Origin of the sequence: Coleofasciculus sp. G3-WIS-01, from assembly GCF_040223135.1 — a bacterium.
Lineage (GTDB): Bacteria > Cyanobacteriota > Cyanobacteriia > Cyanobacteriales > Coleofasciculaceae > Coleofasciculus.
In genome coordinates, this window is record NZ_JAVJZI010000212.1 from 1 (window position 1) to 42,503 (window position 42,503).

Sequence of the window (42,503 nt, forward strand, 5' to 3'; positions counted from 1 at the left end):
AAGCGTTGCGGTAGCGAGGAACGAGCGTCGGAACGAGCGTCGGAACGAGCGTCAGAATCTGGGCAGATGCTTCGCGTCACTCCGTTTCACTGCGTTTTGCTCAGCATGACAGATTCTACCTTAGACTGCAACTTGGTATAACTAACTTTTTCAAAAACCCCCTTTTTGCCTTGGCGAGGAGGAAGTCGCAGCTACACAAACAAAGTCCGCCTGCGCGGACTAGACTATTTCGTCTGACTACTGACAGCAAAGATTACTGACAAGGCGTTAACTGAGCCAATCGCAAGGCAATTTCATCAATCGCCCCCACTAATACCTGTCCCGACTGAGACGGTTGATTCACCATAATGCTAAACAAAATCGTCCCATAATAGGGATGTTCCAAATACCCAGACAGACTTCTCACTCCTCGTAATGTCCCCGTTTTTGCCCGAATTCTGCCTTGAGTTTCAGGTAACTGCAAGCGATTTCTCAGGGTTCCATTCACACCGGCAACGGGTAAAGAACGATAAAATAAATCATTACCATTGGCATACATCATCGCTTTTAATGTTGCGATTAATGCTTGCGGTGTGGCTACATTCTGCCGGGATAAACCTGAGCCATCAACCTGTCGAAAACTATTCGGGTCAACACCTAAGGGTGCTAAAATCTGCTTCACGGCAGAAGGTCCACCAATGTAACGCAGTAGGCTATCTGCATAGCTGTTACTGCTTCTCTGGTTGGTGACTGTAACCCATTCATCTAACGACTTTGATTGAATTAAGGCTTGGGAATCCAGCCTTTGTAAAGCGGCGGCGGTGGTAAAGAGTTTGTTATTGGATGCGGGGATAAGAAATTGATTGGCGTTGTGGCTGTAGGAAATCCCAGGATTCGATACCGATTCCACGACAATCCCCCATTTACCCCCCGCTAAATTAGGGCGATTAATGATTGAGTCGATATACAGTCCCAAAAAATCGGGACAAACGCCACTTGTTCGACGTTCTGGAGGCGGAACAAAGATTTCAATCGAGTCGGCGCTTTTGGTTAAATTAGCCGCCGTTGTCGCCCTCGCGATGCTGGGAGTCATGACATTACCCATCGCCATCACACCGACGGTGAGCATGGCTAGGGACTGCTTCTGCCAAGGATTCATTGGTTTCATTGTCTGCAAGCCTTTACAATCTGGGCATCGTGAGAGAGCATGAGCAAAGCGCGATCGCTAATTGAGCAAGATAACATGATGCGGCTCATTGCGGCGCGATAAGTCTGCTCCGTAGGTGAGCGTAAATAGTGGTCAGTTATCAGTGGTCAGTAATTGGCTGATAACTGATAACTGATAACTGATAACTGATAGACGTAGCCGTCTACGTCTCTACACCACTCCATCAATTGCCAGGAATTATCCCTGAACACTGAACACCTTAGAACCCCGGGGACAGGGATTATGTTCCCGTCATTTTGATTTCTGTGGTTGTTTTTCTGGCTCAAAACGTTGTCATCAGGACGGTTTACCGTTTTTTTGGAAACCTGCGCGGTTCGTAGTAGACGCTGTCTTCGCCATCTAATCTAATTGTGCAGGGGTGCTGAGGTGTAGGGATGTTTTTCCGATAATGCTACCTTATCCTGTTCTCTGTTCCCTGTCTAATGACGAATAACCACTTCTACACAAAAATAAACATAATTGAATGTAATCTCTTAAAAATTAAACATTCTTTAAAATCAAATCATTGACAAATCCACAAAAACGTGGATTAAAATCAATCTTGCCAATGAATTGAACCTGTATTATAGTTGGGAGTCCTGGCATTATCATTGCTTGATTTGACTAATTCAATCGGTTGGAGAGCCAAACAGAATGGCAAAGTATTTTTTAATTGAATCGAGGAGTTCCTTTGATTCAACCCAAGTGAGTCAAAATTATCAGTTGGCATCAGATTTAGCCAATGCTGGAAATGAAACCACTTTATTTCTGGTGGAAAATGGCGTATTAGCCGCTCGTGCTTCGGTAGCGAATGGTTTAGCCAATCTCAACACTGTCAACGTCTTGGCAGATGATTTTTCTCTGAGAGAACGCGGTATCTCACAGACAGAACTAAGCGATGGTGTGCAAGTGGCGAGCATTGCGGCTGTGGTTGATGCTATGGCTCAAGGACAAAAAACGATTTGGCTGTAACCCAAGATAAGTAAAAATGAGTACCAAAACCTTAACCTTTTCGATTATGGATGGTCCTTTTGAACAAGCAAGGACAACCACAGCGTTTCGGATGATTCATGAGGCAATTGAACGTGGGTATAATGTGAATGTTTTTGCTTATGAAGGGGCAGTGTCTTTAGCCTTTGCTCATCAAAAACCCCACGCGAATGCGGTTCATGGTAGAGGCGTGGAGGAAGAAGATCATCCCTTAACCAAAGATTGGATTGCTGCACTCCAGGAAAAAGCCAAAGCAAAGGGGTGTCAATTAGATTGGATTAATTGCGGGCTTTGTGTGGATGAGCGAGGGGTAGAAGATGCGATTGATGGCTGTCGCCGTGGTGCGCCGAGTGATTTATGGAAATGGGCGAGTGAGTCGGATGGAACGTTAATTATTGCTACGAAGTAGGAAGGATTAGGGATAGTAAGATGAAAGCGTTACAAATAGTTGAATCCGCTTATCGCTGTACGATTGAAGAACAAGATGATCCCTCGGTTTGGATTTCTCAAGCGATGAAAGCTGCAGGTGCTGATTTAGATATTTTGTTGAGGGGAAATGCGGTGAATTATGCCGTGAGTGGGCAAGATGCGTCTGGACTTATGTTTGGGGATAAGCCACAAACCCAGCCACCTAAACTGGATCAAGATTTGCGGCGGGCAATCGATAAGGGAATTACGGTGTATATTTTGGTAGATGATGTGAAATCTCGTGGGATTCCTGAAGGGAAAATGATTAACGGTGTGACTCACGTTACCTGTCAGGATTTGCCCGGGTTATTTGGGAATTACGATCAAATCTGGCATTGGTAAACCCTAAATCTTGCACCCTTCTCGATAGGGCAAGGTGCTTGATGTGAACCATCTTTAGGGCGAGTCAAGTACAGTAATAAGCTGTCTCGTGAACGCTAGTCCAGCGACTCGCCCCTACACAGGGTGTATATTTTACTATACTTTGTCAAAAAAATATTCTGATTTTTACAAAAATACATGCATCAAACTTGCGATCGCGTCTGCACTATTTCCTGAGAAAACGCTGTCATCTGCCTTCATAAAAAATTAGGCAATTCATCCCACCCCCCTAGTAGGAATGAGACGAATTGCCGATGATGAGTGTCAAAGCACTCACTGATCAATCCGTAAAGTCTGGCTCGGTCAGCGGCTTTGAGCCGCAACTACAGCCTTTTCTACGGGAGCCTCAAGCACCCGCAGACTGGGAAATAGAAAATGGTTTTCCTCAACATATTGAGCGCCAAATAAACCTTTTTCTGCCCAGAAATAACGGTCTGTCGTATGCTCATTTCGCTTAACTAGTAGCAAAGCAGGCGGAATAATCCCGGCTGATTGAATATATTTACGTGCTGCTGTAACCGGTTTATCTTCACCGCTTTCTATATTATACTGAGGCACATGCTCTAGGATTTTGCGCCCCTCTTGGCGGCGGCGACTCTTGCGCTTACGTCTTCTTGCCAACCTCTTTACCTCCTCTTTTTGCCGACAGTTGTAATGCTAGTTACAAAAGCCGTCGTAAGTATATCTGCTTGAGTCTGAAATATCAATATCTTTTTAGGCTCTGATAGATATACCTAAAATGTCTCAAGGCTAAGTTTGAAAAAGGGTTTGAGCGATGATCCCGCCCCAATCACTACCATAAAAATTAATTTTTCGTTAAAAAACTTAACAAAGAACCCCTAGAGAGGCTCCAGAGGCAGGGGTGCAAGGGAGATGAGAAAGATGAGAAAGATGAGAAAGTGGTGAGTTAACCACACAAGCCAACCCTATACTCCGATCCTGTTCCCTCCCTGTGAAGAGTTCACTGTTCCCCATTTCATCTTATATCCTTGGGGCGATAGCCAGTTATGTCAATTGTTAGACATTATAGAAGAGGAACCTTTGCTGAGTTCTGTTGTAAAAGCCCTCTGGTGGTGATCACGCAATCCTCATGTTCATTCCTGCTAGTTCAGAATTTGTCGCCTTGTGTCAATCACAGGTCGGAGTCCTCACTCAAAGTCTAGGCGCGGCGTTGAGTGCGGTATATTTAACAACAGATGAGCTAGACGAAGCCGCGCAACCTAAACTGATTCCGGTAGTAGTCTATCCAGAAGCGGCAATCTGGGAAGAGGACGATGCTGAGTTAGCATTGCCCGAAAGCATCAGTTCACGGGACACAATTCCCCGCCTTGCTGAAGCTGTACCTCACCTTTTACCTCTACCCTGTGACGATCACCCTATCCCAGATTCCACCTCACTTGATCAGGACAACTATCCCTTATCTCAAGGACGGCAAATAGTTTTGCCCCTGATCCATGAAGGGGTAGTCATGGGATTATTAGTGACAAGTCGCGAGGATCGACCGTGGAATGACAAAGAACAAACCGCAATTGAACGCATAGCTGGGACATTGACACTTGCCTACTTAATGGATCGGCGTCGGGCTTGGTTTGAGCAGGAATGGACTCAGCAACGCCGTCTAAAGGCACAGCAACGGGATCGGCTTGATGATATCCTGCATCAATTTCGCAATCCTTTAACCGCATTGCGAACCTTTGGCAAGCTGCTACTCAATCGACTGCAACCGGATGATCAAAATCATAACGTTGCAGCTAGTATTGTGCGGGAGAGCGATCGCTTGAAAGATTTATTGCAAGATTTTGACGAGTGCTTAGATCAGGATGCACCGACAAGTGAACCCCTAACCTTACCCGCGTCAGCTAGCGCGGCGACTTGTCCACTCCCTGAACCCGACGAGAATGGGAAAATAGCTTCTATCGTTAACTCAGAACCGGATACAGACGCACCAGCCATTCCTCTGCTTCCGGGCAAAACCCTAATTGTCGAGTCGTTCACCGTCACTGAAGTATTAGAACCCCTGCTCATTTGTGCCCAAGCGATCGCAGGAGAACGTGGTTTAGAATTACGCTATTCAATTCCCCAAAACTTACCCCCTGTTCGGGGTAATGCTAAGGCGTTACGAGAAGTCTTGAATAATTTAATTGACAATGCCTTAAAATACACGCCAGCCGGGGGAAAAATTGATGTGGAAGCAGGTGTGGCTCAACCCGATGATGAGACGAGGACAATGGTGGGAATTGCGATTACTGACACGGGTTTGGGGATTGTGCCCCAAGACATTGAGCATTTATTTGAGCGGCGTTATCGGGGAATACAAGCCAACACAGGGATTCCAGGGAGTGGTTTAGGGCTAGCGATCGCCAAAGCACTAGTTGAACAAATGCAGGGTCAAATCGAGGTATTTAGTCCGGCGCAGTCACTGTGGACACAATCTCAGTTAGACACAGCGATTCAAAGTTCGGGGGAGGACTCAAGCAAGGGAACAACCTTTGTGGTTTGGTTACCCATTCATGAATCATGAAGTAAAAAAACACCGAAAACACCTATCTGGAAAGCCACACATCGTTAACGTGTAGAGACGTAGCATGCTACGTCTCTACACTATGGTGATCTAGTTGGCGCTGATAACTAAGTTATCATCTAGTTTGAGATCCAAATCGGTATCCGGTTGAATCACAATCAGATCAACACTGTTGCGACCGAGGAAGCGCTGGATTAAGCTTAACGCTACACCAGAACCCGCACCAATCAACAGTTCTTCCGTCGCGATCGCTCGATCTCCAGTTACCGCCGAAATCGCCGCCGCCGCCGCTGTACCAAGTGCAGCATTTTTGACCAGAGTACCTGTATTACTACCTTGACGTATTGTTTCTGTTGTGGTAATTACTTCAGACGAAGCATCAAGAGTCATCTGCTTACCATTCATCACTAGTTTCTCGGCGATAAATTGAGCGCCACCATTGGTCGAACGCAACGTACCCACAACCTCACTACCCGCAGGAATCAGCACTTTGCCATTAGAGGTTGTGATATTAGCATCAACTGTTAACGTCAAGGGTAATTGTTCGTCTTCTTGGGCAATTAAAATTTTCTCTCGGATGTACTTAACTGGAATAGTTGTACCCGCAGGAATCGTGAAATCTTGAGCAACAGGCGTCGGATCAGCTATGTACTGAGAACTGACAACTTGCGCTTTATCTTCACTCACTAGGGCTTGGTAAATAAATGCAGCGACTTCAGCACGACTAGCATTCCGCAGGGGATTTAACGATTTAACGTTCGGATAATTCACCACCAAGCGTTCTTCTGTAGCGGCGGCTATTGGCGTCCGCGCCCAACTAGAAATACTAGACGCATCATTGTAGTAACTTAATACATTGGTTGAATTCGCGGCATAATTTAAGCCATTTGCCAATGAAACTAAGGCTTGTTCACGAGGAATATTTTGTTCGGGTCTAAAAACATTACCCGGATAACCCGTTAAAAATCCCGTTTTATAAGCATCTTGGATCGCAGAATACGCCCAGTATCTTGAAGGAACATCGACAAAATTCGTTGCTCCCCGTTGATTGGCTTTATTAAAGGATTGATTTGCCTTACGCAGCATAGCCGCAAACTGGGCGCGAGTTACGGGAGCATCAGGTCGGAATGTGCCATCCGGAAAACCGGAAATAATATCCCGTTGTGCTAATTCTGTAATAAAGTCTTCAGCCCAGTAGCTAGAAGAAACATCTGAGAAACGTGTGGTTTGGGCAAGGGCTGATGCACCTGTAACGAAGGGAGCGATCGCACCAGCCGTTAATCCAAGGGCTAAAAATGCAGCGGTTCCAGATTGCCAGGGATAAAAGTTAGACATTAAAGGCGTTCTCCAACACAAATCGTCTTGTTAAATAACTAGACAGTTTAGGATTCCAGATGTTCCTAAAATTTTCCAACCCATTAATTGGATAAACTTTAGCAAAAAAATGCTCCCGTGGTTACTGTATTTGGGAACATTTTCAAAGATCATGACGATCATTAAGGATAATTAGTTTCCGATAAAAAAAATCCCCTACCGATTTTTAGGGTAAAGGATAAAAGATGGGGGAGATGGTGCAGACAAGGCTCCAAGGGAAAAAGGGGCAAGGTAAAGGGAATGATGAGTGACCAGAAGGACATGATATGAGTTAATCACACAAGTCAACACTGTTCCCCATTCCCCGTTCCCTATTCCCTGTTCCCTAACCAAGGACGAATGACAAAAGACAAAGGACATAAGACTAAGTTTGCTGGTCAATCCAACGGTGGTAGAGCTTTTGAATGGCTTTAAGCACATTATTTTGAGTGGACTTGGGGGAAGTCTGGGCGGGATCGAGAAGCTGTAAGCGAGTGAGAAGTTTAGCTTCCTCAGTATCCACATCGCCATCGCTGTAAATTAAGGCACTAATCGCTTCAATCAAGCCCTGATAATCCTCTTGGCTAGGATGATCACCCAAATACTCTTGCACCCATCTATAACATTGGTTACTGGACACCGATTTGAGTTCATTCAAAAGGGGTCGAATGTCTGGATCTTCAGCCACACCGGATTGCTGGGCGACTCGGCGCAGATACTCCCGTTCCTCTGGCTGAATTCGACCATCTATCCAAGCCGCACCAATCAGAATCTTCACAAGCTGTTTGACATGAGAGTCTGTAACCATGACGTTTTTCTACAAAGAACTTCTGCTCTATCTATATCAGAACTGTTCCCAAAAATGCGCTTAGACGTTCTAATCTTTACTAATGAGCAGGGAACAGGGAATAGCTATCCATAACAAAGGACAAAGGACATAAGGCTAATCCCCTACATTCTTCAATCTCACCATAAAAAAGCCATCCATCTGATGCTGATGGGGTAAGACTTTCAGCCCGCCTTGAGGGGTAGAAAAAGCGGAGAGTGTCGGCGGGGGTGCATCGGTACACCAGTGGGGATGACGTTCCAGAAAGGCTTGAATCACGGCTTCATTTTCCTGGGTATGCAAGGTACAGGTGGCGTAAACTAGCACGCCTCCAGGTTTAACCCAGGTGGCTGTCTGAGTTAATAGTTCGCCTTGCAGTACAGAAAGTTCCTGAACTCTGGCTGGAGTACAACGCCAACGGATATCGGGGCGACGGTGCAGTGTCCCTAAGCCAGAACAGGGGGCGTCGAGTAAGACAGCATCGGCTGTCTGGGTAAATTGGGGGAAATCGCGGCTATCGCCTGTGCAGATTTGAATGGATTGTAATTGTAGCCGTTGGGTATTGGCTTGGAGTTTTTTCAGGCGAGAAGCGGCTTGATCACATGCCCAGATTGTACCGCGATCGCAGATGAGTTCAGCCAGATGGGTTGTTTTACCTCCTGGAGCAGCACAGGCGTCAATGACAACATCATTCGGTTGGGGATTGAGTAAATGACTCACCAGTTGAGCGCTACTATCTTGAATTGTCCACCATCCCTCGTTGAATCCAGGAAGCTTTTGTATTGAACCTGTACTTCCTTTTAGGCGTAAGGCTTGGGGAAGCTGGGGAAGGCGCTGAACTTGAATACCTGCGGCTTCCATCGCTGTCTCTACAGTATCGATAGAAGCTTTCAAGGGATTGATCCGCAAATCAAGGGTTGGCGGTTGGTTGAACCATTGGCAAAGGGCTTCTGTTTCCTCGATTCCCAGTTGATTTAACCACACTTCGATTATCCAGTCGGGAAAACTATAGAGAGTACCCAGGCGCTGGATGGGGTGGGGGGGTAACTGTAAGGGATCATTGGATTGGGGATTGGATTTCAGACGTGCGTACTGTCGCAGCACCCCATTAACTACCCCAGCTAATCCTTTTAATTGATTGGCTTTAGCCAGTTCCACGCTGGTATTAACGGCGGAGTAAGGGGGAATGCGTTGCAGATAGCGTAATTGGTATAAGCCCAGATGCAGAATTAGGCGCAAGTCGGGGGGCTGCTGGTGGGCTTTTTTCTTACCCAGTTGGTCAATTAAGGCATCAAGGGTGCGGGCTTGTCTGGTAGTACCATAGACTAAATCAGTTAACAAAGCGCGATCGGCACGGTTGAGAGTAGCGTTACGAAGCACTCGATCTAATGCAATATCTGTAAATGCACCGTGGCTGTGGACATCTCGTAGGGCGAGGAATGCAAGTTGGCGAGGATTTGCCATAAATCACTTGAACTGGAGACGATTATTAAGATACCCAATTTCCTTTTACTCGCCATCCCACGCGATCGCCAAAACTACACCAGGGTTGCCACATCATCGTCTACAATTCCAAAACCTGGATTGAATTTACTTGTAGTACATTTGTCCTATATTAAAAAGAATCGGTGCGATCGCATCTCCGGCGGCGACAGTGGCGATCGCTTCTCAAACAAGTAACAATGACAAATGTAACTGTTACGGCGTCACGTTCAAACGTGGTACAAACAGCAGGGGAGAGAAGTCTGATATTTTTAACCACAACTTAGTATCAAATCAGTGCTGCTGTCTGAAAACACTTTATAGTCGTTTTGTCAATACATTCACTCCCTAACTCCTGTGACTGTCTAGTTATCGTTACGTCATCCCAGGAATCTATGAACAACTCCTCACCCTCATCATCAACTCCCCGTCCTCGCTATCAGAAGATGCGAGAACTTGGGCGAAATCATGCAGGTGGACGCATCACCTACTTGGCAAAGGATCATCAAACCCAAAAACCCGTTGTGATTAAGCGATTTTTGTTTGCTCAGGCGGGTTCAGATTGGTCAGGTTTCAAAGCCTATCAACGAGAAATCCAGCTCTTGCAGGGACTCGATCACGTCGGTATTCCCCGATATCTCGATTCCTTTGAAACCAAAGCCGGATTTTGTATGATCCAGGAGTACAAAAAAGCGCAATCGTTAGCCATCCCCCGGAGTTTTGAACCGGAGCAAGTCAAGCAAATCGCCATCGCCACCCTAGAAATCCTGGTTTACCTGCAACGTCGGCTTCCTGTGGTGATTCACCGCGATATCAAACCCGAAAATCTTTTAGTCGATGAGCAACTCAATGTTTATCTGGTGGATTTTGGGTTAGCGCGGGTGGGGGGTAGTAACGTAGCCATGAGTAGCGTTGCGGCGGGGACATTTGGGTTTATGGCACCGGAACAGATATATAACCATAAACTGACGGAAGCCACAGATCTGTATGGATTAGGTGCAACTCTAATCAGTTTGCTGACGGGGACAAAATCCATAGCCATGGATACCCTGATTAACGAAGAGGGACAAATTCATTTTCAACATCTGCTTCCCCAACTCAGTCTCCGGTTTGTGACTTGGTTGGAGAAAATGGTGCAACCGAAAGCACGCGATCGCTATATCAATGCAGGGGCGGCGCTAGAAGCACTCAAGCCCATCGATTTGATCCGCACGCCAGAGGTGAAATTCAGCCCAGAGATACTAGAATTCACAACAACCCATATTGGGGAAAAACTGACACAAATTGTTACCCTTGAGAATTTCGTTCCCGAAACGGTGTTAGAAGGCACTTGGGAAGTCGCTCCCCATCCCAGTGATCCAAGTTTCAGGAAACAAAACAAACATCTTTGGATTACCTTTGAACCGAGTAAGTTTCAGGGAAATCAGGTTGATTGTAAAATTACGGTGGATACCAACAGGTTGATGGCAAATCAAACCTACAACCGCCGCATCTTATTACAAACCAATGCTGTTCCCGAAACCTATAGTTTTGAACTGAAGGTTAATACTAATTTTTTAGCCTTACCCAAACCGCCTTGGATATCCCTAGGACTTCTTTTAGGACTATCTGGGATGGGAACCGGGATTTTGTCAGGATTTGTCACCTTTTTTATCGCCCAAATTCCGATATTAGGGTATGGGATTGGTATTGGGTTTATCGCCGCATTTATTGGCGGTGCTGTACTCAGTGCGCTAGGAGTGAGGGGAGTACCGATTACTAAAATAGCATTCTCTATCCAGGGGATGATGATGGTTTTCGCTCTATTTATTTATTGGTTGATAGGGACATTTTTAGTTGCATTAGTCGGTTTAGCGGGTTTAATCACCGGATTTACAGCCGGAGCAGTGATTAAAAATTATCGGGATCGAGGCTTTAGCCCCAAAATTGCCCTGACGAGTTCACTATTAATGACTGGGTTTGGTATGAGTTTAGGGATTGGCTATAATTTTGGTTTTGTTAATTTTTGGCTATTGGTATCGACGGTTGGCAGCAGTTTAGCCTTGGTTAATATTCTGATTAATCCTTACCTGCAACGGAGAAAACAACTGGAGTATTACAATCAGTCGGCGAAAAAGCGACGCTTGATTAAACCCTAAGCAAAATGGTTTTGAATTTGGATGAGGTATTGGGGATTTTTGCGTGGGTTGCGACAGTTTAGATCCCCCCAACCCCCCTTCAAAAGGGGGGCTTTTTGAGTAGATGCCGCCCCTTCTGGGTAAGGCAAGCAGAAACGCGATCGCATGATTCTTACAACTCCCATCCCCCCTAGCCCCCCTTTGAAAGGGGGGCTAGGGGGGATGGAGAGGGGCACAGGGGTGAGGGCTGTAGCTTAAATTGTCCTACCTGTACTGATACTTCAAAACCAACCCCGACAGAACACCCTATTTGCCAAATCCCTTACCGCGATTTTCTGAGGGTAAACAGAGACAATTTTCAAGCTGCTGGTACAACTTATCATGGTCTAAATCTTGACCAATCAGCACCAATTGATTTTTCTTTTCCCCTTTCCACCGATCATCTTCAATGTTAAACCGCTTACCACTGAGGTGGAAAATGTGGCGGTTTGGACTTTCATTAAACCAGAGAATTCCCTTAGCCCGGAAAATATTCGTTGTCAGTTGATTGTCCAGGAAATATTGAAACTTCCGAATATTGAAAGGTTTATCACTCTGGAAGGAAATCGAGGTAAACCCATCATTTTCTAAGTGATGGGAGTGATCATGATCGTGGTGATGCTCATGATCGTGATGCTCATGCTCACAATCATGGTCATGGTGATGCTCATGATCGTGATGATCATGGTCATGCTCCGACGACTCATCAAAATACCGGTCTGACTCAAACAATCCTACACTTAAAATCAGCGGTAATGGCACTTGGGATTGAGTGGTGCGAATAATCCTCGCCCCTTCTTTAATTTCGCGAATTCTCACCTCTAAGGCGTCTACATCACCTTCATCCACCAAGTCGATTTTATTGAGTAGAATGATATCGCCGTAAGCAATTTGGCTATATGCCGCTTCGCTATTGAATAGATCTAAACTAAAATTCTCACAGTCTACCGTTGTGACAATTGAATCTAGGCGAGTCATGTCTCGCAGTTCGGTTCCTAGAAACGTGAGGGCGACGGGTAGGGGATCTGCTAATCCTGTGGTTTCTACCACCAGATAATCCACCTTGTCTTCTCGTTCGAGCACCTTGTAAACGGCATTGACTAAATCTTCATTAATGGTGCAGCAAATACAACCATTACTCAGTTCCACCATGTCATCCCCGGTGGTAACAATGAGTTCATTATCAATGCCGATTTCCCCAAACTCATTGACTAAAACGGCAGTCTTGACACCTTCTTGGTTGCTCAAGATATGATTAAGCAGCGTAGTTTTGCCGCTACCGAGAAATCCTGTAATAATCGTCACAGGTAAGCCATGTTTCGGAGCGTCTAGGGTTGGGTCGGATGCAGACTCAGTTGTGATTGATTGCATAAGGCGCTATGTTGAACTGTCTTTAGACGTCAGAATATAGGAAGATACCGTACAGGTGTGATTCAATAAGACATCAAGCTGTACGCTGGATATGCCAATCCTTTCTCATTATTGCGTATCTGCTCACGACTGAGTTTACTGTTGTTGTGCCATGACCCTAACCCTGTACAATACTCTCACCCGTCACAAAGAACCATTTGCCCCCTTAGAGACTGATAAGGTGCGGATGTATTGCTGCGGCATCACCACCTATGACTATTGCCATTTGGGTCATGCTAGAACCTGCATCATCTGGGATACTGCCCGTCGTTATCTACAATGGCGCGGCTATGATGTGAACTACGTGCAGAATTTTACCGATATTGACGATAAAATCCTTAATCGGGCGCGACAAGAGGGGACATCGATGGAAGCCGTCTCTGAACGCTTCATTCAGGCGTATTTTGAGGATATGGCGCGGCTGAATGTGGAGGATGCGGATGCTTATCCCCGGGCGACGCATTGTCTGGATGGGATTAAGCGGCTCATTTCTGATTTAGAACAAAAAAATTACGCCTACCCCGCCGCCGGAGATGTTTATTATGCCGTGCGTCGTTTTGATCAGTATGGTAAGTTGTCTGGACGCAAGTTAGATGAGTTGCAAGCGGGGGCTAGTGGGCGAGTTGAGGTAGAGGATTCAGAGGCGGCGAAGAAAAAAGACGCTTTTGATTTTGCCCTGTGGAAGGGTTCTAAGCCCGGAGAACCTGCCTGGGAATCCCCTTGGGGGGCGGGACGCCCCGGATGGCATATTGAGTGTTCCGCGATGATTCGGGACAATCTGGGTGAAACGATTGATATTCATGCGGGGGGATCGGATTTAATTTTTCCCCACCACGAGAATGAAATTGCCCAATCGGAAGCGGTGACGGGTCAACCTTTGGCGCGTTACTGGTTACATACGGGGATGGTGATTGTGAATGGGGAGAAGATGTCTAAATCTTTGGGTAATTTTATCACTATTCGGGATTTACTCGATCGCCCCACTGATCCGATGGCGGTGCGGCTGTTTGTCCTCCAGGCACAGTATCGCAAGCCCTTAGATTTTACCGATGATGCTTTGGCGGCGGCGACGAATGGTTGGCATACGTTGAAAGATGGATTGCTGTTTGGTGATCAGTATGGTAAACAACTGGGGTGGCAAGACTCTGATAAACGGCAAAATTCTGTAGTAGAACGCTTCCAAGCCGCTGTTGATGATGATTTTAATTTTGCGGAGGGGTTAGCTGTATTATTTGAACTGGCAAAAGAGTTGGGGCGTGAGGGGAATATTTTGGTGCATGAAGGGAAAACCCGGACATCGCCCCAGGAATTAGAGGCTCAATGGCATACATTGGTGGAACTGGCGCAGGTGTTTGGACTTGAGGCGCAAGGGGAGGAAATCAGTCAGGAATCGACGAGTGGGTTAAGTGATACAGAGGTTGAGGCGCTGATTCAACAACGTACCGAGGCGCGGAAACGGAAGGATTTTGGGGAAGGCGATCGCATCCGGGATGAACTGAAAGCCCAAGGGATTACGCTGATTGATCAACCTGGTGGTGTCACTCGTTGGCATCGGAATTAAATCCTTATCAATGGATAATTAATAATTGATAATTGACAATTGATTAATTGGGTCTAATACCTCTTCGTTTACGAAGAAATTAAAAAAGATTTTCCTTAATTTCAATCCTCTTCTTTTAAGGAGGGGTCATTATCCATTGTTTATTATCCATTGTCAATTTGTGAACAGGGAAGCATGTCACATTTGTAGGTTGGGTTGAGGAACGAAACCCAACGAGCAAGAGGAGGCGATTGAAATCGCTGCTACACAAACTTTCGTCCGCCTGCGCGGACTGAGTTATAACCTGTCTATAGCTAGAAGTCAAACGAGGGATGGGTCATGTAATCTGTTTTGGCTGAAAACTGACCTTCTTATGAAAATCCTACTTAACGGTTCACGTCGATTCTCCCTTGTCGTCTTTGCTACTGGATTTCTTTTCCTGGCTAGTCCTCACCGGAGTGTCGCCCAAGACGAGATGGTTCCCGTACCAGCGTCCGCGAATTCACCCCTTGGTAATCCTGATAGTGAAGTCTATTTTTCCGATATTTTAGTTAGAGGTAAACCTGTTTTCCAAGTGGGTAGCCTTGCGGATTTGGGTGCAAGAGAACGGGCAAAAATTATCAATCGGCGAATTAATAGTCTTTTGGCACAATCGGAAACTTTGGGACAGGTGACAGTGAATCCAGATAACCCTCGCCAAGTGGCAACGTTGCGATTGAATAATCGAGTATTAATGACTGTTACTCAGCAAGATGCCCAAGATTTTGGTTTGTCTGTGGAAGCCTTAGCCGAAAGATGGGCAGAACAACTGGAGCAGGCAATTAAAAAACCGCCCCTAGCAATTGATGTGGGACAGCGTCTTTATGGAACAGTACGGCAACTTTTACGGGATATTATAACAAATCTCCCCTCTTTATTAGGGGCGCTGGTTGTGGTTGGGATTACCTGGGGAGTGGCGAAAGGGGTGCGGTTTATTGGCTTTAGTTGGGCGCAACAAACGGAAGGCGATCGCAGTACAGAAATTCTGATTGGACGCTTGGGCTATGGTGGAGTCTGGGTACTGGGTTCAGTCATTGCCCTAGGGGTTTTGGGACTAGACTTTGGTGCCTTATTAGGGGCGTTGGGACTCACCAGTGTGGCGATTGGTTTCAGTCTCAAAGATGTTTTGAGTAATTATATCTCTGGGGTAATTTTACTCGCTGCCCGACCTTTTGGTATTAATGATCAGGTGGTTATTGGTGATTATGAGGGTACGATTACGCAGATTGACCTCCGGGCAACCACGATGAGAACCTATGATGGGCGGTTAGTGTATATTCCGAATCAAGAAGTATTTTCTGCCAGTATTATTAATAATACGGCTTCGCCACGCCGTCGTAGTTCGATTATGGTTGGTATTGACTATGATGCCGATATTAGCCATGCTAAACAAGTAATTAAAACTACTCTGTCTGCACTTCCAGGGTTAGAAAAAGAACCGCCTCCCGAAATTTTAGTAATGGAGTTAGCGGCGAGTACGGTGAATCTGGAAGTACGCTTTTGGGTTGATTCACGGCGATTAGGGTTTTTGACGATGACATCTCAAGTCAGTCAAAGTATAAAAGAAGCACTGCAACAGGCAAATATCGAAATGCCCACTGATATCTATACTTTAATGTTCCGCAATTCTCCTCTACCAACGGATACAACAGGAAATTCTCAGTCTCACCAACCACCTTGGGTTAAAACCCAAGGCTAAGAACTCAAGTCAGCTAAAGCTGACTGGATATAAATTTCAGTCCATAGTGGTGATTTTTTATTTTATTGAATAAAAAATGATAGTTCTTTTAATCCAACTTAAGGCAGAGAGGTCACTCGGCTATTGCTGTACTCTAGAGAGACGTAACCTCATTCAATACCGAGATAGAATACCTAATAGAAATTGCTAAGTTTTAGAAACGAATATGCCTACATCACCAAACATAACCTTATACGAGAAGCTAGGCGGACAGCCAGTTGTTGCACAAATTGTAGATGATTTTTATAAGCGCGTTTTAGCAGACGACATCGTTAATGACTTTTTTGCTCACACCGATATGGAAAAGCAACGGCGTCATCAAACCGCTTTTGTTTCCCATGCGTTGGGAGGTCCCAATCAATATAGTGGACGCTCAATGGAAAAAGCTCATGCTGGATTAGACTTACAAGCCGAACATTTTGAAGCAATAGCCAATCACTTGGCTGAATCACTGGCTGAATATGGACTCACACAAGAGGAAATCAACAGCGTACTTGAGCGCATCTCAACATTGAAAGAGGCTATTTTGCACAAGTAATAATTCTTGAATATGACTGAATTTAAGGGGTTAACTGAGATACTTTAAAGGTAACATATTAAAATAGGCAACTTGCACCGTAAATTGATTGGCTTTACACTAACAGCACGACATCAAAATTAGCCAAGCTGATCAATCGAATGCAACTGTCACTTTTTCCAGAGACTCAAACCTCGAAAGCCAAAGATAAATCGGTGTTCAGTGATCCTAGCTTTGCCAGCAACAAGCTTTTACCCGTACATCGGTGGATACCTTGGATTGCTGGCTTTTCCAGTTCTTTTGTTCGAGGCGTGGTAGAGAATAAGCTTCTTGAACCCGGAACTGTTCTTGATCCCTTTGCGGGTGTGGGTACAACCCTAGTTGAATCAGCTTTAATGGGACATGATGGTGTTGGTTTTGAGATTAATCCCTACGCCGCCTTAGCTTGTCGAGTTAAAGTCAATGCTTATAAACTTAATCCAGAAGATATTCAAAGAGAGATAGGGCGATTTCAAACGTTTTATAACCATAGCGTGACGAGTGGATATTTGCCGATTAGTCAGCCACCATCGGGATTCAAAACTCGCCAAGCATTCTACAGTTCGACTGTTTTACGGAAAGTTCTTATTGTTCAGGATTTTATTGATTCTGTGGATGATGAGAAAATTAAAGAGATTTTTAGATTGGCGTTTGCATCAACGATGGTTCATTACTCGAATTATTCCTATGAACCCAGTTTGGGAACCAGACGTGCAGCAGGGAAAAAGAATATTGCGGATTTTGCCGTTTTTGAATTAATCACGGAAAAGCTTAATCACATTACTTTTGATATTAAACTTATTTCTATTAATTTGCTAGGAAATTCATTTAAAAATAAGATCATCAAAGCATCATTCTTTGATTGCAAAAAATATCTTGAATCGGCTTCAGTCGATCTTGCTGTAACATCACCCCCTTATCTGAATAATTACCATTACATCCGCAACACGCGCCCCCATCTCTATTGGCTGGGTTTTGTCAAAAAGCCTGGTGACACGAAGCTTTTGGAACAGCAAAACTTTGGTAAATATTGGCAAACTGTGCGAGTTCAAGATAAGGTAAAGCTAAATTTTCCCAATCCACCAGCCGAACTTATTGACAAAATTGATTACCTTCGCACAGTCAATACACAGCGAGGCATTTATGGGGGCAATGGATGGGCTAACTATGCCGCATCTTATTTTAATGATTGTTATCGTTTTGTTCAGGGACTTCGATACGTCCTCAAGCCGAGTGCGTCAGCATTTGTGGTGATTGGAAATAGTATATTGCAGGGAGTCATGTTCCCAACCGATGTATATTTAGCTCAAATTGCTGAACAATTTGGTCTTGAACTGGTCAGTATAAACACGCCACGAGATACTCGTGTGGGAAACAGTATCATTCAGTCAAATGTGCGTGTTGCCAAAGCTGATAATGCTTGTCGATTATACGAATCGGTGGTTGAATTGCGTCAGCCGAAATAGTTTTGAATCTTTTCGATTAGTTGCTCACGATTAGGACGTTGACCCTGCCATTTTCTTTCCCAACTTCGACCCGGGTGCAAGGTGTCCCATTCGGCAAGTAGTTGTCCGTAACGGTTAATACCTGGATCATGATTTCCGAAGCCATCTATAACACTATTCCATAGGGGTTGATATCGACGAATTAGTGCTGCTTCAACCGCAGGAATCATACTACTCTCATCGCCTGCTAAAATGACAAAGCGACATGAGAAATCTGTTAAGTTGAGGTTCTGTGCTGCTCGGATACTGGTTCCATGTTCGCTTAAACGACGATAAAGAGTCGCTATCTTTTTAGATGGGGTTCGGGCTTGTCGCCAACCACTCGGAACGGCTTTTCCCGCATAAATTGGTGTGGAAAGGTTATGGCTGTTCCCTTGCGCGATCGCACTATATGGTGGAAAATTACCTGTGTAGTACAGGAGGTAAAGTCCTGCGCCTGTAAATGCCTCTGATGGCGGTAAGGGTTGAACCGGTGTGGAGAGGAGAAAGTCTACAGCGTCTTGAATTACCTGTTGAAACTGGGATGATTGAAAAAGGTGGTTGTCTGGGTTGAAAGAGGAAAACATTGTTTATCATGGGTGAGAAAGCCGGACATGATATGACACAACTAAACTGATGGATTGGAGTTGTCGATTTTATGGGCGCACGAATTCTCAACTATATCGGTTTGCCTAAAACTAAACTGATGGATTGGAGTTGTCGATTTTATGGGCGCACGCCATGCGCCCCTACGGTTTCTTATCAAGTGGTGGGTATGGGGCAGTGGATGCAGTAGAGTGTGTTGGAGTGCAGTTTGACCGATTCCCAGTATGCCACGCTGCGATCGCGTCTGAGGTCTGCATCCGGTGAGTAAGCTAGATTAGGATCAATGGCGGTGAAAATTTGCCGGGCGCGATCGCTAAAACCTTGGATATGCCGTAGGGTGGGCATTGCCCACCAGAATACGAGGAGCGTGACATTCAGATTAGGATAGCATTGCCTTTGATTTCCTCTGTGGCTGTTGTCAAGGGAAGGTTGAGCGCATCGGCGGTAAACCCCTTCAAGATGACACGAAATTTTGGGCTAATAGCGCGGATGGGTAGGTGTTTTTTTCCGGCGGTTCGGAAAAATGGCTGAATCGCTCTCTAGGTAAGCGGTTAAAGGTGACTCTGCTCAAATCTCAGCCGCGCAATTCTTGAAAGGCTTACTGGAACTGATGTTTAGCGATTTTTATTTTTGGCTCTTGCCAAACCCTATCCCTGAAATGCTATTATTTTTATCAGTCGCGCAACTGAACAATGAAAACTACATACTGTTAGGCTTCCAGATGACCGCCCTTGGAATTCCCCTGAATCCCTATCAGGGATTGAAACATCACATCCATAGGAATTGGCATAATTTTACGGTCTTGGAATTCCCCTGAATCCCTATCAGGGATTGAAACAACTGCTGTCTGCTGCTTTTTCCGTATTGTTTCTCCTTGGAATTCCCCTGAATCCCTATCAGGGATTGAAACAAAGTAGCTAAAGTTGCCAAATTGCTGGCTAGTTCGGTCGCAATCCTCCATAATCCCTATCAGGGATTAAAACAAAACGTTGTACGGGCTTGGTAACCCATCAGTGTCAACTTAAGCTAAACCCCTCACCCCCAGCCCCTCTCCATCCCCCCTAGCCCCCCTTTGAAAGGGGGGAATGAGGGGAGAGGGGAGCAAGAGAGTCCGTGCACAATTGGCTCTAGCAGGATATAATAAAGAGTTCGAGATAAATGCTTTAGCCCAGAATTAGGAGTCTACCCGCCCGTGGTTGTACAAGTCGCCAACAGCATCTACGAAACCCAAACCACCGAAATCGCCAAACACCTCCTAGACGCCACTCGGCAAAAACGCTCCTTTTTTGCCCAAATGCGTGATCAAATGCGCTGGGATGATAAACTCCTAGCCTGGGCGATGAGTAATCCAGGTTTGCGAGTACAGCTTTTTCGCTTCATTGATGCCTTACCCGCCCTGGGAAGTAAGACAGAAGTTGCCCGTCATTTGCAAGAATATTTGGGGGATGAATCGGTAGAACTCCCCGCCGCCCTGAAAAATTTACTCAATTTTGCCAATCCTGACTCGATGCCGGGACAGTTGGCGGCTTCAACAGTATCCACCGCCGTGGAAACCCTGGCAAATAAGTATATCGCTGGGGCAACAATTAAGCAGGCAATTAAAACAATTGAACGCCTGCGGAAAGATAAGATGGCATTTACCCTAGATTTACTAGGGGAAGCCGTGATTACCGAAGCCGAAGCCCAGTCTTATCTGGAACGCTATCTGGATTTGATGGAACAACTTACCCAGGAAGCGAAAAATTGGTCAACGGTGTCGGAAATTGACCAGGCAGATGGGGAAGAATTACCACAAGTTCAAGTCTCTGTTAAGTTAACCGCATTCTATTCCCAATTTGACCCCCTAGATCCAGAGGGTAGCAAAAAACGGGTGTGCGATCGCATCCGGATTCTGTTACGTCGTGCAAAGGAATTGGGGGCGGCGGTTCACTTCGATATGGAACAGTATGTCTATAAAGACATGACTCTGGGCATTCTCAAAGAATTGTTGATGGAAGATGAATTCCGCGATCGCACGGACTTAGGTATCACCCTGCAAGCCTATCTACGAGATAGTAAAAGGGATCTAAACGATATTATCACCTGGGCAAAACAACGTGGCAACCCCCTCACCGTGCGTCTGGTTAAAGGGGCATATTGGGATCAAGAAACGATTAAATCCTTACAAAACCATTGGCAACAACCCGTTTATAACCAAAAAAGCGCCACCGATGCCAATTTCGAGGAAATGACCCAGCTATTGCTAGAAAATCACCAGTATCTCTATGCTGCCATAGGATCTCATAACGTGCGATCGCAAGCCAAAGCCATCGCCATTGCTGAACAGTTAAATATCCCCCGCCGCAACTTCGAGATGCAAGTCCTCTACGGAATGGGGGATCAATTGGCAAAAGCCTTAGTCCAACGGGGTCATCGGGTGCGGGTTTATGCGCCTTACGGGGAACTCTTACCCGGAATGGCATATCTAATTCGTCGTTTACTAGAAAATACCGCAAATAGTTCCTTCCTCCGCCAAAGTTTAGAAGAACGCCCCGTTGAGGAATTAATCGCACCCCCGGTTGTGGAGGAGGAACCTGATAATCGGGAAGCAGGGGGAGTTAACTCAACACTTAGTCAGGGCGGGTTTCGCACAGACGTTACCATCAATAACCAACAGAAAGTCCCTAAACCCGCCCCTACACACTCAACACTCAACATTCAACAATTCGCCAACGCCCCCGATACCGATTACGCCCAAGCCGAAGCCAGGGAAAAAGCCCAAACCGCCCTGGAAACCGTGCGCCAACAACTAGGAAAAACCTACTATCCCTTAATTAACGGCGACTATCAACCCACAACCGAAACCGTTGACTCCGTTAATCCCGCCAATCCCAGTGAAATTATCGGTAAAGTTGGGTTACTCTCAATTGAACAAGCCGAAACGGCATTAAACGCCGCCAAAGCCGCCTTTCCCGGATGGCGTCGCACCCCGGTAAAACAACGGGCGGATATTCTGCGTCAAGCGGCTAAATTAATGGAACAGCGCCGGGAAGAACTCTCCGCCTGGATATGCTTAGAAGTCGGCAAAGCCTTACGGGAAGCCGATGCGGAAGTCTCCGAAGCCATCGACTTTTGCCGTTACTATGGGGATGAAATGGAACGGCTAGAGGGCGGGTATATATATGATGTGGCTGGGGAAACCAATCGCTATATCTACCAACCCAGAGGAATTGCTATCGTTATTTCTCCCTGGAATTTCCCCTTGGCAATTGCGACAGGAATGACAGTAGCGGCGTTAGTCACGGGAAATTGTACCCTACTCAAACCCGCCGAAGCCTCATCCGTGATTGCGGCGAAACTGGCAGAAATTTTAGTCGAAGCCGGAATTCCCCAGGGAGTGTTTCAATATGTTCCCGGTAAGGGTTCCCAGGTGGGGGCTTATATGGTGAAGCATCCCGATACTCATTTAATCGCCTTTACCGGTTCTCAGGAAGTGGGATGTCGGATTTATGCCGATGCTGCGATTGTACAACCGGGTCAAACTCACCTAAAACGGGTGATTGCCGAGATGGGGGGTAAGAATGCCATTATTGTGGATGAGAGTGCTGACCTGGATCAAGCCGTGGCGGGAGTGGTGAAGTCAGCATTTGGGTATAGTGGTCAAAAATGCTCTGCCTGTTCACGGGTAATCGTCCTCGACCCTATCCATGATACCGTAGTGGAACGATTAATCGAAGCCACGCGATCGCTCAATATTGGTGCGGCTGAATTAGCCAGTACACAAGTTGGACCGGTGATTGATGCTACTGCCAGAAATCGAATTCAGGACTATATTGAAAAAGGGCGGCAAGAGGCAGAAATTGCGGTGGAATGTGAAGTCCCAGAAACGGGTTATTTTGTGAGTCCAACTATTTTTACCAACGTTTCACCCGATGCCAAAATTGCCCAAGAGGAAATCTTTGGTCCGGTTGTAGCGGTGATTCGAGTCAAAGATTTTCAAGACGCCCTAGCTGTGGCAAATGGGACAAAATATGCCCTGACGGGAGGATTATATTCCCGCACACCGTCTCATATTGACCAAGCATCTACAGAGTTTGAAGTGGGCAATCTCTATATTAACCGCACGATTACGGGGGCAATTGTTTCGCGCCAACCCTTTGGCGGATTTAAACTATCAGGGGTAGGTTCTAAGGCGGGAGGACCCGATTATTTACTCCAATTTTTAGAACCGCGCACGATTACCGAAAATATTCAGCGTCAGGGGTTTGCCCCGATTGAAGGAGTAGATTAAACGGATGAAAATTAAGCATTTCATTGATCTGCATAAAGGACTAACGTTTCCGGTAATATTAGCATTGATGGTGGCTTATCAAAATTTCACCATCGGTCCTTGGGTTTATCTCGCCCTCCATGGCATGTATGGGTTTATGTGGGTACTCAAAAGCCGCATCTACCCCGATAAACAGTGGGAGCAAGAAATATCTTTGGGAAAAGGTCTATTTATGTTTGGGTTTCTATTGCTCTACTGGGTTGCTCCGTTTATCTTGATTAGTAGTGGCTCAGAACCGACTCCTCCCCTGATTGCGGCGGCGATTGCGATTAACCTCATGGGTGTCTTTCTCCATTACAGCAGTGATGCTCAAAAGTATTACACACTCAAATATCATTCTGGACTGATTACCGAAGGATTTTTTGCCCGTTGTCGGAATACTAACTATCTGGGAGAAGTCTTAATCTATGCCTCTTTTGCCCTGCTGACTCAGCACTGGCTACCGTTTTTAATTCTGGCAGGTTTTATAGCGGGTATTTTCATTCCCAATATGCTCAAAAAAGACCAGTCACTCTCCCGTTATCCGGAATTTGCTGACTATAAAGCTCGTTCGGGATTGCTATTTCCTAAACTGTTTGTCCCCCAATCTTCTCAGGTAAATAATTCAGACATGGCTCAGAAGGTAAGTTAGCAATAGACAACAGGTAATTCGAGAAGGTGTATTGTCATTAATTTTGTAAGATTTAAAGAATAAAGTAGCTTTCCGAGTTCTTTAAGTCGGGGATATGGCATGCTCAAGGCTTCTACATTTTGGTAGTGTCATCAAATTTTAAATAGATTTATTGACAGGTTAGGGTAGCATCTGAGTCATCAATCCACTCATTGCTCATAAAACTAACACTGACGGATGTTACCCAGTTTTTTGCCAAAATCCTCTTTCAAAATGCCCCTGCGCCTCGTCCTTGTCGTTCCTTTCCTAGTGCAAATTACTGCTGCTGTAGGATTAACGGGCTGGCTTTCCTTACGCAATGGAGAAGAAGCGGTTAATGAACTTGCCAGTAATTTACGCCAAGAAATTGCTGCCCGGATTCAACAGAAACTCGACAGTTATTTGCAAATACCCCATGGGTTCAATCAACTAAATGCCAATCAGACTTGTTTGACTCAGTTAGAATTCAGTCGTTTAATCTATTGCCAAAAAATGTTTTGGCATCAGATGCAAGTTTTTCCCGTCAGTGCTACTGCCATCGCTACAGAAGATGGTAAATATATTGAAGTGGTGCGGCAAGAGGATGAGGAATTTCAAATTCACGAGTCTATTAATTATACCAAAGATATTTATCAGGTGGATCGGCAAGGAAATCAGACAAAGTTATTAGGAAAGAGTATCTATTATGATCACCGAAATCGACCTTGGTACAAAGAGGCGGTAAAAGCCGGTCAGCCAACCTGGAGTAAGGTTTTCCGCTATGAACATGAAGATACATTAGCAATCGCGGCGAGTATGCCCCTGTACCACGAGGATGATACGTTGCTGGGGGTAACCAGTACGATTCTGTCTCTGTCTCATATTGGGGAATTCCTAAAAAGTTTGAAAAGTAGTCAATTTGGACAGACGTTTATTTTAGAACCCAAGGGGAAGGGAACATTAGTCGCCACATCAATGAGTGAAGATACGGTGGTATCTAGTCATCATCATAAATCAGAGCGGAATGACTCGATTACCAGTGAAAACCCGATGATTAAGGCGACGGCTGACTTTTTGGTGGGTAAATTTGGCAGCTTTGAGAATATAAAAGGGGAGTATCAGTTAGATTTCAAGCTAGATAATAAGAAGCAATTCGTGCAAGTTTTGCCTTTTCAAGATAATAAAGGACTGAATTGGTTAATTGTTGTCGTGGTGCCAGAAGATGAATTTATGGCACGTATCCACGCCAACACACGCCTGACAATTCGGCTATGTGTGGGGGCGTTGATTTTCGCCACCCTGTTGGGATTATTTACCTCTCGTTGGATTAGTCAACCCATTTTACGATTAAGTGCGGCGTCTTACGCGATCGCGAGTGGGGAACTTGATCAAAAAGTAAAAGTAGAAGGGATTTATGAACTGCGGATTTTATCCAAATCCTTTAACCAAATGGCGCAGCAGTTGCAAGAATCCTTTACCGCCCTAGAAAATGCCAAAGCGGAACTAGAATTGCGCGTAGAACAACGCACAGCGGAACTGAAAATGGCAAAAGAAGAGGCGGATACGGCGAATAAAGCTAAGAGTGAATTTCTGGCAAATATGAGTCATGAATTGCGAACGCCACTGAATGGGGTGTTGGGATATGCCCAAATTCTTCAACGTTCAAAAACAATGAGCGATCGCGAACTTGATGGTATTCGCATCATCCATCAGTGCGGTTCTCATCTGTTGATGCTGATTAATGATATTCTCGACTTAGCGAAAATTGAAGCCAGGAAGATGGAACTTCATCATAGCGATATTTATTTTCCCTCGTTCCTGCGTGGTGTTGTGGAAATTTGCCGTATCCGGGCGGATGGGAAAGGCATTTCCTTTATCTATCAACCGACTTCATCCCTCCCCGCCGGTGTGCACGTAGACGAAAAGCGACTGAGACAAGTTCTGATTAACTTACTCAGCAACGCGATTAAGTTTACCGATACCGGAGGCGTTACCTTTAAAGTCGGATATGTAGAGAGTCAAGACAATCAAGGCATTGGGTTAAAGGATGAAAGTAGCACAGAATTATTATCTAGTCAAGCCAAAAAATTCACCAATCCCCATCACCGAATTCGGTTTCAAATCGAAGATACAGGAGTGGGTATGAGTCCCGAACAGTTGCAGCGCATCTTTTTACCCTTTGAGCAAGTGAGCGATCGCAAACTTCAGGCAGAGGGAACTGGACTGGGTTTAGCAATTAGCCTAAAAATTGTACAGCTAATGGAAAGTACAATTCAAGTCCAAAGTGAATTAGGCAAAGGGAGTGTATTTACCGTAGATCTCGCCTTAAGAGAAGCCAAAGAATGGATGCAGGTAACCACCACCCCCACTCAGGGTAGAATTATTAGCTATCAGGGCAAATCACGCACAGTTCTCGTCGTCGATGATCGGTGGGAAAATCGTTCAGTTCTCGTCAATTTACTCGAACCCTTAGGATTTGAGGTGATTGAGGCGAATAATGGTAAAGAAGGATTGGATATCGCCATGACAGCATCGCCAGATCTGATCATTACCGACTTACTCATGCCGATTATGGACGGCTTTGAGATGATGCGACACATTCGCCAATCCCAAAACGGGGAAAATATGCTAATTGTAGTATCGTCAGCCAGTGTTTTTGAAATGGATCGGCATCACAGTTTGGCAGCCGGGGGCAATGATTTTCTGCCCAAACCCGTTCAACTTGATGAGTTGCTGCGGACGTTACAGCGACATTTGGGACTGACATGGATTTACGAGTCCGCATCAGGGAATGGCAGTCAGTCGGTGGCTGTTAATATAACAACAACTGAGTCCCAAAAATTGAGCAAACCCGCAGCGATTATTTTTCCTGAAGAGGAACTAGATATCCTCTGGGATTTAGCTATGAAAGGTCGCATTAATCTTCTCCTGGAAAAAATTGATAGTATCGAGAAATCAGATCAGAACTATGCTCCATTTGCTCAATATATTCGCCAACTCGCTAAAGGGTTTCAGCTCAAAAAAATAAGGGATTTTATCGCCAAAAATAGGTGCATTCACTAAGCAAAGTCCACAAGTCGCTAGCCATCAGAAATTATATCCATGATTAACTCTAATTCGATGACGTTAAACCGGATAGAAAAACCCAATAATCCAATAGATAACTTAAGTAAAACGATTATTTTAATTGTTGACGATAGTCCCAACAATCTAGAAATCATATCAGAAACCCTGACCAGCGCTGGTTTTGAAATTGCCGTTGCCCTTGATGGAGAAACCGCACTTGAACAGATTGCCTACGATCCACCAACCTTAATTTTGCTAGATGTGATGATGCCAGGAATGGACGGATTTGAAACCTGCCGTCGCCTGAAAGCTAATCCCGCCACTCAAGAGATTCCCATCGTTTTTATGACGGCTCTGACGGATACAATTGATAAAGTTAAGGGTTTAAATTTAGGCGCAGTAGACTATATCACCAAACCCTTTCAGCAGGAAGAAGTATTAGCACGAGTTAAGGTACATTTGAAACTGCGAACCTTAACTAAAACCCTAGAAGAACAAAATACACGACTGATCCAGGAAGTTGAACAACGGGCTAAAGCAGAAGCCGAGTTGCAAACATTAACTCAGGAATTGGAACAACGGGTGGAAGAAAGGACAAATCAACTTGCCCAAGCCCTAACCAATTGGCAACAAGCCCAAGCCATGCTGGTTCAAAATGAAAAAATGTCTAGTTTGGGACAAATGATCACCGGAGTTGCCCATGAAATTAATAATCCCATTAGTTCAATTCATGGTAATTTAAGCTGTGCGGGTGAATATAGCAGAGACTTACTCCAACTCCTGCACCTCTATACTCAACATTATCCGAATCCAGTTCCAGAAATTCAAGCTAAATCGAAAGAAATTGACCTAAATTTTCTGATCAAAGACTTTCCCAAAACATTTCAATCAATGGAATTGGGCATCGAACGCATCTGCCAAATTATTAAAAGCTTGCGGAATATCTCCCGCCTTGACGCGAGTGAAATGATGATGATTGATTTGCACGAGGGGTTAGAGAGTACTCTGGTTCTCTTGCAACATCGAATCAAACCCTCCGGGAAACATTTAGGGATTCAAGTGATTAAAGAATACGGCAAATTACCGCCCATTGAATGCTATCCTGGACGCCTGAGTCAAGTGTTTATGAATATTTTGGCTAATGCGATTGATGCGTTAGAGGAAGCAGAATTTAGAAAGCAAAATTCAGCGGGAATTTCAGAGAGGGACAAAACCTTAACTCCTCCCACTATCTGGATTCGTACCGGAGTGATTGAGCACCAGCGAGTAGAAATCCGTATTTCTGATAATGGGCCCGGTATCCCTGAACAGATGAAAGAAAAGCTATTCCAAGCCTTTTTCACGACAAAACCCTTTGGCAAAGGAACCGGGTTAGGATTATCGATTAGTCATGAGATTGTCGTGGAAAAACACGGCGGGAAATTACGTTGTATGTCCCAACCGGGAAAGGGCGCCGAGTTTATTATTGAACTTCCCATTGGTTAATTAATGTAGAGACTTTCCATGGAACGTCTCTACAATTGGTGTGGGGCGGGTATCTTTGCCTTTGGGAATCATCAAACCCGCCCCGACAAAATCAATCACCAATCCCCTGATCTAAAATGTCAAAAAAGGAGGTGAAACAATTGCCGAGAATTCGCGTGCGCCAACATGTCAATCCATTGAGTAAAAAATACCTGACTCCGATAACGCCTCCCCACTGGGAAAAGGTTTACAATCAACATAAGCAACCGCTGCATCTGGATATAGGAAGTGCTAAGGGTGAGTTTTTGCTAGAAATGGCAACCCTGCAACCGGATTGGAATTTTCTGGGATTAGAAATTCGGGAACCTTTAGTTGAGCAAGCCCAAGAATCCGTGGCTGAGTTAGGATTAAGTAATGTTCATTTTATATTTTGCAATGTCGATAACTCATTAGTACCGATTTTAGACTCTTTACCCCAGGGAGTATTAAAGCGGGTGACGATTCAATTTCCTGATCCGTGGTTCAAAAAACGCCATGAAAAACGCCGTGTGGTTAAGCCAGAATTGGTGAATACGTTGGCAAAATACTTAAAAGAAGGGGGCGAAACCCTGATTCAATCTGACGTGGAAACCGTAGCCAAAGAAATGCGCGATCGCTTTACCGAGAATCCCGCCTTTCAACCTCAAGGAAAAGACTGGTTAGTCACCAATCCTCTACCCGTTCCCACCGAACGAGAAACCTACACAATCTCCTGCGGACAACCCGTTTATCGGGCGTTATTTAGCCGAAAATGTAGGGGTGTAGGGGCGTAGGGGCGAAGCATTTGGGTGCAAAATTTGAGGATGTGTCGGATCAGGTTACTCCCCAAATGCTTCGCCCATAATCGTTTATCCGAAGGGATATAACCACAAGCATTTATCAAATTAATGATCCCTTTGTGCGAGAGAAAGACAGGCAAATAAATCCTATGCTCGCATTACTGGCGTGGCACACCTAATTTAGTGGATTAGCCTTATACCCAGAAAACTTATAAGATTAGGGGCTCCCATCCCCTACTACGAACCTACTGGACTGACACAGCTAAAATTGTGGAATAGATTTGACGGTGAAATTGGGCGCACACCGTGCGCCCCTACAATACTAATCCACCATTTTAGGTGTGCCACGCTACTACAATTAAGGCACTAAAGTGCCTACTACAAACAATTACTGCACCACTTCCCGCATATACCGATTCCATAATTGTGCGGCTTGGGCGCTACTTCCTCGCGTGGGTGAGTTATCGTCATTGCCTAACCAAATCCCGGTGACTAACTCCCGACTGGGTATAAAGCCAATAAACCATAAATCTACATACCGATCAGTGGTTCCAGTTTTCCCCGCTTCTCCTAAACCGATCGCGGCTGAACCGCCTGTGCCATTTTGCACGACCCCCCGCAACATCGTGGTCATCGTTTGGGCAACCGCAGGGGCTACAGCTTTAACCCCCCCTTCCCCATTTTGCTCAAATTCATAGATCACCCGACAGGTGTTCGGATCATTCTCATCGGCACAATCCCCACTATCGAGAATCCGTTTAATCCCATGGGGAGGATTCCACACCCCATCATTCGCGATCGCGCTATACGATCCAGTTATCTCTAACACATTCACTTCACTTTGTCCAATTGCCAAGCGGGGAACCGGCTCAAGCTTCGAGCGAATTCCTAATCGTCGCGCCGTATCGATCACATTCCCTAATCCAGCATCCATTGCCACCCGCACCGCAATCACATTCTCTGATTGCGCCAAACCCGTGTACATATTTACCGCACCCCCGGAACGTTCACACCCACGTAAACCATAGGCTGGGGCGCAGGAGTAGGTTTTTCCCGGTGGAATCCCTTGGGCTAAGGCGGCGGCGTACTCAAACAGTTTAAATGTCGAACCCGGTTGTCGTTGGGCTTGAGTTGCCCGATTAAACTGGCTTTGTTGGTAATCAACACCCCCCACCATCGCCCGAATCGAGCTATCTGTGGTATCTAGAGTCACCATCGCCCCTTGAGAAAAGCGTAATTGCGAACCCGTGGTACTGACAAAACTACGCAGCGCTGATTCTGCCTTTGCCTGAGTCTGCAAGTTTAGCGTTGTTTCCACAATAAAGTTCCCTTCTTGCGCCAACTCCGTACCCAGTAAATCCCGCAGTTCCTCAAACACATAATTATAGAAATAGGGAGCTTTGGTGCTATTGAGGAATTCACGGGCTTGAGGGCTTACCTCAATTCGCGATCGCCTTGCCCGTTGTGCTTCCTCATCACTAATCATTCCCATTCCCCGCATCCGGCTAATTACCCGATTTCGCAACCCCAACGCCGTATCATAATCCTGAACCGGATTATAACTATTCGGTGCTGGCAAAATCGCCACCAGAGTGGCGGCTTCGGAAAGGGTTACATCTTTTGCCGATTTATCGAAATAAAATTGGGCAGCATCTTCAAACCCATAAGCTTCTACCCCTAGATAGATGCGGTTTAAATAAGTCCTTAAAATCTCATCCTTACTGTAAAATGTCTCCAGTTTCAGTGCCACAATCGCTTCCCGGAGTTTGCGGGCAGCACTATTATCTCGTCCCACATATTCGGTAAACAAACTGCGAGCAACCTGTTGACTAATCGTACTCGCCCCTTCTTTGATTCCACCCCCGCGAATATTTCGGACTAACGCCCGCAAAATTCCATAAGGATCGACACCAAAATGCCAATAATAACGGCTATCTTCCGAAGCCACTAAAGCTTTTGGTAGATAGTGTGAAAAATCCGATAACCGTTTTAGTTCTCGGTGAACCTCAGTACGCGGTTGACGCAAGGGAACCTGATCACGAGAATAGACAACAACGGGTCCTTGCACCCCACTGGGTAGGGGGCGCACCGGGACTTTTAACCATTCAATCCCCATAATTAAGGCAATTAACGCGGTTAATCCACCCACCCCATAGAGGCTGTAACGAATACCGAGAATATACCAAGGCGGCGGATCAACATATTGTAGTTTAACCGAGGCGGCTAATTCCGGTGGACCAATGGTGAGAATATCCCCATGGCGCAAGGCTAAGCACGGTAGGCGGCGTCTACCGCGATAAATACCATTAGTAGAATTTTCATCTTTGAGAATAAACGTTCTGCCCGATCGCCCATAGCGTTCCAGGGACAAATGAATCTGACTCACCACTGGGTTTCGCACCACAATATCGCAGGATTTAGAACTGCGCCCCAGCAAATAGCGATCGCCGAGTAGGGGGTATACTTCCGCCTTATCCGCACCTGCATCTTGCACCCACAGTTCTGGAACTTTGGCATTCGGCTTTAGCGCCAGTGCTTCAAAGTTAACTTTGGCTTGAATCGTCTGAACAGCCTGAGTCAACTGACCTAGAATGGTTTTCGGCGGTTGGGGAGGTTTGGGAGAATTCATTTCCTCGTGGATGGTATTAAATCGGGTGTCTTGTGCCTGGTTTAGCGTTCATGGTTCATTGTTCATCGTTCATCGCGTTGTTCGGGAGAATGACGTTGCCTGAGAACTTCTACATTACAATTTAGCGTGTTTGAGGGAAGCTGGGGAATTAAGTCAATTGTCGGGGCGGGCGCGAGCCATTCAATGGGTTTGTCAATTGTAGGGGCGGGCGCGAGCCATTCAAGGGGTTTGTCACCAATAAGTGATCAACAAAACCCGCCCTGGAAGCTGGGGAATTAAATCAATTGTAGGGGCGGGCGCGAGCCATTCAAGGGGTTTGTCGCTAATAAGTGATCAACAAAACCCGCCCTTATACCTAGGTTGGGGGGGGCGCGAGCCATTCAATGAGTTTGTCAATTGTCGGGGCGGGCGCGAGCCATTCAATGGGTTTGTCGCCAATAAGTGATCAACAAAACCCGCCCTTATACCTAGGTAGGGGCGGGCGCGAGTCGCATCCCTTGTGAGGGAAGAAACGATAGTAGTGAAACCCGCCCCTACATTTAGAAAGGGCGGGTTTGAAGTAAGGTGATCATCAATAGCGAAACGAAAGCACATAAACCCGCCCCTACAAATCATGCCCTCAAAGGTCGTAAAGGGTTCCCTCATCCTAACTTGGTTTCTGAATAATCGTTTCCAGAATTCGCCGCTTGGCTTTGGGGTCAATGCCAATTAACCGCACGTATTCGTTATTATGCTCCGCAAGGCGTTCGGCTAAAGTCAGGATCACCTCTGATGCTTCATCTCCTTGGAATGTGCCATCACTTTTCCAGGCATTGGTGCGAAAGCGCCGCTCGTTGGCATATTCTAAACTGAGACGGTATCCTTGGGCTAAGAGTTCGCGAATCTGCTGCTGGATACCTAAATCTAAGGGTGTGGTGGGTTCTGAGGGTTGAGGTGTCTTGGGGTTGACTCTAGTCTCGGTAGTCACTTCATCTCTTGAACTGTCCCGACGTTCAAGGGTGCGGGGTTCTTGTGCTAAACCGTTTCCTTGTCTGTGTGTTTGGGTGTTATTTTGACCTGTTAATTGCCGTGCTGGAGGTGTCTCTATGGCAGGGCTTTCGCGCAGTGCTTTATTATATTCTCGAACTAATCCCATCTCCTCGACTTGTTTTTGTTCGCCGATCATCACCTGACCGAATTCGATTAAGTGAGAGATATTAAAATTCGGCTTTTCAAATTCAGGAGGCGCTTCTGTACTGCGAACTACGCGAAAGGAAACTTTATCGAGTCCGACATCATGGATGAAGTGGAGAATCTGTTGGTCATAAATCCGCGATCGCAAGGCGCTAAAAAAGTCAATGGCTTGATTGGGGAAATGATCTACCAGTTGTTCTATCTCCCGTCGGGATAGTTCATCTGCGGCAAAAATCCCGCCAATAATGCCAATGCGTTCCTCTCGATTCGGTTCCCAGTAATATTTTTCCATACGACCTTCTCGAATTAAAGGTGCATAGAGGGTGGAGAAGTCGTTCCCAGTTACGATAATTGGGACGCGATGCAGGGGATTGGCGTCATAACTCCCAGGGAGTTGCACGTCGGTGGGATGGTCTGCAATATTCATTAATGTGGCGCTGACGAGTTGAGTATTGACCGTGTATTGAGTGGTGCGGTCAAAGCGTCCTACCCCTGCATCCAAGTCATTAATCATTAAAGCGCACATTTTCCCCTGTACCTTGATCATTTCGGCGGCTTCTCGATAACGCAGGCGAATCAGACGCGCCGGATCACCTGCATCCGGACTTTCCAGTTCACCGCCAGAGATATGGATGACACCAATCCCCATTTGTTCAAAGACTAACTCGCATTGGAAGGATTTACCTTCTCCCTTACGTCCGTGAATGCCTAGAATTAGAGGAACCCGTACCCCTTCTAACTCTAGATAGTTTTTGGTAATGTGAACCGCCAGTTTATCCCGGAAGCTGGGCGCGATGTAGTAGGTCATGAATCGAGAGGTCTTTGTGCGATCGGTAGTCTTTCATCTTACCGTACCCATACTCCTAGAATAGATTGGCATTGCCGGGGCGTCTGTGGGAGCGTAATTATCCTGGCGCGTAGGGGCGCACCGACGTGCGCCCAACACCATTAGCCTCACCAGCGAGTCTCTGAGTCTGGGTGAACGACGCTCTAAGCCTGGGTGAATAACACTCTAAGCCTAGGTGAACGACGCTCTAAGCCTGGGTGAACGACGCTCTAAGCCTAGGTGAACGACGCTGTGAGCCTCGTGAATGAGTCTCTGAGTCTGGGTAAACGACGCTCTAAGCCTGGGTGAACAACATTCTAAGCCTAGGTAAACGACGCTGTGAGCCTCGTGAATGAGTCTTTTAGCCTAGGTGAACGACGCTGTGAGCCTCGTGAATGAGTCTTTTAGCCTAGGTGAACGACGCTGTGAGCCTCGTGAATGAGTCTTTTAGCCTCACCGATACAATTTCTCAACCACCCCAACCTCAATTACACCGTCACTTGATACGCCATCCGCTACAGTTGACAGTCGCGGTCATCCTTTAACCGGTTTCGTTAGCCCGTCTAACTCTGGCAGATTTCGGGTAATGACTGCTACGATTTCCTCCCAACCTGTCGAACCCGTTAATTATAGCAGTAGACACATTGATTAGGACTTTCGTCACCATTGTAGAGACGCTTCAAAAGCGCGTCTCTACATAAATGATGTGTCCTAACAGCTATGGCGGTTGCTATAAAATAAGACGTTGCATGCAACGTCTCTACATGGATTGGTGAAGGGGGAAGGGTTTTTGGGGGGAATTGATTTTAGAGAACGGGTTGGGGTGGCGGCGAGACTTGTAACGGGCTAAAGCCCGTACTACAAACTACAAACTTAACTTAAGTAACTTTGAATCGTACCCTCTAAAATAGCCTCAACATCCGTCACCGGACCTGTCAGATAATCTGATGAAATCTGAACCTGGGCATAGCGTTCATCCAGATCAAAGGCTTCTTGCAGAAAACCACCAAAACCCCGCGCCCGTTTGTCGATTTCTAGGAAAACATTTAATAAGGTGTCTGATTGCAGGGAAAACACGATCTCCAGTTCATCTAAATGTCCCTGATACTGACCAATCGGTCGAAATTCAAATTCTTGGACAAAGGGAACATTGCCGCCTAAGTAAGGATTATATTCACAATCTACTTGATGAAGTTGAAACCCCAGATTTTTGCTGGCTTCTAGCACCAGTTCCATTAAGGGATGGGGACGCACCTCGATATAATCGGTGTCTTTCGGATCAATTGCCAGGGAAATATCCAACCCAGTCCGAACATAAACGGGTTGATGTCCCAGCGTCAGTGGCGTTTCATAAGGAAGTGGGAAGGAAAAGGGGATAACTTTGGTTTCTTTGGGTTGCAACTTGAAGCGTTCACTCAGGCGATACTTGACTAATTCGCAGGTTTCTGTCGCTGTCGTCTCTTCATATTCCCGTTTGTATTCAGTCTCGACGTAGAGGTAAATATCATCAATGTCTTGGGAACTATCTCCACCGGTAATATGAACATCTCCCTTGAGTATTTCGCCTGGAACCAAGGATTCTGTCGATAGGCGAGTATCAACGGTGGCGGCGCCAATTCCTACTCGGGCTAGAAATTTTTTAAACATGGCTCTGACCGGGTTTTTGTCGGGATAATACTCTAGTATAAGCCAAGGAGAACTTGAAAGGCATCTATCTCAAGGTTTGGTTAATCATATTGCCAAGATTTTAATTGTATTCTGTTAGTTTAATGAACCGTTAATTACTTAGAGAACTAAAAGGGAAACAGAGCCTAAAAGGGCATTCCCAGGCTTTGCTGGGAACGAGGGGGAACAGAGCCTAAAAGGGCATTCCCAGGCTTTGCTGGGAACGAGGGGAAACAGAGCCTAAAAGGGCATTCCCAGGCTTTGCTGGGAACGAGGGGAAACAGAGCCTAAAAGGGCATTCCCAGGCTTTGCTGGGAACGAGGGGGAACAGAGCCTAAAAGGGCATTCCCAGGCTTTGCTGGGAACGAGGGGGAGGGTGCAAGGGGCGTACTATCCTACCGCGTTTGAGCGAAGATTTCGTCTAATATCTCTTGCGCCCCTTGCTGACGTAAATGTTGAGCGAGTTTAATCCCTAATGCTTCCGCCTGAGTCCCATCGCCGGTCATGGTATCTTTGATCAGGGTTTTCCCATCTAAACTGGCAACCATACCTGTGAGGATGAGGGTATTCCCCGTGATCTGTGTATCTACGCCAATGGGTGCTTGACAACCGCCTTCGAGTTGCCGTAAAAATGCCCGTTCTGCATAACAGCGTTGCGTGGTGGGGGAATGTTCAATGACTTTGAGTAAATTCAAGATTTCTTGATCCTCCCCTCGACATTCTATGCCCAAGGCTCCTTGTCCAACGGCATGTAGAGAAATATCGGAGGGTATAACTTGGTGGATGCGATCGCTCATATCCAATCGTTTTAACCCGGCGGCGGCTAAAATCAAAGCGTCAAACTCCCCAGCATCGAGTTTGGCGAGTCGGGTGTTGAGATTTCCGCGAATATCTTTAAACGCGAAATGGGGGAAATGGTGGCGCAATTGTGCCAAACGCCGCAGGGATGATGTGCCAATCACCGCACCTTCGGGAAGGGTATCCAGTTGCTTGTCTTGGTGTTTGGCGTGAACCACTAAAGCGTCGGCTGGGTTTTCTCGTTGTGTCACACACCCCAAGACTAATCCTTCTGGTAACGTGGTGGGCAAATCCTTGAGGGAATGCACGGCTAAATCTATCTCCTGATTCAGCATCCCTACTTCTAATTCTTTGGTAAAGAGTCCCTTATCGCCAATCTTGGATAGTGCCACATCCAAGATTTTATCCCCATGGGTACTCATGGTCTGGACTTCAAAGTGCCGATCGGGGTAGTGTTTTTGTAGTTGTTCCTGTACCCAATAGGTTTGCACCAGAGCCAATTGGCTTTTGCGGGAACCAATACGAATCGTGCGAGCAGGACTGGTAACAGTGGAGGACATAGAGCGATCGCGTCAAACAAGTATAAAGAGTCACCTACTCTAGATTACCGCAGTTTGGTCACAAGTCATTTATCATTTGTCCTTTGTCACTTTTCCCTGTTCCCTGTTTCCTAGTCATCAGCCTTGCATAAGCCTAACCCAGTTAGAAATATAAGGTAGTAGACTCCACTCGCCACAGATTTACTACCCATACAGCCGCTTTCTTTGGTGAGTGAAATTGGGCTTAAGACAAGCTGCTGTTCTCTCAAAGATAATGAACACTTCGATCAAACCCCCTCACCTATTTCTGGCTGCTTATGGGATGGCGATATCTCTCACGATTTGGGCAATCCAGTCAGATTCCTACAGGGCTTTTATCGCCTTGATTTGCGTCATCTCCTCCATTATTGGTGCCAATTTAGCCTATCGTTTGGTAATGGGGGGCGTTACCTTAGATACCATCGACAACGCGCTGAAACATCATCAGCGACTGGTTCATATCAGTCTATTTGGGATGGCTGCGATCGCGACAAGTTTGGCTTCACTGATTCTGCTACAAGGTGTCAAGGTTACAGATTTAGCCATTTTTGCCACGAATTTACTATTACCCCACTGGATTCCGACAATTATTTTACTTTATATCGCAGAATACCTGCACCTTTTCATCCTCGGATTAGGATGTTTGGCTCTAGGATTGGTTGTGTTTTTCGTGGGGTTTGGTCGAGGAACGTCTCAACCTTTACCTCTATTAATAGCTACCGTTATTGGCATGATACTGCCATTAGCCATATTTAGCCATTACTTACTCCCCGTCACAGGGATGCTAGGCGAGCCCTTTGTGGTTGATGGCGTGGTGCGACAAACCACCTCTCACACCTGCGCCCCTGCTAGCATTGCGACTCTGGCTCGTTGGGTAGGCTTATATCCCAGTTTATCAGAGCGGGATGTGGTTCAACTGACGCATACCAATCGATTGGGAACGACTGTTTTAGCAGAAATTCGGGCAATGCGCCAGCTAGGATTCGCGCCAAAATATCGGCGTCAGCTAACTATAGCGGATCTGATAACCATCAATCAACCTGCTGTTCTCAGTGTTAATGAAGATGTGGATGGCGTCATCTTTTTACATGCTGTTGCCTTATTATCGATTAATCCCGACGCACAAACGATAACACTTGGCAACCCTCTGTATGGACGTCAGGTAAAAACCTTTGACCATATTAACGGCTATTGGACAGGTGATGCTGTGTTTGTCACCCATCCCAAAGCCCAACTATTGCATAACCCCGACTCAGTAGGAGATATACCGCAGTAGACTCCACTCGCCACAGATTTACTACCCATACAGCAGCTTTCTGTGGTGAGTGCTCCCGCTCACTATAGCCATCCTAGTTGAGTTAAAAGGCTTACAAGTTATCAGAGCAAATTCATCCAAGCTGCTGTTGTCGAAACAACAATGAACAGTCTACTTAAACTTCAACTTAAACCGCGTATCACCTTATCTCAACTCCTCCTCGCTGCTTATGGGGTAGGAATGTGCCTAACCCTTTGGGCAATGCGATCGCACTATCCTATTTTATTTCTTACTCTGTTTTGCCTGATTCCTCTAAGTAGTGGTGCGATTGTGGGAAATCGGTTAGCCGCATCCCATAACCCTAAAAATTACCGCCGCCAGATTAATCGGATGTTTCTCGCGATCGCGACAATGGCGGCGTTCATTCTTCTGTGCGGACAATTTAATATTTATCGCCTTTTCCCCTTAATTGTTCGCTTATATCTAGGTGCTTATCATCAGCCCATTATCTTGGCGTTGGGTTGCTTAACTCTGGGGTTAGTCATATCAATTGAATTGTCAGGAAAACGTTCTCGCCAACAGTTACATCTGTTAGTAGGAATAGTCCTGGGAATGATGCTCCCGTTGGGGATAATTCTATATTACACCTTCCCCATGACCGGGATCGCCAGTGAACCCTTAGTTCTTGAAGGAGTAGTTCTGCAAACAACATCTCATACCTGCGTTCCAGCCAGTATCGCCACACTAGCCCGATTTGTAGGATTAGACCCCAATTTATCGGAACGGGATGTAGTTAAACTCACCCATACAACGCAAAAAGGGACTCACTCATTAGGTACAATTCAGGCAATGGAGCAGCTCGGTTTAGCGCCAAGCTATCAATGGGGTCTCACTCTTGATGATTTAATTGCCACGGGTAAACCAGCGGTACTAACTGTCAAAGAACCTGTCGATGGAGTGATATTTAACCATGCTGTCGCCCTATTATCAATTGATGGCAAAGCGCGAACTGTAACCATTGGCAACCCACTTTATGGGCGTCAAATCCTGACCTTTGAGCAGATGAAAGGCTATTGGATAGGTCAAGCTATATTTGTTACCTATCCACCCAAGGTGTAGATTGTGGGGTGTAGAGTATAACAGCTTACCTATGGATAAGATAAGTTCCGGAACGTTCAATCAATAACATGAAACGCATCTTATCTCAATGTATCAAAGAACTCGCCCAACTTCAGCGCGATCGCACCGATTGAGAGTATGCCTACTGTATCCCAATACCTGTCTCTGTTGAACCCTCTGCGTCACTATGTCGCGATTGTACGGGGGATATTACTCAAAGGCGTAGGGATAGAGGTGCTATTTCCCCAAGCGATCGCACTGCTAGTATTTGCGACGGTGTTATTATCAGTCAGCATTAACCAATTTCGCCATCAACTCAGTTGAATTAAAGCTGCAAGTGTATTATGATTTGAGCAATGTCCAATCCCTAATCTGGTGCAGGTAATAGTACAGTAAACACACTCCCTTGATTAAGTTGCGATCGCACAGTAACTTGACCCCCCATTCCTTCTACCAGGGTTTTCACTATCGATAAGCCTAAACCTGTCCCTCCTGGCGAACGAGCGCGATTCTCATCCCCGCGATAGAATCTCTCAAAGATGCGGGATTGCTGCGCTAAGGGGATACCTTGTCCGCGATCGCACTGCTGTACCGTAGGGTGGGCAATGCCCACCAGCCTTTATTGAGGGCTTGCTGCACAACTCCCAAACCCTTAGCTATCAATGCTTTTAGTAGTATTGATATTTGCTCCTGTTCAAGGAAAAAGGGTTTAATTTTATACCCCAGCTTCCCCTGCTCCCCCTGCTTCCCCAGCTTCCCCTGCTCCCCCAGCTCCCCCAGCTTCCCAGCTCCCCCAGCTCCCCCAGCTCCCCCAGCTTCCCCAGCTTACCCAGATTCCTACCCCCACCACCAGACTTATTCAGCAACCCCTATTTAGCTGGGTTTCCGGTTGGTGCAGCAAATCCTACCTATAGATTGAGGATAAGTCTTGGCTTCAGGGCAAGTTTTGTGTATGATTATCAATAGCAGAACCTCGACAACTGCATAGCACATTCGCGTAAATTCCCAAATCTACACGTAAATAACCGGAGCTTGGTAGCCCCGATCTTTTAAGTCGGGGCGTCCAAGCGACAACGCAGCTTTAGCTGCCGTCAAACTGATAGAATAAATTTGTGAGTAAGAATCACCATCTATGCAACGAATCATTCTAGTACGGAGCAATCCCCGCTACGAAGAACCGAACGCAAGCTGCGAAACGACTAGACGAGCAAGTAATGGCAGGATGAGGAGCGTACCAAATTGGCTTTGTGATGGACTCGGAAAGCAAAAAGTGTCAAAAGTAGACGCAATGCCTGTATCGCCAGGTAGCAGGTTTGAGCGAGTAGAGGCGTCTTGACAGCGCCCAATCGATTAAGACCATAGTTTTAATCGAGGCTAGAATCTGTGCCTATGCAAGAGCGCAGAGTGTCAAACCTCGTCCAATGGCTGAAACCCTCATTTTTCCGGTGTCGATAGCCGTCCAGGTAAGGATTATGGGCGATGAAATCCTGAGATTTTTGTCAATAAGCGCTGGTTAATTGACAACAAAAAAAGGTGTGTAGATTTGGCGGCTGAAACCCAGTCCCTGTAAGGCGTCCTGAGCGAACTCTTGACAAACACACTTCCCCGCAAGGGGATGGAAAATTTTAGCATCCACTCAACCTGATAATAAGAATGCGATCGCAAAACTCTGGATTTACGTTGTCCGCGTTGATTGGGGATATTAGATAAGGGAAATTATCCAGATCCGAGATCGCGTTTCTCCAGTCTGGTATCTTGGCACATAGATTGTTCTATTGATGACTCAGAAAATGAATTACAAAGACATCATCACCTTAGAACCGGGGAAACGTGGCGGTAAACCCTGCATTTTAAGGGTGGGGCGAGTTCGTCTATCATAGTTATTCTGACCCTTAATCTTGAGTGAACCACAAGGCGATGAAATCAGGAATAATTTATCCGCATATCGAGAAAGCAGAGGGTGAATCAGCGCGGTTGCAACGGATACCCCGTGTGCGCGTCGCCCAGATTGTCATGGACTACCTAGCTTATGGTTGGTCAGTTGAGGAAATGTGTCGTCAACATCCTTATCTGAAACGCTCAGAAGCTCATGCAGCAATGGTGTATTATTTCGATCGCCAAGATGAAATTGAGGGTGAGATTCGCCAGGAATGGGAGCAAGCACAACAGGCAAAAACTCAAGCCTCCCCTTCTCCATTCTTTGTGCGGATGAAGGCAAGAGGGATTTTGTAAGTGAGTGTCGCACTATACATGGATGTTCATGTTCCTCAAGCCATTACAGATCAATTGCGCCGTCGGGGTGTAGATGTTCTTACCGCAATTGAAGACAATTCAGCCGAGTTAGCTGATGATGCACTTCTAGAACGTGCTGGTTCGCTGGGTCGAGTTTTGTTTACTCAAGATATTCGCTTTAAAGCATTGGCTGAGGATTGGCAACGTCAAGAACGACGTTTTGCTGGGTTGATATTTGGACATCAGTTAGGAGGTACGATTGGGCAATTTGTGAAAGATTTAGAACTGATTGCTTTGGCGTCAGACTCTGGGGAATGGCTTAATGTTGTTGAGTATCTACCCTTTTAGTTGTGAGCAGTAGGAGGGTTTGACAAACACACTTCCCCGCAAGGGGATGGAAACCATGGAGCCTCCCCCCAGTTTTCTCCAGTCTGGTATCTTGGCACATAGATTGTTCTATCGATGACTCAGAAAATGAATTACAAAGATATCATCACCTTAGAACCGGGGAAACGTGGCGGTAAACCCTGCATTCGAGGAATGCGAATCACTGTCTATGATGTTTTGGAATACCTCGCTTCCGACATGAGCCAAGAGGAAATTCTAGAAGACTTTCCCTATCTGACTAAAACAGATATCCTTGCTTGTCTTTGGTTTGCTGCTCAACGCGAACGCCTTACTGTTACCATTCAACCGTGAAACTTCTCCTGTTTGATCAAAACCTTTCTCCTCGTTTGGTAACAAAACTGACTGATTTGTATCCAAATTCTGCCCACGTCGATACATTAGGCTATAGGAACATCTTCAGACCGAGATGTTTGGGAATATGCTAGACTCAACAATTTCATGATTGTTACTAAAGATGCCGACTTTAGTGAGTTGAGCATTCTCTTGGGAACTCCGCCTAAAGTCATTTGGATTCGTCGGGGCAATTGTTCCACCAACGATATGGAAAAACTACTAAGAGATAATTACAGCGACATCAACGCCTTTAGCAATGATCTAAACGTAGGTGTGTTGACCCTATTTTAAGCCGATTAAGGAGACGGTATTGATCACAATTCTCTGGGTTTCAGGCATTTTCTAAATAGTCGGTGGGCATTGCCCACCCTACTGATACCAAATCCGGGTTAGCTACCCCCGTTATCACCTAGTCCGCGCAGGCGGACGAAAGTTTGTGTAGCAGCGATTTCAATCGCCGTGGAAA

At 45.9% G+C, this 42,503-nt stretch carries 33 protein-coding genes and 3 pseudogenes; 22 read left to right on the forward strand and 14 right to left on the reverse strand.

Annotated features, from left to right (window positions below):
* Window positions 1–253: 253 nt before the first annotated feature.
* The gene (locus tag RIM23_RS21975) at window positions 254–1,147 is read right to left on the reverse strand and encodes a D-alanyl-D-alanine carboxypeptidase (RefSeq protein ID WP_446369317.1); all 894 of its coding nucleotides are present in this window, start codon (window positions 1,145–1,147) and stop codon (window positions 254–256) included.
* A 693-nt stretch (window positions 1,148–1,840) separates the two neighbouring features.
* Between RIM23_RS21975 and RIM23_RS21980 the strand changes: the two genes are divergently transcribed.
* The 3 genes from RIM23_RS21980 to RIM23_RS21990 are packed head-to-tail and all read left to right on the forward strand — an operon-like array spanning window position 1,841 to window position 2,986.
* On the forward strand, window positions 1,841–2,158 hold the full coding sequence (locus RIM23_RS21980) for a DsrH/TusB family sulfur metabolism protein (protein ID WP_446335166.1): 318 nt from the start codon (window positions 1,841–1,843) through the stop codon (window positions 2,156–2,158).
* 16 nt (window positions 2,159–2,174) lie between these two features.
* A complete protein-coding gene (locus RIM23_RS21985; RefSeq protein WP_446353215.1) occupies window positions 2,175–2,585 on the forward strand; it encodes a DsrE/DsrF/TusD sulfur relay family protein in 411 nt (136 codons plus the stop codon).
* 20 nt (window positions 2,586–2,605) lie between these two features.
* A complete protein-coding gene (locus RIM23_RS21990; protein WP_446369319.1) occupies window positions 2,606–2,986 on the forward strand; it encodes a hypothetical protein in 381 nt (126 codons plus the stop codon).
* 342 nt (window positions 2,987–3,328) lie between these two features.
* Here the strand turns inward: RIM23_RS21990 and RIM23_RS21995 are convergent, their stop codons facing one another.
* On the reverse strand, window positions 3,329–3,646 hold the full coding sequence (locus RIM23_RS21995) for a DUF3155 domain-containing protein (RefSeq protein WP_446369321.1): 318 nt from the start codon (window positions 3,644–3,646) through the stop codon (window positions 3,329–3,331).
* 469 nt (window positions 3,647–4,115) lie between these two features.
* Here RIM23_RS21995 and RIM23_RS22000 point away from each other — a divergent pair, with 469 nt between their 5' ends.
* The gene (locus RIM23_RS22000) at window positions 4,116–5,546 is read left to right on the forward strand and encodes a sensor histidine kinase (protein ID WP_446369323.1); all 1,431 of its coding nucleotides are present in this window, start codon (window positions 4,116–4,118) and stop codon (window positions 5,544–5,546) included.
* Between the two features lie 90 nt (window positions 5,547–5,636).
* On the opposite strand, the gene RIM23_RS22005 is transcribed toward RIM23_RS22000, so the two are convergent.
* From RIM23_RS22005 to RIM23_RS22015, 3 genes are all read right to left on the reverse strand, one after another.
* On the reverse strand, window positions 5,637–6,881 hold the full coding sequence (locus tag RIM23_RS22005) for an S-layer homology domain-containing protein (RefSeq protein WP_446369325.1): 1,245 nt from the start codon (window positions 6,879–6,881) through the stop codon (window positions 5,637–5,639).
* Between the two features lie 403 nt (window positions 6,882–7,284).
* A complete protein-coding gene (locus RIM23_RS22010; RefSeq protein WP_446369327.1) occupies window positions 7,285–7,707 on the reverse strand; it encodes a tellurite resistance TerB family protein in 423 nt (140 codons plus the stop codon).
* Window positions 7,708–7,842: 135 nt separating this feature from the next.
* A complete protein-coding gene (locus tag RIM23_RS22015; RefSeq protein WP_446369329.1) occupies window positions 7,843–9,189 on the reverse strand; it encodes a 16S rRNA (cytosine(967)-C(5))-methyltransferase in 1,347 nt (448 codons plus the stop codon).
* Here RIM23_RS22015 and RIM23_RS22020 point away from each other — a divergent pair.
* A complete protein-coding gene (locus tag RIM23_RS22020; protein ID WP_446369331.1) occupies window positions 9,172–9,405 on the forward strand; it encodes a hypothetical protein in 234 nt (77 codons plus the stop codon). The two genes, RIM23_RS22015 and RIM23_RS22020, sit on opposite strands and share 18 nt — an antisense overlap.
* A gap of 197 nt (window positions 9,406–9,602) precedes the next feature.
* Window positions 9,603–11,345, forward strand: a complete 1,743-nt coding sequence (locus tag RIM23_RS22025) for a serine/threonine protein kinase (RefSeq protein ID WP_446369333.1) — start codon at window positions 9,603–9,605, stop codon at window positions 11,343–11,345.
* 285 nt (window positions 11,346–11,630) lie between these two features.
* Here RIM23_RS22025 and RIM23_RS22030 read toward each other — a convergent pair whose 3' ends face one another.
* Window positions 11,631–12,734, reverse strand: coding sequence for a CobW family GTP-binding protein (locus RIM23_RS22030; protein ID WP_446369335.1), 1,104 nt, complete (start codon window positions 12,732–12,734; stop codon window positions 11,631–11,633).
* Window positions 12,735–12,885: 151 nt separating this feature from the next.
* Here RIM23_RS22030 and cysS point away from each other — a divergent pair, with 151 nt between their 5' ends.
* The 4 genes from cysS (at window position 12,886) to RIM23_RS22050 (ending at window position 18,112) form a co-directional block, all read left to right on the forward strand.
* Window positions 12,886–14,334: a cysteine--tRNA ligase gene (gene cysS, locus RIM23_RS22035; protein ID WP_446369337.1), complete on the forward strand. Its 1,449-nt coding sequence runs from the start codon at window positions 12,886–12,888 to the stop codon at window positions 14,332–14,334.
* A gap of 352 nt (window positions 14,335–14,686) precedes the next feature.
* A complete protein-coding gene (locus RIM23_RS22040; RefSeq protein WP_446369339.1) occupies window positions 14,687–16,051 on the forward strand; it encodes a mechanosensitive ion channel family protein in 1,365 nt (454 codons plus the stop codon).
* 205 nt (window positions 16,052–16,256) lie between these two features.
* On the forward strand, window positions 16,257–16,628 hold the full coding sequence (locus tag RIM23_RS22045; RefSeq protein WP_446369341.1) for a group I truncated hemoglobin: 372 nt from the start codon (window positions 16,257–16,259) through the stop codon (window positions 16,626–16,628).
* A 140-nt stretch (window positions 16,629–16,768) separates the two neighbouring features.
* The gene (locus RIM23_RS22050) at window positions 16,769–18,112 is read left to right on the forward strand and encodes a DNA methyltransferase (protein WP_446369343.1); all 1,344 of its coding nucleotides are present in this window, start codon (window positions 16,769–16,771) and stop codon (window positions 18,110–18,112) included.
* Here RIM23_RS22050 and RIM23_RS22055 read toward each other — a convergent pair.
* From RIM23_RS22055 to RIM23_RS22065, 3 genes are all read right to left on the reverse strand, one after another.
* A complete protein-coding gene (locus RIM23_RS22055; RefSeq protein ID WP_446369345.1) occupies window positions 18,100–18,717 on the reverse strand; it encodes an Eco29kI family restriction endonuclease in 618 nt (205 codons plus the stop codon). The genes RIM23_RS22050 and RIM23_RS22055 overlap by 13 nt on opposite strands.
* Before the next feature lie 175 nt (window positions 18,718–18,892).
* A complete protein-coding gene (locus RIM23_RS22060) occupies window positions 18,893–19,081 on the reverse strand; it encodes a hypothetical protein (protein ID WP_446369347.1) in 189 nt (62 codons plus the stop codon).
* Between the two features lie 364 nt (window positions 19,082–19,445).
* A complete protein-coding gene (locus tag RIM23_RS22065; protein WP_446369349.1) occupies window positions 19,446–19,697 on the reverse strand; it encodes a hypothetical protein in 252 nt (83 codons plus the stop codon).
* Between the two features lie 231 nt (window positions 19,698–19,928).
* Between RIM23_RS22065 and pruA the strand changes: the two genes are divergently transcribed.
* The 5 genes from pruA (at window position 19,929) to trmB (ending at window position 29,015) form a co-directional block, all read left to right on the forward strand.
* Entirely contained in the window at window positions 19,929–23,006 is a 3,078-nt protein-coding gene (pruA, locus tag RIM23_RS22070; protein ID WP_446369351.1) for an L-glutamate gamma-semialdehyde dehydrogenase, read from the forward strand.
* Between the two features lie 4 nt (window positions 23,007–23,010).
* Window positions 23,011–23,676 carry a methyltransferase family protein gene (locus tag RIM23_RS22075; protein WP_446369353.1) on the forward strand — a complete coding sequence of 222 codons (666 nt, stop codon included), beginning with the start codon at window positions 23,011–23,013 and terminating at the stop codon, window positions 23,674–23,676.
* Between the two features lie 216 nt (window positions 23,677–23,892).
* Entirely contained in the window at window positions 23,893–26,736 is a 2,844-nt protein-coding gene (locus tag RIM23_RS22080) for an ATP-binding protein (protein WP_446369355.1), read from the forward strand.
* Between the two features lie 39 nt (window positions 26,737–26,775).
* Complete coding sequence (locus tag RIM23_RS22085; RefSeq protein WP_446369357.1) at window positions 26,776–28,224, forward strand: hybrid sensor histidine kinase/response regulator; 1,449 nt, start codon at window positions 26,776–26,778, stop codon at window positions 28,222–28,224.
* Window positions 28,225–28,364: 140 nt separating this feature from the next.
* Window positions 28,365–29,015 carry a tRNA (guanosine(46)-N7)-methyltransferase TrmB gene (trmB, locus tag RIM23_RS22090; RefSeq protein WP_446369359.1) on the forward strand — a complete coding sequence of 217 codons (651 nt, stop codon included), beginning with the start codon at window positions 28,365–28,367 and terminating at the stop codon, window positions 29,013–29,015.
* Between the two features lie 394 nt (window positions 29,016–29,409).
* Here trmB and RIM23_RS22095 read toward each other — a convergent pair whose 3' ends face one another.
* The 4 genes from RIM23_RS22095 to hemC form a co-directional block, all read right to left on the reverse strand.
* Window positions 29,410–31,650, reverse strand: coding sequence for a transglycosylase domain-containing protein (locus RIM23_RS22095; RefSeq protein ID WP_446369361.1), 2,241 nt, complete (start codon window positions 31,648–31,650; stop codon window positions 29,410–29,412).
* Window positions 31,651–32,296: 646 nt separating this feature from the next.
* Window positions 32,297–33,631, reverse strand: a complete 1,335-nt coding sequence (locus RIM23_RS22100) for a ribulose bisphosphate carboxylase small subunit (RefSeq protein ID WP_446369363.1) — start codon at window positions 33,629–33,631, stop codon at window positions 32,297–32,299.
* A gap of 891 nt (window positions 33,632–34,522) precedes the next feature.
* Window positions 34,523–35,296 carry a sporulation protein gene (locus RIM23_RS22105; RefSeq protein ID WP_446369365.1) on the reverse strand — a complete coding sequence of 258 codons (774 nt, stop codon included), beginning with the start codon at window positions 35,294–35,296 and terminating at the stop codon, window positions 34,523–34,525.
* A gap of 413 nt (window positions 35,297–35,709) precedes the next feature.
* The gene (gene hemC, locus RIM23_RS22110) at window positions 35,710–36,672 is read right to left on the reverse strand and encodes a hydroxymethylbilane synthase (protein WP_446353182.1); all 963 of its coding nucleotides are present in this window, start codon (window positions 36,670–36,672) and stop codon (window positions 35,710–35,712) included.
* A 253-nt stretch (window positions 36,673–36,925) separates the two neighbouring features.
* On the opposite strand from hemC, the gene RIM23_RS22115 reads away from it, so the two are divergent.
* The 3 genes and pseudogenes from RIM23_RS22115 to RIM23_RS22125 form a co-directional block, all read left to right on the forward strand.
* Window positions 36,926–37,966, forward strand: a complete 1,041-nt coding sequence (locus RIM23_RS22115) for a cysteine peptidase family C39 domain-containing protein (protein WP_446369367.1) — start codon at window positions 36,926–36,928, stop codon at window positions 37,964–37,966.
* A gap of 141 nt (window positions 37,967–38,107) precedes the next feature.
* The gene (locus RIM23_RS22120) at window positions 38,108–39,064 is read left to right on the forward strand and encodes a cysteine peptidase family C39 domain-containing protein (RefSeq protein ID WP_446369369.1); all 957 of its coding nucleotides are present in this window, start codon (window positions 38,108–38,110) and stop codon (window positions 39,062–39,064) included.
* A gap of 117 nt (window positions 39,065–39,181) precedes the next feature.
* Window positions 39,182–39,388, forward strand: a pseudogene (locus RIM23_RS22125) (ABC transporter permease); the annotation flags it as partial.
* A gap of 43 nt (window positions 39,389–39,431) precedes the next feature.
* Here RIM23_RS22125 and RIM23_RS22130 read toward each other — a convergent pair.
* A pseudogene (locus tag RIM23_RS22130) lies at window positions 39,432–39,656 on the reverse strand (sensor histidine kinase); the annotation flags it as partial.
* Window positions 39,657–40,981: 1,325 nt separating this feature from the next.
* On the opposite strand from RIM23_RS22130, the gene RIM23_RS22135 reads away from it, so the two are divergent.
* The 4 genes and pseudogenes from RIM23_RS22135 to RIM23_RS22150 all read left to right on the forward strand — a co-directional run bounded on the left by RIM23_RS22135 (window position 40,982) and on the right by RIM23_RS22150 (window position 42,328).
* Window positions 40,982–41,296, forward strand: coding sequence for a DUF433 domain-containing protein (locus tag RIM23_RS22135; protein WP_446359675.1), 315 nt, complete (start codon window positions 40,982–40,984; stop codon window positions 41,294–41,296).
* A complete protein-coding gene (locus RIM23_RS22140; protein WP_446359674.1) occupies window positions 41,297–41,644 on the forward strand; it encodes a DUF5615 family PIN-like protein in 348 nt (115 codons plus the stop codon).
* 126 nt (window positions 41,645–41,770) lie between these two features.
* On the forward strand, window positions 41,771–41,995 hold the full coding sequence (locus RIM23_RS22145; RefSeq protein ID WP_446359673.1) for a DUF433 domain-containing protein: 225 nt from the start codon (window positions 41,771–41,773) through the stop codon (window positions 41,993–41,995).
* A pseudogene (locus tag RIM23_RS22150) lies at window positions 41,992–42,328 on the forward strand (DUF5615 family PIN-like protein). Before RIM23_RS22145 ends, RIM23_RS22150 begins: the two are co-directional and overlap by 4 nt.
* The last annotated feature ends 175 nt before the right edge of the window (window positions 42,329–42,503 follow it).

Excerpts from the sequence above, each read along its gene's own strand:
- RIM23_RS22100 (WP_446369363.1), bottom strand. The coding sequence starts at position 33,631 with ATGACCTACTACATCGCGCCCAGCTTCCGGGATAAACTGGCGGTTCAC.
- RIM23_RS22135 (WP_446359675.1), top strand. The coding sequence starts at position 40,982 with ATGAAATCAGGAATAATTTATCCGCATATCGAGAAAGCAGAGGGTGAA.
- RIM23_RS22085 (WP_446369357.1), top strand. The coding sequence starts at position 26,776 with ATGATTAACTCTAATTCGATGACGTTAAACCGGATAGAAAAACCCAAT.
- RIM23_RS22080 (WP_446369355.1), top strand. The coding sequence starts at position 23,893 with ATGTTACCCAGTTTTTTGCCAAAATCCTCTTTCAAAATGCCCCTGCGC.
- RIM23_RS22025 (WP_446369333.1), top strand. The coding sequence starts at position 9,603 with ATGAACAACTCCTCACCCTCATCATCAACTCCCCGTCCTCGCTATCAG.
- RIM23_RS22075 (WP_446369353.1), top strand. The coding sequence starts at position 23,011 with ATGAAAATTAAGCATTTCATTGATCTGCATAAAGGACTAACGTTTCCG.
- RIM23_RS22010 (WP_446369327.1), bottom strand. The coding sequence starts at position 7,707 with ATGGTTACAGACTCTCATGTCAAACAGCTTGTGAAGATTCTGATTGGT.
- cysS (WP_446369337.1), top strand. The coding sequence starts at position 12,886 with ATGACCCTAACCCTGTACAATACTCTCACCCGTCACAAAGAACCATTT.
- RIM23_RS22050 (WP_446369343.1), top strand. The coding sequence starts at position 16,769 with ATGCAACTGTCACTTTTTCCAGAGACTCAAACCTCGAAAGCCAAAGAT.
- RIM23_RS22105 (WP_446369365.1), bottom strand. The coding sequence starts at position 35,296 with ATGTTTAAAAAATTTCTAGCCCGAGTAGGAATTGGCGCCGCCACCGTT.
- RIM23_RS22005 (WP_446369325.1), bottom strand. The coding sequence starts at position 6,881 with ATGTCTAACTTTTATCCCTGGCAATCTGGAACCGCTGCATTTTTAGCC.
- RIM23_RS21985 (WP_446353215.1), top strand. The coding sequence starts at position 2,175 with ATGAGTACCAAAACCTTAACCTTTTCGATTATGGATGGTCCTTTTGAA.
- RIM23_RS21980 (WP_446335166.1), top strand. The coding sequence starts at position 1,841 with ATGGCAAAGTATTTTTTAATTGAATCGAGGAGTTCCTTTGATTCAACC.
- RIM23_RS22040 (WP_446369339.1), top strand. The coding sequence starts at position 14,687 with ATGAAAATCCTACTTAACGGTTCACGTCGATTCTCCCTTGTCGTCTTT.
- RIM23_RS22120 (WP_446369369.1), top strand. The coding sequence starts at position 38,108 with ATGAACAGTCTACTTAAACTTCAACTTAAACCGCGTATCACCTTATCT.
- RIM23_RS21990 (WP_446369319.1), top strand. The coding sequence starts at position 2,606 with ATGAAAGCGTTACAAATAGTTGAATCCGCTTATCGCTGTACGATTGAA.
- RIM23_RS22060 (WP_446369347.1), bottom strand. The coding sequence starts at position 19,081 with ATGCCCACCCTACGGCATATCCAAGGTTTTAGCGATCGCGCCCGGCAA.
- RIM23_RS22015 (WP_446369329.1), bottom strand. The coding sequence starts at position 9,189 with ATGGCAAATCCTCGCCAACTTGCATTCCTCGCCCTACGAGATGTCCAC.
- RIM23_RS22095 (WP_446369361.1), bottom strand. The coding sequence starts at position 31,650 with ATGAATTCTCCCAAACCTCCCCAACCGCCGAAAACCATTCTAGGTCAG.
- hemC (WP_446353182.1), bottom strand. The coding sequence starts at position 36,672 with ATGTCCTCCACTGTTACCAGTCCTGCTCGCACGATTCGTATTGGTTCC.
- RIM23_RS22030 (WP_446369335.1), bottom strand. The coding sequence starts at position 12,734 with ATGCAATCAATCACAACTGAGTCTGCATCCGACCCAACCCTAGACGCT.
- RIM23_RS21975 (WP_446369317.1), bottom strand. The coding sequence starts at position 1,147 with ATGAAACCAATGAATCCTTGGCAGAAGCAGTCCCTAGCCATGCTCACC.
- RIM23_RS22065 (WP_446369349.1), bottom strand. The coding sequence starts at position 19,697 with ATGGAGGATTGCGACCGAACTAGCCAGCAATTTGGCAACTTTAGCTAC.
- RIM23_RS22145 (WP_446359673.1), top strand. The coding sequence starts at position 41,771 with ATGAATTACAAAGATATCATCACCTTAGAACCGGGGAAACGTGGCGGT.
- RIM23_RS22000 (WP_446369323.1), top strand. The coding sequence starts at position 4,116 with ATGTTCATTCCTGCTAGTTCAGAATTTGTCGCCTTGTGTCAATCACAG.
- RIM23_RS22055 (WP_446369345.1), bottom strand. The coding sequence starts at position 18,717 with ATGTTTTCCTCTTTCAACCCAGACAACCACCTTTTTCAATCATCCCAG.
- RIM23_RS22045 (WP_446369341.1), top strand. The coding sequence starts at position 16,257 with ATGCCTACATCACCAAACATAACCTTATACGAGAAGCTAGGCGGACAG.
- RIM23_RS22115 (WP_446369367.1), top strand. The coding sequence starts at position 36,926 with ATGAACACTTCGATCAAACCCCCTCACCTATTTCTGGCTGCTTATGGG.